Origin of the sequence: Actinoplanes sp. NPDC048796 (genome assembly GCF_040650035.1) — a bacterium.
Taxonomy (GTDB): domain Bacteria; phylum Actinomycetota; class Actinomycetes; order Mycobacteriales; family Micromonosporaceae; genus Actinoplanes.
Window position 1 is genome coordinate 1 of sequence record NZ_JBEZGO010000006.1, and the last position, 57,671, is coordinate 57,671.

The following is a 57,671-nucleotide window of genomic DNA, read 5'->3' on the forward strand; positions in this document are numbered from 1 at the left end:
AGGCTCCCAAAAGACTATTGGGTTGATAGGCCGGAGATGTAAGCCAGGTAACTGGTTCAGTCGACCGGTACTAATAGGCCGAGGGCTTAACCACCTTAAACTTTTTGCTCAACGCGTCCACTGTGTGATTCACAGCAAACGAACAACCACCCCCAAACACGTGTGTGTGGGGTTGCTGGTTTGTTCCGCTGATGGTTGTTTCGGTGGTCATAGCGGAGGGGAAACGCCCGGTCTCATTCCGAACCCGGAAGCTAAGCCCTCCAGCGCCGATGGTACTGCACTCGGGAGGGTGTGGGAGAGTAGGACGCCGCCGGACTCAACGTGAAACAGTAGGCCCACCCTTCGGGGTGGGCCTACTGTCATTTCTGGGGTCAAATAAAGGCCGGCCCGGATAAGGGCCGGCGATTCAGCGCTTCTGAACGGTCGAGCGGATCTCGCGGAAAAGCGTGGCCGCTTCCGATTCCGTACGGCTGGGGAACATCGCCATGGCCAGGCTGCCGTGGTCGGCCCAGCCGCAGACAGTCAGATCACCGTCGTCGGTCTTGGTGGAACCGCACCTCATGGTGCCGCCCAGCGGGCCGGCGTCGACGTCGTGCAGGCCGGTCACGGCACCCTCGGCGTCGGAGATCAAGCCGAACGCCGTCTCCAAGTCGTTCGACGGGGTCCAGAACAGGCCGGTGCCGCCCAGGAACAGCACATTCTTCCTTGCGGTGTCCTGGTAGACCGCACCCACCGACTTGTCGAGCTCCACGTCGGCCGAAAGCGCTGTCGACAGGTACTCGGCCGTCTCCTTGCCGGAAGGGCTCTCGTCCAGGCGAAGGTCGCCGATCTGGGCCGGCGCGGAGAGGGTGGCGTCCTTCTCCGTGTAGATCTGCCAACCCGTACGGCCGAAAGCAACCGCACCCGCCAGGCCCACAGCAAGCACCGCCCCGAGGGCGATGCGGCGCACCGTGAAACGGCGGCGCGGCTCCGAAGCGGCGGAAGCGGCGGAAGTGGCGGAAGTGGCGGAAGCGGCGGAAGCGGCCGAAGAGGCGGAAGAAGAGGTGGCGGGAGAAGAAGCCGGAGGAGAGGCGGGGTCGACGGTGCCGATGTCGATCGAGGGGGATTCGGCGGGGCCGGATTCGGACATTCGGCGAGCGTAGCAATCCCGGTCATCAGTGGGTGGTGCGAATTCGGCGTTGTCCTGCGACATCCGTAGACTTGTCGGGTGACCGATGCGACCGAGACCCGCACCCCCGACAGCCGGCCCACTGGTGGCCTCTCAGCCCAGTACCAGCCGGGCGAGGTAGAGCAGCGGCGGTACGAGAAGTGGGTATCGGAGGGCTACTTCACCGCGGACCCCAAGAGCGACAAGCCGCCGTTCTCCATCGTCATCCCGCCGCCCAACGTGACCGGCTCCCTGCATGTCGGGCACGCGCTCGACCACACCATCCAGGACACGCTCGCCCGCCTCAAGCGCATGCGGGGGTACGAGGTTCTGTGGCTGCCCGGCATGGACCACGCCGGCATCGCCACGCAGAACGTCGTCGAGCGGCAGCTCGCCTCGCAGCAGCTGTCGCGGCACGACCTGGGCCGCGAGAAGTTCGTGGAGAAGGTCTGGGAGTGGAAGGCGAAGTCCGGCGGGGCGATCCTCGGCCAGATGCGCCGGCTCGGCGACTCCGTCGACTGGTCGCGTGAGCGGTTCACCATGGACGAGGGCCTGTCGCGGGCCGTGCAGACCATCTTCAAGCGGCTGTACGAGGACGGGCTGATCTACCGGGCCAACCGGATCATCAACTGGTGTCCGCGCTGCCTCACCGCGCTCAGTGACATCGAGGTCGAGCACACCGACGACGAGGGCGAGCTCGTCTCGATCCGGTACGGCGAGGGCGAGAACGCGATCGTCGTCGCCACCACCCGGGCCGAGACCATGCTCGGTGACACCGCTGTGGCCGTGCACCCCGACGACGAGCGCTACAAGCACCTGATCGGCACCGAGGTCGAGCTGCCGCTCACCGGCCGGCGTATCCCGATCGTGGCCGACGAGCACGTCGACCCCGCGTTCGGCACCGGCGCGGTCAAGGTGACGCCGGCCCACGACCCGAACGACTTCGAGATCGGCCAGCGGCACAACCTGCCCAGCATCACCATGATGGACGAGCGCGCGGTCGTCACCGTGCACGGCCCGTTCGAGGGGCTCGACCGTTACGAGGCCCGGCCCGCCATCGTCGCCGCGCTGCGCGAAGAGGGCCGGATCGTCGCCGAGAAGCGGCCCTACATCCACTCGGTCGGCCACTGCTCGCGCTGCAAGACCACCGTCGAGCCGCGGCTGTCGCTGCAGTGGTTCGTCAACACCGGCCCGCTGGCCAAGGCGGCCGGCGACGCCGTGCGCGACGGCCGGGTCACCATCGAGCCGGCCGAGCTGTCCAAGCGGTACTTCGCCTGGGTCGACAACATGCACGACTGGTGCATCTCGCGCCAGCTGTGGTGGGGTCACCGCATCCCGGTCTGGTACGGGCCGGACGGCGAGGTCGTCTGTGTCGGCCCCGACGACGAGGCGCCCACCGGCGAAGGCTGGAAGCAGGACGAGGACGTGCTCGACACGTGGTTCTCGTCGGCGCTGTGGCCGTTCTCGACCATGGGCTGGCCCGAGCAGACGGCCGAGCTCGAGAAGTTCTACCCGACCAGCGTCCTGGTCACCGGCTACGACATCCTCTTCTTCTGGGTCGCCCGGATGATGATGTTCGGCCTGTACGCGATGGACGGCAAGCAGCCGTTCGACGTGGTGAACCTGCACGGCATGGTTCGCGACGGTCACGGCAAGAAGATGTCGAAGTCGTTCGGCAACGTGGTCGACCCCCTCGACTGGATCGAGCGGTACGGCGCCGACGCCACCCGTTTCACGCTGGCCCGCGGCGCCAACCCCGGCTCCGACGTGCCGATCAGCGAGGAGTGGTGCCAGGGCTCCCGCAACTTCTGCAACAAGCTGTGGAACGCGACCCGCTTCGCGCTGATGAACGGGGCCACGGTCGAGGGGCCGCTGCCGGCGCCGTCCGAGCTGTCGGCCATCGACAAGTGGATCCTGTCGCGTCTGCAGCATGTGATCGGCGAGGTCGACCAGTACTTCGAGGCGTACGAGTACGCGAAGATCTGCGACACCCTGTACCACTTCGCGTGGGACGACGTCTGCGACTGGTACCTGGAGCTTTCGAAGCCGGTCCTCGCCGAGGGCGGCGAGACGACCAAGCGGGTGCTCGGTCACGTGCTCGACCAGCTGCTGCGCCTGCTGCACCCGGTCATCCCGTTCGTCACCGAGGAGCTGTGGACCGCGCTCACCGGCGGTGAGACGGTCACCCGGGCCGCGTGGCCGGTGGCCGATCGGGCGCTGATCGACGACGCCGCCGAGGAGGAGCTGGCCGCCCTGCAGAAGGTGGTCACCGAGGTCCGGCGGTTCCGTTCCGACCAGGGGCTCAAGCCGAGCCAGCGGGTCAGCGCGGCCCTCACCGGCCTGGGCAACGCCGGCATCGACACGCACGAGGCGCTGATCCGCTCGCTGGCCCGGCTCGACCGGCCGGCGGCCGACTTCACGGCGACGGCGACGCTCGCGGTGTCCGGCGCGATCACGGTCGACCTGGACACCCGGGGCGCGATCGACGTGGCGGCCGAGCGGGCCCGGCTCGAGAAGGACCGCGCGGCCGCCGAGAAGGAGGCGGCGCAGTGCCGGGCCAAGCTCGGCAACGAGTCGTTCGTCGGCAAGGCGCCGGAGCAGGTCGTCGCGAAGATCAAAGACCGCTTGAGCACGGCTGAGGCCGACCTCACGCGAATTGCGGCCGCCCTCTCAGCGTTGCCTACAGCATGAGCACCTACGAAGAGGTCGAGGCCGCGCTGAACGGGCGCGGCTTCACCCGCATGGCGTTCGACATGCAGAAGATCCGGGACCTGATGGACGTGCTGGGCAGCCCCCAGCGCGCCTACCCGGCGATCCACCTGACCGGCACCAACGGCAAGACCAGCACGGCCCGCATGATCGACGCGGTGCTGCGGGCGCACGGCCTGCACACCGGCCGGTACACGAGCCCGCACCTGGAGACGGTCCGCGAGCGGATCAGCCTCGACGGGGAGCCGATCTCCGAGGAGCGCCTGGCCGCGACGTACGACGAAATCAGCCCTTTGTCCGATCTCATCGACGCGCGGAACGCGGAGCCGCTGACCTACTTCGACATCACCACCGCCATGGCCTACGCCGCGTTCGCGGACGCGCCGGTCGACATCGCGGTCGTCGAAGTGGGGCTCGGCGGCGAGGAGGACGCGACCAACGTCATCGACGCCGGCATCTGCGTGCTGACCCCGATCGGGCTCGACCACACCGAGTGGCTGGGCGACACCATCGAGGACATCGCCTGGGCCAAGGCCGGCATCATCCACAAGGGCGCGACCGTGATCACGGCGTTGCAGACCGAGGAGGCCATGCGGCCCATCCTCGAGCGCACGGCCGAGATGGGCGCGACCCTGGCCCGCGAGGGGCGCGAGTTCGGCGTGGTCGAGCGCACCCAGGCGGTCGGCGGTCAACTGCTCACCCTGCAAGGGCTGGGCGGGGTGTACGACGAGATCTTCCTGCCCCTGTTCGGCGCCCACCAGGCGCAGAACGCGGCGCTGGCGCTGGCCGCCGTCGAGGCGTTCCTCGGCGCCGGCAAGGGCAAGCAGCTCGAGGTCGAGCTCGTCCGTGAGGGTTTCGCCTCGGTCGACTCGCCGGGCCGGCTGGAGCGGGTGCGCAGCGCGCCGGCGATCCTGCTCGACGGCGCCCACAACCCGCACGGCATGGCGGCGACGGTGACCGCGCTGGAGGAGGAGTTCGCCTTCCGGCACCTGGTCGCGGTGGTCGCGGTCTTCGCCGACAAGGATGTCTCCGGCCTGCTCGACCTGATCGAGCCGGTGGCGGCGCGGATCGTGGTGACGCAGAACAGCTCGCCGCGCTCGATGCCGGTCGACGAGCTGGCGCAGATCGCGTCGGACATCTTCGGCGAGGACAGGGTCACCGTGGCGCAGAACATGCCGGACGCGATCGAGGAGGCCGTGGTGCTGGCCGAGGAGGACACGTCGGGCGAGCTGAGCGGCGTCGGGGTGCTGGTGACAGGCTCGGTGGTCACCGTCGCGGACGCCCGGAAGCTGCTGAAGCGATGACGTCCCCTTCGCCGTCGCCCGAGCAGACCCCACGGTCGGGGCTCAAAAACCCTCAGGCGGCCGTACGGGGTATGGGCGCCGGCACGCTCGTCATGGAAGCCATCATCCTGTTGCTGGCGATCCAGCCGATCCGCATCATGGGCGGCGATCTGAGCGGCTGGGGCATCGCCTCGGTGATCGGCCTGGCCGTGCTGGCCATCGCGCTGTCCGGGATGATGAAACGCTCGTGGGCCTGGCCGGCCGGCCTCGTCCTGCAGGTCCTGCTCCTGGCCAGCGGGTTCTTCCACTACTCGCTGGCGGTCCTCGGCCTGATCTTCGGCGCGGCCTGGTTGTACGCCCTGAGCGTCCGCCGCACGATCCTGGGCCGGCCCGGTCTGCTCTGACCGGGCCGGTCAGGGCCGTCAGCGGATGGCCCGCCACTGGGTGATGGCGATGTTGTGGTCGTCCGGATCCCGGAAGGAAGCCGACCAGAGCTCGAGCCGGTCCCCCCGGTTGACCGGCCGGGGGGCGTGCACGAACTCGACACCCTTGGCCCGCAACTCCTCGTAGACGGCCTCCACATCGCCGACCTCAAGATTGAGGTAGATGAGCCGCCCGGCCTCAGCCGCCAGCCCATGCACGGCCCGCAGCACCAGCCGGGTGTCCCCGGAGGCGAGCACGGCGCTGCCCTCGCCATGGTCGATCTCGTAGAACCCGAGCGTGTCCCGGTAGAACCCGATCGACCGCACCAGATCGGTGACCAGCACGGTGATCCCCACCCCGTGAATGGCTCCGGCGGGCCCCGGCCGAGCACTCGGATAGGCCGTGATGACATCGGCCGCACCCTCATCAGGCTCGCGGGTACCGCCAAGCCCGGCCCACGGACTCCGGCCCGCCCCACCCACCGAGCCGGCCGCCACGCCACCCACCGACCCGGCCGCCGCCGCAGCAGCCGCCTCGGCCAGAGCCGCAGCCGCCGGACTAGGCGCATGGGGCCGCGGCGCCGTCTCCCCAACGCCCTCACCGGCCGCAGCTTGAGTGCGGGCGGGAGCCTGCTCGTCGGTGTCGGCGAAGTGGGGTGCCGGGGCCGAAGTGGGGGCGGGGGACTGCTCGGCCGCGGCCGACACCGGAACGGCGGCGACACCCGAGGCGTGCTGGTGGGGTGCCGGGTTGCCCTCCGCCTCTGCGCTGTCCGGGGCCTGGGTGCGCGCGGCGGGCTGCTCCGCGGCGGCTGGCACGGGAACAGCGGCGCCACTCGAAGGCCGAGGCCGCGACCACGGGCTCGTCTCGGCGACCGGCATCTCGCCGGCGGCCGCCGCCGCGGGCGCCGGCGGACGAGCAGCCGGCTGCGGAGAAACGCCGACCGAACCCACGGCCGCAGCCGCAGTGGCCGGCCCGGCCCCTGCGGCGGACGTCGCGGTGGGGCGCCCAGCCTCTGCGGCGGACGTCGCGGTGGCGTGCCCGGCCCGTGCGGCGGTGGGCGTGGTGGCCGGCCCATCCTCAGCGGCGGACCTCGCGGTGGTGGGCGTGGATTCTGCGGCGGACGCGGCCCCTGCGGCGGTGGGCGTGGTGGCGGGTCCGGACTCTATGGCGGACTGAGCGGTGGTGGACCGGTAGGCGGCGGGTGACTCGGGCGGCGCGGCGGCTGGCGACGGCCTGACGGTGCGCGGCTCGGCGGCGGAAGGCTCGTCTGCCGAGGGCGCAGCGGCGGAAGGCTCGTCTGCCGAGGGCGCAGCGGCGGAAGGCTCGTCTGCCGAGGGCGCAGCGGCGGGAGGCTCGTCTTCGGGGCGGGCGGCGCGGTCCTGGTCGTGTTTGCCGGTCTTCTTCACGGCGGCCACGGCGGCTGCGGCCACGGCGCTGACGGCGGTGGCCAGGAAGCCGGGTTTCGGTCCGGACTGGGGAGGGGCCTCCGAAGGCTGGGCGGCGTCGGTCACCGGGACCGCGGCGACGTGAGCGGCGTCCGGCTTCGGGGACTGCGCCGGTTCCTGCCTCCATGGGACCGCGGCGACGTCCTCGTCCGGCGGGGTGCGATCGCCTGCCCCAAGGGAAGAGGTCGTGTCGCTGGCGGCGGAAGGCGCCGTGTCCGCGTGGGCCGGGGCCTCGGCGGTGCCGGAAGGCGACCTGCCCGGGGAGGGCGGGGTCTCAGCTGCGGGGCGCGAGGTGGCGTCGGCGGGCGAGGCCCCGGAGGAGGAGGGTGCGGTACCGGCGGGGGAAACAGAGGTGGCGTCGTGGGCCGCGTTGGAGACGAAGCGGGTTGAGGAGTGGAACGGAGCGGGGGCGGGCTCGGAGGGGGCGGGGTCGTCGGGGATCGTCTCGGCCGGTGGGGCGATCAAGTCGTCCTGGAGGGCGGAGGCGGCCCGTGGGGTCGTTTCCGGGGCCGGCTCGGGGTTGCTGTCCAGGGGGAGGTCGATCTCGTCATCGATGAAAGCGGGGGGCGGGGTCGACGGGGGTGGCGCCGTGGGGGGCGGTGTCGACGGCGGGGGCGCGGTCGGGAAGGAGCTCACTGGCGCGGGCGTGGCCGGGGTCGACGTGGCTACCGGTTCCGGGCGGTGGGGCTGTGCGGCCGGCTCGTCGAGCGGGATGTCCGTGGGGATCTCGTCGTCGGGGTGTGGCTCGCGCTGGCTCGGGGTGCTGCGGGTGGGTGCTTCCGCGGGGTCGACCGTGGCCGTGGCGCTGCGGTGGGGGTGTGGGCTGGGGCGGCGGGTTCCCGGTGTCGAGGCCGCGCCGGCGGCGGCTCCCGCGGCGGCGGCGCCGGCTGTCGCGGCCACCGTGGGGGTGTCCGGCTCGGCTTTCTGGGCTCGGCGGGGCAGGGTGGGCGGGGTGTCGTCGTGGTCGACGAACTCGCCCTCGACGACCGGGCCGGCGGGGGTGTCGCGGACGACCACCTGGGTGTCGTCCAAGGCCGGTGGGGGCGGTGAGGCCGACGGGGGTGGCGGGGGCGGCGGCTCGTCGGGGCCCCGGCCCCACTGGCGGTCGCGGGTCTTCCACGGCGGGGGCTCGAAGTCGTCCAGCAGGGCCGCGTCGTCGTCCTGGGCCTCGAAGTCGTCGTAGTCGGGCATGGCCGGCGGGGGTGGGTCCTCACCGCGGGCGCCCGGTACCGCCTCGTTCCAGTTGATGCGGACACGGCGCATGTCGTCGACGTCGACCGTGACCGGCAGGGTGTCGCCCGGCGCCGGCCACTTGACGACCGGGATCTTCGACTCGTTGATCTCCACCTCGGAGGTGGGCAGGCCGGGGGCGACCACGACCGCCAGGATGCGGGCCCGGCCGTACGCCGCGGCCGACGTGGGCGGCGGGGTGATCGAGCGGACCTCGGCCGTGCCGGTGACCCAGGCGCGGGCGCCGCGGCGCACCACGTTGACGGAGCCGAGCGCGATTGCCAGCACCAGCAGGACGACGCCGAATATGACCACGCCCATGCTCGGCATGCCGAGTCCCAGCGCCACCACGAAGACCGCGATCGTGCCCGCTACCGCCGCCACCAGCTTCCGTGCCGGTGCGATCGGACGGCCGGTCTGGTTTGCCAATGTGGACCTCCCGCTCGTTACCGTCAGGTTATTGCCCGGCGCTACCGGAGCGAAAGTACGGCAGGTCCGGCGTCTGCTCTCGCCGGATTCCCGGTACCGATAGGCTGAACCTCCCGCGTGTCGCCAAAAGGAGAAACACCGTGTCCAGCAACACCGAGCGTTCGCTCGTGCTCATCAAGCCTGACGCCGTGCGTCGCGGACTGCTCGGCGAGGTGCTCTCCCGGTTCGAGCGCAAGGGCCTGACCGTCGAGGCGCTGGAGCTGCGCACCATGGACGCGGCGCTGGCCGACCAGCACTACGCCGACCACGTGGAGAAGGCGTTCTACCCGCCGCTCAAGGAGTTCATGACCTCGGGCCCGCTGGCCGCGCTGATCCTCAGCGGCGACGAGGTCATCGAGGTGGTCCGGTCCATGATCGGCGCGACCGACGGCCGCAAGGCGGCCGCCGGCACGATCCGTGGTGACTTCTCCCTGTCCAACCGGGAGAACCTGGTGCACGCCTCCGACTCGCCGGAGAGCGCGAAGCGCGAGATCGACCTCTGGTTCCCCAGCCGCTAGAGCGTGTCGAGGCTGGCGCGGCGACGCGACTCGGTCTCGAAGATCTTCAGCAGGATGACGGCCGCGGCCGCGTAGACGGCGCCGACCAGCAGTTCCCGGCCCAGCGCGGGCGCGGCCGCCGTGAGTCCTTCCCCGGCCGCCAGCGTGCGGGCCGCGTCGGCCGCGTGGGTGATCGGCAGCCACTGACCGACCGTCACCATCCAGCCGGGCAGGTCCGCGGCGGGCACGTTCACGCCGGTGAGCAGCAGCAACAGCGCCACCGCGACGTTCGAGATCACCCACACGTCGCGGAACCGCAGGCCCAGCGCGCCCAGCGTGAGCCCGAAGAATCCGCAGGCCAGCGACCCCACCGCCATGGCCAGCAGCAGCCCCGGCAGCGCGGACAGGGGAATCCGCAGCCCGAGCAGCAGCGCTCCCACCGTCAGGGTCACCACGGCGATGAGAAGACCGTTTCCCGCGTACGGAAGAACCCGCCCCCAGAAGATGAGTGTCCGGCTGCGCGGCGAGAGCAGCACGTGCCCGAGCGTGCCGTAGCGCCGCTCGTTCGCCACCGCCATCGTGCCCCCGAAGACGCAGGCCAGCGACGCCGTCAGCACCGCGTTGCCGACGATGTAGAACCGGTCGTCGGCCACCTGCAGCTGCCGGCCCAGGTAGGCGAAGAAGAGCAGCTGGAACAGTGGCCCGACCAGCAGCGTGCCGACGAACATCCCCGGCGTGGTCCAGTTGAACAGGGCGCGGTACGCGATCGTCCCGCCCACGGCCATCAGTCTGATCGTCTTCATGCCAGCGCCAGGGTTGCGGCCGCACGAGCGCGGCGTTCGACGTGTCCCATCACGAAGAACCCGGCCAGCGCGCAGATCAGGCTGATGCCGAGGCAGAGCGCGACCGACGGCCACACCGGCCCGCCGCCGGTGGCCTCGCGCAGCGCCCGGGCACCCCACGTGGTCGGCAGGATCGCCGCCACCGGGACGGTCCAGGCCGGCAGCACGGTGATCGGCACGAGCATGCCGGAGACCAGCCAGATCGGGTATTCGAGCGTGTTCGCGAGCGCGTTGGCGTTGCGCATGAGCACGAACGTCGCGGCCAGCAGCAGGCCGAACATGCCGAGCCCGATCACGCACACCACAGCGGCCACCACGAAGGCGACCGGATGGGCGAAGTCGAGTCGGATCCCGTACAGCAATCGGCCCCAAGCGAGAGTGGCCAGCAGAGCGTAGGTCCCGGTGAGGCCGGTGGCGATGGTGATCGGCAGGATCACCAGGGCCGGCCGGCGCGGCGTCATCATGATCATTTCCAGGGTGCCCTGCCAGCGCTGGTTCTGGATGGCGCCACCGGAGCCGAACAGGACCGAGGACCAGACGCCCATCACGCCGGCGCCGACCGCGGCCTCGAGCAGACGATGCTGTTCGCCGCCGGACCGGAACAGGTAGACCGCGAGCGTGGCCTGGACGACCGGCACGACCAGGGCGATGGCCACTTCGAAGGGCGACCGGCTGATCTGCTTGGCGTGCAGCAGCGTCCCGACCGCCAGCAGTCGTAGTGTCCTCATGCCGCGCTCACGATCGCCACGTACGCGTCCTCGAGGGTGGGCTCGCGGCTGTTCACGCGGCCGAGACGGATGCCGGCCAGCTCGCGCAGCACGTCGCCCTGGACGTCCACGTGGGCGTCCGAGTGCACGGTCAGCAACTGCAAGGAGCCTTTCACTTCAACCGCGGTTTCCCGTACGCCGGGCAGGCCGCGCAGGGAGTCGACGGCGGCCTCCGGCACCCCGTACGCCTCGACCTCCACCACCCGGAAACCGTCCGCGTGCTTCCGTAGCTCGGCCGGGGTGCCCAGGGCCTGGATCCGCCCGTCCGAGATGACCGCGATCCGGTCGCAGAGCTCGTCCGCCTCGGCCATGTAGTGGGTGGTCAGCAGCACAGTCGTGCCCGTCGCGGCCAGGTCGCCGACCGTGCGGCGCAGCTCCCGCGCGGCCACCGGGTCGACGCCGATCGACGGCTCGTCCAGGAAGAGCACGTCGGGGGAGTGCAGCAGGCCACGGGCGATGTGCAGCCGCTGGCGCATGCCGCGCGAGTAGCCCTCCACCCGCTCGCGTTCCCGCCCGGCCAGGCCGACCAGGTCGAGCAGTTCGGCGATGCGGCGCTTCTGCTCGCGCGGCTCCACCCCGTACAGCTCGGCGAAGTACCGCAGGTTGTCCAGGGCGGACAGCCGGTCGTAGAGACCACGGTCGCCGCCGAAGACGTAACCGATGCGCCGGCGTACCTGTTTGGTCTGCGTGACCACGTCGAACCCGCCCACCCGGGCCGTGCCCGAGGTCGGGATGAGCAGGGTGTTGAGCATCTTGATGGTGGTGGTCTTGCCGGCGCCGTTCGGCCCGAGCAGGCCGAACAGCTCGCCGCGGCCGACCGTGAAGGTCACCCCGCGGACCGCCTCGAGCTCCGTGCGCTGCGGCTTGAGCCAGCCCGTACGCGCCCGGTAGGTCCGGCGTAAGTCATCCGCCTCGATGGCGTAGTCGCTCCCCATGGCCCCGACCGTAGGGAAGCCGGGGCCTCTCAGGAAACGAATTCGGTCCGGGCCGAATCCCCGAGGAGATTGACCAGCGCCACTCCAGCCGGTTCAAGTCCGTAGAGCACCCGGCGGCCGGCGCGGCGCCGGTGCACGACCCCGGCCGCCTGCAGGCCGGAGAGGTGTTCGGAGACCGTGCTCGGGGCCAGGCCCAGCGCGGTGGCCAGGCCGGTCGTGGTGGCCGGGACGGTCAGCGCGCGCAGGATCGAGGCCCGGCCCCGGCCGAGCAGCACGGCCAGCCGGTCGTCCGGGCGATCGACGGGCTGGGGCGGGCCGTCGGCGAGGACCGCGGCGCCGCGCGACTGGTAGGTGACCATGACGATTTCGGGGTGGTCGCCCGAGCAGAGCAGCGCGCCCCGCGAGAAGATCAGCGGAACCAGCAGCAGCCGCTGGTTGACCGCCTCCATCTGCTGGTCGAGCGGCTTGATCAGGCTGAGCACCGGCCGTTCCCAGCGGATCCGCTCGTGCAGCCGGGAGAGCAGCGCGTCCGGCCCGTCGGCGGCCAGCGCCCGGGCCCGCAGCAGCACTTCCTCGTCGAGCGCGGCCCGCATGGCCGGCCAGTACGGCGCGATCGCCGCGTCCCAGTAGGCCTGCATGCCGTCGGCCAGCCGGGCCAGCGCGGCCCGCCGGTCGTCGCGGAACGGCCGCATCAGATTGGGCAGATCCCCGTCCGGGAAGTGCTTGGCCAGCTGGAAGTCGATCACGTCGTCCGGGGTGTTCCGGAGCTCGTCGAGCTGCTCCTCGATCGTCGGCAGCGGCGACGTGGGCAGCGGCGCCAGGAAGTCGGGCGACACCGATGGCAGCCGCATGTGCAGCGTGGCCGGGAGGGTGGCCGGGTCGGTCCGCAGGACCTCCCGCGCCCGCCGGGCCCAGCCGTCGTACGGCCACGGGGCCGACGGGTGGCGCTCGAGCAGGTAGAGGCTGACCACGGCCTCGGTCAGCGGGCTGATCGCGATCCGGGTCCGCGCCAGGGTCGGTTCATCGATCTCGATGCGGATCACGCCCCCGATTTTAGGAGACGGCCACCCACGGGTCATGTCCGATCGATAGGCATCGTAGTCATGACGAGTCTGTCCCGACGGAATCTCCTGCGCGCCGGCGTCGCCGGTGGTGTGGCCGGGGTTCTGTTCGAAGCGCCCGCGTTCTCCTCGGCCGGCACCCGCCCGGTCCTCACCCACGGTGTGCAGAGTGGCGACGCCACCGCCGATTCGGCAGTCGTCTGGAGCCGCGCCGACCGGCCCGGGCGGCTCTGGGTCCAGGTCAGCCGCCGTCCCGACTTCCGCGGCTCCCGGGTGGTCCGGGGCCCGGTCCTCACCCCGGCCACCGGCCTGACCGGCAAGCTGAAGCTGGGCCACCTGCCGGCCGGGAGCCGGCTGCACTACCGGGTGCGGGCCGAGAGCCTGGACCGGCCAGGGTTGTTCAGCGCTCCGCTGACCGGCTCGTTCACGACCGCGCCGGTGCGCCGGGAGAACATCCGCTTCGTGGACCGGTGATGTGGTCGGGCAGGGGTGGGGCATCGACCCGGCGTACGGCGGACTGAAGATCTTCGCATCGATGCGGCGCCGCCGGCCGGACTTCTTCCTGCACAGCGGGGACACGGTGTACGCCGACGGGCCGCTGGCCGAGTCGGTGACGCTGCCCGACGGCCGGGTCTGGCGCAACGTGGTGACCGAGCAGAAGCTCAAGGTCGCCGAGACCCTGGACGAGTACCGCGGCCAGTACGCGTACAACCTGCTCGACCCGGCCTACCGGGCGTTCGCGGCCGAGGTGCCGCAGCTCAACCAGTGGGACGACCACGAGGTCACCAACAACTGGTATCCGGGGGAGATCCTGGACGACGCCCGGTACACCGAGAAGCGGGTGGACGTGCTGGCCGGGCGCGCCCACCAGGCGTACCACGAATGGGTTCCGACGCCGTTGGGCGAGGGACCGGTCTATCGCAAGATCTCGTACGGGCCGCTGCTCGACATCTTCGTGCTCGACATGCGGACGTACAAGGACGTCAACGACGGCAACACGTACGCGGACCCGAAGCGTGGCCTGCTCGGCCCGAAGCAGCGCGAGTGGCTGATCCGCGGCCTGCGCGAGTCGCGGGCGACCTGGAAGGTCATCGCCAACGACCTGCCGCTCGGCCTGGTCGTGCCGGACGGCGCCGCTGCTCAGGAGGGTGTCGCCCAGGGCGACCCGGGCGCGCCACTGGGGCGCGAGCTCGAGTTCGCGCAGGTGCTGCGGGACGCCCACCGGCACCGGGTGACCGGCATCGTCTTCCTGACCGCCGACGTGCACTACACCGCGGCCCACCACTACGACCCGGCCCGGGCGGCGGTCCAGGACTTCACGCCGTTCTGGGAGTTCGTCTCCGGCCCGGCCCACGCGGGCGCGTTCGGGCCGAACGCCCTCGACGGCACCTTCGGGCCCAAGGCCGTCTTCGTCAACGCGCCGCCGGTGGCCAACACGTCGCCGGCCTCCGGGTTCCAGCACTTCGGCGAGGTGGAGATCGACGCGCGGACCGGGGCCTTCACGGTCCACCTCAGGGATCGGGACGGGAAGTCGCTTTGGTCCACCACCCTGTAGACGGCCTTTAGTCGTTTCAAGGGCGGCGGCGGGGTGGTTGGACGGGGTAATGCGGTAGTGGGCGCCCGGTGATGGCCGGTATCGTTGTCTCGCACACAGGCGACGATCCGGCCATCACCGGGGAGCCTCCGGAAGAACGGGCCCCAGGGCCTCATTAGAACCGGGCACGAATGAGCGGGCGGGTCGTCATGATCCGTCAAGCGAGGTGGTACCGCGGGCGTGAATCGCTCGTCCTCGCAGTCTGATCACGACTGTTGGAGGACCACCGATGGCCTATCCCCAGCACACCGACGCCGTGGGCGTCCCGGCGAGCCCGGATCTGCCCGCGGTCGAGCGCGCGGTCCTGTCGCACTGGGAGGCCGACAAGACCTTCGAGGCCTCCGTCGACCAGCGGCCGGCCGGCGAGAACGGCGCCAACGAGTACGTGTTCTACGACGGGCCGCCGTTCGCCAACGGCCTGCCGCACTACGGGCACCTGTTCACCGGTTACGTGAAGGACCTGGTGCCCCGGTATCAGGCCATGCGCGGCAAGCACGTCGAGCGACGGTTCGGCTGGGACACCCACGGGCTGCCGGCCGAGGTCGAGGCCGAGAAGCAGCTCGGCATCACCACCAAGGCGCAGATCGTCGAGCTCGGCATCGACAAGTTCAACGAGGCCTGCCGTACGTCGGTGCTGGCCTACACCAAGGACTGGGAGCGCTACGTCACCCGGCAGGCCCGGTGGGTGGACTTCGAGAACGACTACAAGACGCTCGACCCGGCCTACATGGAGTCGGTCATGTGGGCGTTCAAGACCCTGCACGACAAGGGCCTGGTGTACGAGGGTTTCCGCGTCCTGGCGTACTGCTTCCGGTGTGAGACCCCGCTGTCCAACACCGAGACCCGCATGGACGACGTCTACCGCGACCGCACCGACCCGGCGCTGACCGTGACGTTCCGCCTCGAGACCGGCGAGAAGATCGCGGTGTGGACCACCACCCCGTGGACGCTGCCGTCGAACCTGGCCCTCGCCGTCGGGCCCACGATCGAATACGCCGTGCTCGAGAAGGACGGCGAGAAGCTCATCCTCGGCGGGTCGCGCGTGGCCGCGTACGCCAAGGAGCTGGAGGGCTGGGAGCAGGTCGGCACCGTCCTGGGCAGCGAGCTGGCCGGGCGGCGGTACACGCCGCTGTTCGACTTCCTCGTGGAGGCCGGTGGGCCGAACGCGTTCCAGGTGCTCGCGGCCGACTACGTCACCGACGAGGACGGCACGGGCGTCGTCCACCAGGCGCCGGCCTTCGGTGAGGACGACCAGAACGTCTGCAACGCGGCCGGCATCCCGACCGTCGTGACCGTCGACGACCACACCCGGTTCACCTCGCTCGTGCCGGACTGGCAGGGCGTGCAGGTCTTCGAGGCCAACAAGCCGATCATCGCTCTCCTGAAAGAGCGGGGCGTCGTTCTGCGGCACGAGGGCTACACCCACTCGTACCCGCACTGCTGGCGGTGCGACACCCCGCTGGTCTACAAGGCGGTGTCGTCCTGGTTCGTCGCGGTCACCAAGTTCCGCGACCGCATGGTCGAGCTCAACCAGGAGATCACCTGGACGCCGGCGCACATCAAGGACGGCTCGTTCGGCAAGTGGCTGGCCAACGCCCGCGACTGGTCGATCTCCCGCAACCGGTTCTGGGGCTCGCCCATCCCGGCCTGGAAGTCGGACGACCCGCAGTACCCGCGCGTCGACGTCTACGGCTCCTACGAAGAGCTGGAGAGGGACTTCGGGGTCAAGGTCACCGACCTCCATCGGCCGTACGTCGACGAGCTGACCCGCCCGAACCCGGACGACCCGACCGGCAAGTCGGTCATGCGCCGCGTGCCCGAGGTGCTCGACTGCTGGTTCGAGTCCGGGTCGATGCCGTTCGCCCAGGTGCACTACCCGTTCGAGAACAAGGACTGGTTCGAGCACCACTACCCGGGCGACTTCATCGTCGAGTACATCGGCCAGACCCGCGGCTGGTTCTACACCATGCACGTGCTGGCCACGGCCCTGTTCGACCGGCCCGCGTTCCGCAACTGCCTCAGCCACGGCATCCTGCTCGGCGAGGACGGGCGCAAGATGTCCAAGTCGCTGCGGAACTACCCGGACGTCTACCGGGTCTTCGACTCGTACGGGTCGGACGCCATGCGCTGGATGCTCATGTCGTCGCCGGTGCTCCGGGGTGGCGACATGGCCGTCACCGAGGTGGCCATCCGCGACTCCGTCCGCCAGGTGCTGCTGCCGCTCTGGAACGTCTGGTACTTCTTCAGCCTCTACGCGAACGCGTCGGGCCACGAGGCCTCGTTCCGGACCGACTCCACCCACCTGCTGGACCGCTACATCCTGGCCAAGACCGGCGAGCTGGTCACCGACGTGCAGCGGCAGATGGACGAGTACGACATCTCAGGCGCGGCGGCGTCGGTCCGGTCGTACCTCGACGCGCTGACCAACTGGTACGTACGCCGTTCGCGGGACCGCTTCTGGCAGGGTGACCGGGACGCGTTCGACACCCTGGCCACCGTCCTCGAGACCGTATGCCGGGTGGTGGCCCCGCTGGCCCCGCTGACCGCCGAGGAGATCTGGCGCGGGCTCACGGGCGGCCGCTCGGTGCACCTGACCGACTGGCCGTCGGCGGCGGGCCTGCCGGCCGACCACGACCTCGTCGCCTCGATGGACGCGATCCGCGACGTGGCCTCGGCCGCGCTGTCGCTGCGCAAGGCCCGCGCTCTGCGGGTCCGGCTGCCGCTGGCCCGGCTCACGGTCGCGACCCCGCAGGCGCCGGCCCTGTCCGGCTTCGCCGACCTGCTCGCCGACGAGGTGAACGTGAAGGAGGTCGTCTTCACCGGCGACGTGACCGCGTACAGCCAAAAGGTCTTGACCGTCGTGCCCCGGGCCCTGGGGCCGCGCCTCGGCAAGCAGGTCCAACAGGTGATCAAGGCGGTCAAGGCCGGCGACTGGGAGCTGGTCGACGGCGCGCCGGTCGCCGCCGGGGTAACCCTCCAGGAGGGCGAGTACGAGCTCAAGCAGGTCGCCTCCGACGTCGAGAACTCGGCACCGCTGCCGGCGGGCGCGGGTGTCGTCGTGCTCGATACGGCGGTGACCCCCGCGCTCGCGGCCGAGGGGCTGGCCCGGGACGTGATCCGGGTCGTGCAGCAGGCCCGCCGGGACGCCGGCTTCGAGGTCTCCGACCGCATCACGCTCGTGGTCTCGGCCTCGGCGCCGGTGCGGGAGGCGGTCGAGGCGCACCGGGACTTCGTGGCGGGCGAGACCCTGGCCACCGGCCTGAGCTTCGGCCCGGTCGCTTCGGGTGGTTTCGCAGGTGAGGTCGGTGACGGCGAACAGGTGACGGTCGAGGTGTCCCGAGAGCACTAAGCTGTGAAACTAGCAACCGGACCCGGACATTTCCCACCTTCTACGGTGAATGTCCGGGTCCGTCGGCAAGATCGACAGGGACTTCCCTGGTGACGTCCGCTACCCTCACAGCCGCCCCCCACTGTTTTCGCACCACCCCGTTCCGGAGGAACCCCCGTTGCCGCTGCTCTATACGATCGGCAAATTCACCGTCGGCAATGCGCTCAAGTACGGCTGGCGACCGCGTGTCGAGGGACTCGAGCACGTCCCGAAAACGGGCGGCGTCATCTTCGCGAGCAACCACCTGTCGGTGGCCGACGAGCTGTTCCTCGGCGCGGTAGTGCCGCGGCACCTGTGCTTCTGGGCCAAGTCCGACTACTTCGACGGTACGGGCCTCAGCGGCTGGTTCACCCGCAACCTGCTGAACGGGCTGGGCGCGGTGCGGGTCGAGCGGGCCGGCGGGCGGGCCGCGCTGGCCGCCTTCGACGGCGCCATCCCGGTGCTCAAGGCCGGTGACCAGGTGGTGGTCTACCCGGAGGGCACCCGGTCACCCGACGGCAAGCTCTACCGGGGGCGTACGGGCGTGGCCCGGCTGGCGATCGGCGCCCAGGTGCCGATCATCCCGGTCGGCTGCCTCGGCACCGACAAGATCCAGCCGATCGGCCAGCCGTACCCGACACCGAGCCTGCGCGGCGGCGCGGTCACCCTGAAATTCGGCAAGCCGATCGACCCCACCGGCCGCTCCGACGACCGCACCACGCTGCGCGAACTCACCGACGAGGTGATGGCCGAGATCCAGAAGCTGACCGGCCAGGAGTACGTGCCGCGCTACGCGCCGAAAAAGGACTGACCCTCAGCCGGCATCTTCAGCCGCGAGTGAGCACCGCTTCTCTCAGGCGCGCCACGAGATCGGCGCTGTCCTGGACCGAGCGGCGGGTGAGCAGCACGGTGGCCAGGCTGCCGTGATCGGCCCAGGCGCAGACCACGACGGTGGCGCCGTCGTCACGGCCGACGCCGCAGCTCTCGTGCGCGCCGAACTCGCCGAGGTCGAACTCGCGAACGTCGGAGAGCTTGTACTCGTCGGCGACCTGTTCGAGGTGGGCGCCGACGTCGTCGCCCGGGTTGAGGCGGAAACCGGTCGTGCCGAAGACGGTGACCCGCTTGCCGCGGTCGTCCTTGTACTCGCCGGCGAAGCTGTCGGCCCCGGTGTCCTGGGTGTCGCGCAGCTGAAGGTCCGCGAAGGACTCCGGCAGCACGGCGGTGACCGGGTACTGGGCCGACGAGAGCCGGTAGGCCGCGAACGGCGCCCCGCAGCAGCAGGCGACGCTGAGCAGGCTGAACAGCGCCAGCCGGCGTCCCCACCGCCGCTTCCGCCGAGGTGGCGGAGGCAGCGGCCGGGCCGGTTGGCGCGGCGCCCAGGGCGGGGGAGCGGGCAACGGCCCTCGGCCCGGCGGCCCGCCGGGACCCCCGGCCGGGGGCCTGCTCGGCGCTCCGGCCTGGGGCCTGCTCGGCGCTCCGGCCTGGGGCCTGCCCGGCGCTCCGGCCTGGGGCCTGCCGGTGGGAAGGGTGGGTGGCGCGGCCTGGCGCTTGGCCGCTTTGCGGTCCCGCCGGCGCTGCTTGGCGGGCTTGGGCGGCAGCGGCGGCCCCGTCACCGGGCGCGACCCGGCCGCCGGGTACGGCCCTGCAGCCGGGCCGGCTGGGACTGGGCTGGCCGGGACCGGACTGGGCGGGACTGGGCTGGCCGGGACTGGGCTGGCTGGGACTGGGCTGGCTGCGGCTGGGGCGGGCGGGGCCGGCTGGGCCGCGATCGGTGGCCGGTGGGTGAACGTCGGTGGCTGTGGCGCTGCCGGCGGCTCGGTCCTCGTCGGAGACGGGGTCTCGACCTGCGTGGGCGGCAGGGGGGACTCGGGAACCGCCGGGAACGGGTCGAGCGGGGTGTCGTAGTCGGCCCACGGGTCGACCGCCGGGGTGGCCAGGCGGTCGTCCTCCGGCTCGGTGGGGCGCTGCCACCACCGCTTCCTCGGCTCGGGCGGTACCACGGCCGCGGCCCCGCTCCAGCGGGCCGGCGCGTCCACCGTGGAGGGTTCCGCGCCGTCCTCGAGCCGGGTCGGGTCGGGCATCCCGGCTGCCGGCGTGGTGTCGCCCGGCTGCTGGTCGGCCATCCGTCGATCTCCTTCGCTGCCGGTGGTGATCTCCGGCGAGGGGTCTTGTCCCAGGTTAAATGCGGTTCGCCACCCCGGAAGATCACGACGAAGGTGAAACCGCATGCAAATGCCGGACAACCAGGGCGATGTGCGGAACGCTCTGGAGCCGTATGGTTACCGGGACATGAGAACGACACAGAGAAACGCCGTCACGTTGACCGGCAACGGCACCGGTCAGCCGATGGTGTTCGCACATGGCTATGGCTGCGACCAGAACATGTGGCGCCACGTCGCTCCGGCCTTCGCGGACAACTATCGGCTCGTCCTCTTCGATCACGTCGGCAACGGCAAGTCCGACCTGTCGGCGTACGACGACGATCGCTATTCGACCCTCGGCGGCTACGCCGACGACCTCCTCGAGATCCTGCACGAGCACGACCTGCGAGACGTGGTCTTCGTCGGCCACTCGGTCAGCTCCATGATCGGCGTGCTGGCCGCGGTCAAGGAGCCCGAGCGGTTCGCCAAGCTGGTGCTGATCGGCCCCTCCCCGCGGTACATCAACGAGCCGGCCGAGGATTATGTCGGCGGCTTCAACCGGGCCGACATCGAGTCGCTGCTCGACTCACTGGACAGCAACTATCTCGGCTGGTCGAGCACGATGGCGCCGGTCATCATGGGCAATCCGGACCGGCCGGAGCTGGGCGACGAGCTGACGAACAGCTTCTGCCGCACCGATCCCGAGATCGCCAAGAAGTTCGCGCGGGTCACGTTCCTCTCCGACAACCGCGATGATCTGCTCAAGCTGCGTACCCCCGCCTTGATCCTGCAGTGCTCGGATGATGTGATCGCTCCCGACACCGTCGGCGACTACGTTCACAAGCACACGGCGAACAGCACGCTGGTACGGCTGAACGCCACGGGGCACTGCCCCAATCTGAGCGCACCGGACGAGACGATCGACGCCATGAAGGCCTGGCTGTAAGAAGCGGACCGTGAGTGATCCTGGTGGCCCGGACGTGACGCAGGAACTGCGTCTGCCCTGGGACGAAGACCCTGACGACCTGTACGAGCACGCGCCGTGCGGGTACCTGACCACGCTCCCCGACGGCACGATCGTCCGGGTCAACCAGACCTTCCTGACCTGGACGGGGTACACGCGCGGGGAGCTGGTCGGGCATCGGCGTTTCCGTGACCTGCTCAGCTCCGGCGGGCAGATCTATCACGAGACCCACTACGCCCCGCTGCTGCGGATGCAGGACGAGGTGCACGAGCTGGCTTTCGACGTGGTCTGCGCCGACGGCCGCCAGCTGCCGACCCTGGTCAACTCGACGCTGGGCCGGGACGAGGCGAAACAGCCCCGCGCGATCCGGACGATGATCTTCAACGCGACCGAGCGGCGGCAGTACGAGACGGAGCTGCTGCTCGCCCGCCGGATCGCCGAGGCCTCCGAGCGCCGGGTCCAGGTGCTCCAGAAGATAGTGGCCGACCTGTCGGCCGCGCCGACCGAGGCCGAGGTGGCCGAGTCGGTGGTGCGGGCGCCCGAGGCCGCCTTCGGCGCCGCCAGCAGCAGCATCTATCTGGTCGACGCCGAACGTGACCAGATCGTGGCCGTGGCCTCGACCGACCCGACCACCGGCAACTGGGACGACATGCCGCGCTCCTCACCGCGCGCCGTGGCCCGGGTCGCCGAGCGCGGCGACCTGCACGTGGTCGGCTCCATCACCGAGGCCAAGCAGCACTTTCCCGACCTGGTCGACTCGATGCGGCGGTCCGGGCGCAACACTGTCGTTTTGTTGCCCTTGACCACCGGACCTACCGACGAACACGCCGGCATCCTCACGCTGGGCGTGCTCGCCTTCAGCTTCAAGGGCGAGCACAAGCTCAGCGACGGCGAGCTGCGCGTGGTCCGGCTGCTCGGCCAGCAGGCCGGTCAGGCGCTCGACCGGGCCCGGCTCTACGACGACGTCCGCCGCCGCGAGGAGCGCAGCCAGTTCCTGGCCGAGACGACCGGCGCGCTCGACGAGGTGTACCGGCTCGAGCCGCGCATCCGCCGGCTGCTCGACCGGCTCGTGCCCGAGATCGCCGACTGGGCCGAGGTGCGCCTGCAGGTCGGCGCCGTGCCGATCGAGGAGACCAAGGGCAGCCCGGCGCCCGACCCCGAGCTCCTGCAGAAACGCCTCGGCAAGGTGGCCGCCAGCGGCGAGGCGATCTTCCCGGTCGAGGACGACGTGCTCGACTGTTCGGTGCTGCCGCTGACCGCGCGCGGGCTGGTGCTGGGCACGCTGGCGCTGCGGATGGCGCCGGACCGGCGCGACGCCGCGGCCGAGCGGGTCTTCCTCGGCGACCTGGCCGACCGGGCCGGGCTCGCGCTGGAGAACGCCCGGCTCTACGAGCAGGAGCGGCAGATCGCCCGCACGCTGCAGCGCAGCTTGCTCGCCGGCGACCTGCCCAGCGGCGACAACCGGTTCGCGGTCGAGACCTTCTATCAGGCGGCGGCGCAGGACCTCGAGGTCGGCGGCGACTGGTACGACGCGTTCCTGATCACCGTCGACAAACTGGCCGTGGTGGTCGGCGACGTGGTGGGCCGGGGCATCGACGCCGCCACCACGATGGGCCAGCTGCGCAGCGCGGTCCGCGCGCTCGCCTCGAACGAGGACGGCCCGGCCCGGCTGATCGAGAGCCTCGACCGGTTCTGCGAGCGGGTCGAGTCGGCCCGCATGGCCACTGTGGCGTACGCCGAGATCGACCTGAACACGGGCGAGATGGCGTACTGCTGCGCCGGTCACCTGCCGCCGCTGCTGCAGGAGCCGGCCGGGTCGCCGGAGTTCCTGATGCACGCGCGCTCGGCGCCGATCGGCAGCCGGGCCGGCGACATCAGCCGTAAGGAACACCGCCGCCGGCTGACCGCCGGCAGCCGCATGCTGCTCTACACCGACGGCCTGATCGAGCGGCGCAGCCGCCCCATCGACAAGGGCTTCGAGATCCTGGCCCGCGAGTACGCGAGGCGGCGCGACGCCCCGCTGCCGGGCCTGGCCGCCGGGCTGGCCGACACCCTGGTCGGCAAGGACCACGCCGACGACGTCTGCATGCTCTGCCTCACGCTCGGCACCGAGGAGCGCATCGAGCGCACCATCGGAGCCGACCGGATGCAGATCGCGCTGCTGAGGGCCGACCTGCGGGGCTGGCTGGTGGCGCACGGCGTCGGCGCCGAGTGCCGCGACGCGGTGCTGCTGGCCTGCTCCGAGGCGGTGGCCAACGCGATCGAGCACGGTTACCGCGACGACCCGTTCGGCATGATCGACGTGGTCGCGACGGTGACCGCCGACGCGGTCGAGGTGCGGGTCACCGACCGCGGCACGTGGCGGGGGCCGCTCGCCGACGTCTCCCGCGGCCGCGGCCTTCAGCTGATCCGGGAATCGATGGACCAGGTGCTGTTCGACCGCAGCGACGGCACCACGGTCACGATGAGGCGCAGCCGCGGAGAGGACGACGAGTGACCGACCAGTGGGTCAGATTCTCGAAGTTCGGCGATGCCGAGCTGGTCAGCCTGACCGGCGAGATCGACCTGGCCAACGCCCCCGACATCGGCAAGGCGATCGTCAAGCGGATCCAGTCGGCCGGCAAGGTGCTGATCGACCTCACCACTGTCTCGTTCCTCGACAGCGCCGGCGTACGGCTGCTGGACGCCTTGGTCGGCGACCTGTCCGATCATGGGACCCCGACCCGGCTGGTCGTCGGCGAGCGCGGGGCCGCCCGGATGACGCTGCAGCTGTGCGCCTTCCGCGAGGACGTGCTGGCCACCGATCTGGACCGGGCGGCGGCGGATCTTTCGGGATAGCCGCGTACCCTGGAGCCCCATGAGCGTGAGTTCCGTCTTCCCGCAGCTCGAGCAGCTGCTGCCCCGGGTCAGCAAGCCGATCCAGTACGTGGGCGGCGAGCTCGGCGCCGTCGTCAAGGACTGGGACGAGACCACGGTCCGCTGGGCCCTCATGTACCCCGACGCGTACGAGGTGGGCCTGCCCAACCAGGGCGTCCAGATCCTGTACGAGGTGCTCAACGAGCAGCCCGACGTCCTGGCCGAGCGCACGTACGCGGTCTGGCCCGACCTCGAGGCGCTGATGAAGGAGAACGGCGTCCCGGCCTTCACCGTCGACGCGCACCGCCCGGTGCGGGCGTTCGACGTGCTGGGTCTCTCCTTCGCCACCGAGCTCGGCTACACCAACATGCTCTCCGCCCTCGACCTGGCCGGCATCCCGCTGGACAGCGCCGACCGCACCGAGGACGACCCGATCGTCCTGGCCGGCGGCCACGCCAGCTTCAACCCGGAGCCGATCGCCGACTTCATCGACGCCGCCGTGCTCGGCGACGGCGAGGAGGCCGTCCTCGAGATCACCGGGATCATCCGGGAGTGGAAGGCCGAGGGCCGCCCCGGCGGCCGCGACGAGCTGCTGCTGCGCCTCGCGCGCACCGAGAGCATCTACGTCCCGCGGTTCTACGACGTCGACTACCTGCCCGACGGCCGCATCCAGCGCGTCGTGCCCAACCGCCCGGACGTGCCGTTCCGGGTCGCCAAGCGCACGACGATGGACCTCGACGCCTGGCCGTACCCCAAGAAGCCCCTGGTCCCGCTGGCCGAGACGGTCCACGAGCGGTACGCGGTGGAGATCTTCCGCGGCTGCACCCGCGGCTGCCGCTTCTGCCAGGCCGGCATGATCACCCGCCCGGTCCGGGAGCGCTCGATCACCACGGTCGGCCAGATGGTCAAGGAGGGCCTCGAGTTCTCCGGCTTCTCCGAGGTCGGCCTGCTCTCGCTCTCGTCGGCCGACCACTCCGAGATCGGCGACATGTGCTCCGGCCTGGCCGAGCAGTACGCGGACACCAACGTCTCGCTGTCGCTGCCGTCGACCCGCGTCGACGCCTTCAACATCGACCTGGCCCAGGAGCTCTCCCGCAACGGGCGGCGCACCGGCCTCACCTTCGCCCCCGAGGGCGGCTCCGAGCGGATCCGCAAGGTCATCAACAAGATGGTGACCAAGGAAGACCTGATCCGGACGGTCGTCACCGCGTACGGCAACGGCTGGCGCCAGGTGAAGCTCTACTTCATGTGCGGTCTGCCGACCGAGACCGACGAGGACGTCCTCGAGATCGCCCAGATGGCCCACGAGGTCATCCGGGCCGGTCGCGAGGCCGCCGGCACCAAGGACATCCGCTGCACGGTGTCGATCGGCGGGTTCGTGCCCAAGCCGCACACCCCGTTCCAGTGGGCCCCGATGGAGCGCCCCGAGGTCATCGACGCCCGGCTCAAGATGCTCAAGCAGGAGATCAACAGCGACCGCGGGCTGGGCCGGGCCATCGGCTACCGCTACCACGACGGCGAGCCTTCGCTGATCGAGGGCCTGCTCTCGCGGGGCGACCGCCGGGTCGGCGCGGTCATCCGCCGGGTCTGGGAGAAAGGCGGCCGGTTCGACGGCTGGAGCGAGCATTTCTCGTACGCCCGCTGGGTCGAGGCCGCGGCCGAGGTGCTGCCCGGCTTCGGCGTCGACCTCGACTGGTTCACCACCCGGGAGCGCGAGCAGCTCGAGGTCCTGCCCTGGGACCACCTCGACTCGGGCCTGGACAAGGACTGGCTCTGGCAGGACTGGCAGGACTCCCTCACCGAGTACGAGCAGGACGACTGCCGCTGGACCCCGTGCTTCGACTGCGGCGTCTGCCCGTCCATGGACACCGAGATCCAGATCGGCCCCACCGGCAAGAAGCTGCTGCCCCTGACCCCGGTCAAGAACACTCTGCAGGTGTCGGCCTGACATGGCGCCCAAGAATCAGCCCGTCGGCGGCCAGGCCCCGGTCGTCCAGCGCGTCCGCCTCCGCTACGCCAAGCGCGGCCCGCTGCGCTTCACCTCCCACCGCGACTTCGCCCGCGCCTTCGAGCGGGCGCTGCGCCGGGGCGGGGTGCCCATCGCGTTCTCGCAGGGCTTCACCCCACACCCCAAGATTTCGTACGCCAGCGCGGCGCCGACCGGGGTCGGCAGCGAGGCCGAGTACCTGGAGATCGGCCTGCAGGCGGAGGTGGACCCGGAGAAGCTGCGGGTCGCCCTCGACGCGGCCCTGTCGCCGGGCCTCGACGTCCTCGAGGCGGTGATCGCGCGGGAGGGCGGCGGCAGCCTGGCCGACCGGATCGACGCCTCACACTGGCGCCTCGAACTCCCCACTGTTGAATCGGCCACGGCCGCCTCGGCCGTCAAGGCGTTCCAGGATGCCGAAGAAGTGCTGGTCGAGCGCATGACAAAGCAGGGCAAGCGCACCTTCGACGCCCGCCAGGCAGTGACTCGCATCGCTGTGACGCAGCAGTCCGACCTACCTTCCGGGGCGGACGGCACACCGTGTGCGATAATCGACCTTGTCGTACGACAGGTGACGCCCGCCGTGCGACCCGATGACGTCCTTTCCGGCCTGCGCGCGGTAGCGGGCCTGGAGCCGCCGGTGCCCCCGCGGGTGACCCGGCTGGCCCAGGGCATGCTCACCGCGCAGGGGGAGATCGTCGATCCGTTGAACGCGGATCGCGAACCAGCCCTTCCTGGGTAAGGACGCCTCCATCGGAGGGCGCTAGCTACTGCCGGCGTCCCTTGACAGACTTCGGAAGCCCGCCGCTAACCCGGCGGGACCGAAATACTTGCGGCGACCCTGCGTGGCAGCGCTCAAACGCGCCCGGGGCCGCCAGAACTGGAGAGCGCCCCATGCTCGATAACGAGCCCCGAGACAACTCGGGAGACCAGGGCGGTGAGCAGGGCGGAGCAGTCACTCCGCCCGACGCCACCGCAGCCACCACTCCCGCGCGCCGCACGCGTGCCCCGCGCCGCAAGGCCGCGGCCCCGGCGGCCAAGCCACCGGCCGACGCCCCCGGCGCCGAGCCGGGCGCGGCCACCGAGGCCGCAGCCGCTTCCGGCGGCGCTGCGGCTCCGGAGAGCGCTGCCGTTTCCGGCGGCGCTGGTGCTTCCGGGGGCGCTGCCGCTTCCGGGACCGCTGGTGCTTCCGGGGGCGCTGCCGCTTCCGGGGATGCTGCCGCGACTTCCGGTGACTCGATAGCCGCGGCCGCCGAGGCCGTCACCTCGCCGGCGGCCGAGGAAGCCCCGGTCAAGCCGGTGAAGCGGACCCGCCGCAAGGCCGCGGCTCCCGCTGCCGCGCCCGCGGCCGCCGCTGAGGATCCCACTCCGGCCGAGGTGCCGGCGGGTGAGGCCGCTCCGGCCGCCCCGGTGAAGCGCACCCGCCGCAAGAAGGCAGCCGCTCCGGCGGCGGCCGAGGCGCCCGCCGCCGAGCCGGCCCCGCTCGAGCCGGTCGTCGCCGAGGTGGCTCCGCTCGAGCCCGTCGCCGAGACGCAGGCCCAGGCTCCGGCCGCGGCCCAGGCTCCGGCCGCGTCCGCCGCTGAGACCTCAAGCCCCGCCGCTGCTGGTGAGACGTCGGTTCCGGCCGCGAATCTCGTCGCGGGCGAGGAGCCGGCCGTCGAGGAGCCCGAGGCCGAGGAGTCCGAGGAGGCCACCGTCATCGGTGTGCTGCCGCTGGACGCCGACTTCGTCGAGGAGAAGCCGGCGCCGCGTAGCCGCCGGCGGGCCGCCGCTCTGCCGCCGGCCGTGCTGTTCATGCCGCCGGACCCGACCGAGGCCGAGGCGGCGCCCGCGCCTGCCCGCCGGTCCCGGCGGGGCACCGCCGCCGTTCCGCCGGCGATCGCACCCGAGGTCGCCGAGACCGAGGCCGAGGCGCCCGCGCCGACCCGCCGTACCCGTCGCGGCGCCACCAGCGTGCCCGCGGTGACCGCGCCGGAGACCGCCGACGAGCCGGTCGGCGAGGCCGAGGCCGAGGTCGCCGACCTGCCCGTGGTCGAGGAGCCCGCCGAGGGGACCCGGCGCACCCGCCGGCGCCGTCGCGGCGCCGCCGAGGAGCAGCCGGCCGAGGTCGAGGCCGTCGACACCGTGACCGAGCCGGTCATGGACGAGGCCGACGAGAGCGCCGACGACGTCGAGGACGGCGTCGACGACGACGCCGACGATGACGACGACTCCGCGAGCGGCCGTCGCCGTCGCCGCCGGGGACGCCGCGGCCGCGGCCGTGGCAAGGGCCCGGCCGACGAGGCCGACCAGGACGAGAACGACCAGGACGACGAGGACTCGGACGAATCGGGCGCCGAGGCGTCGGCCGACGAGGACGACGACGAGACCGACGGCGAGGGTGTCACCCGCCGCCGGCGCCGGCGGCGCCGTAAGGGCTCGAGCGGCGACGGCGAGACCGGCGGCATCGAGGACGGGGTGCACACCGTCGTGCGGGTGCGCGAGCCGCGCCGTACCGATGAAGTGCAGGGTGTTTCCGGCTCGACCCGGCTCGAGGCCAAGCGCCAGCGCCGGCGTGACGGCCGTGAGCAGCGCCGCACCCGGCCGCCGATCCTGAGCGAGTCGGAGTTCCTGGCCCGCCGCGAGGCCGTCGACCGGGTCATGGTCGTGCGCCAGAAGCCGGACCGGATCCAGATCGTCGTGCTCGAGGACGGCGTGCTCGTCGAGCACTACGTCTCCCGCAGCACCTCCGGCACCATGGTCGGCAACGTCTACCTCGGCAAGGTGCAGAACGTGCTGCCGAGCATGGAGGCGGCGTTCGTCGACATCGGCCGGGGCCGCAACGCCGTGCTCTACGCCGGTGAGGTCAACTGGGACGCCACCGGCCTGGAGGGCCGGGCCCGCTCGATCGAGCAGGCGCTGCGTTCCGGCGACTCGGTGCTGGTCCAGGTCACCAAGGACCCGATCGGGCACAAGGGCGCCCGGCTGAGCAGCCACATCGCGCTCTCCGGCCGGCACCTGGTCTACGTGCCGAACGGCAACGCCTCCGGCATCAGCCGCAAGCTGCCCGACAACGAGCGCAAGCGCCTGCGGGACGTACTCAAGAAGCTCGTGCCGGACGGCGCGGGAGTCATCGTCCGGACCGCCGCCGAGGGTGCGAGCGAGGACGAGCTGGCCCGCGACGTCAAACGGCTCCAGGCCCAGTGGGAGGACATCCAGCGCAAGGCCGCCGACGGCCACGCCCCGGCCGCCCTCTCCGAGGAGCCCGACCTGGTCATCCGGGTCGTCCGGGACCTCTTCAACGAGGACTTCCGCGAGTTGATCGTGCAGGGCGACTCGGCCTACACCGAGCTGGAGAACTACCTCGAGTCGGTCTCGCCCGACCTGCTCGAGCGCATGCACCGCTACACCGGCGTGGGCGACGTCTTCGCCGACAAGCGGATCGACGAGCAGATCCTCAAGGGCCTGGACCGCAAGGTCTTCCTGCCCTCGGGTGGTCACCTGGTCTTCGACCGCACCGAGGCGATGACCGTGGTCGACGTCAACACCGGTAAGTACACCGGTGCCGGCGGCAACCTCGAGGAGACGGTGACCCGCAACAACCTCGAGGCGGCGGAGGAGATCGTCCGGCAGCTGCGGCTGCGCGACCTCGGCGGCATCGTGGTCATCGACTTCATCGACATGGTGCTGGAGAGCAACCGCGAGCTGGTGCTGCGGCGGCTCACCGAGTGCCTGGGCCGCGACCGCACCAAGCACCAGGTCACCGAGATCACCTCGCTCGGCCTGGTGCAGATGACGCGCAAGCGGATCGGCGCCGGCCTGCTCGAGGCGTTCAGCGAGACCTGCGACCACTGCAAGGGCCGCGGCGTGCTGATCCACACCGAGCCGGTGCCGGAGAAGCGCCCGAACGGCGCGGCCAACCAGGTCAAGGCGGTGGCCGCGGCCACCACGACCGCGCCGCCGGCGCCTCAGCAGCAGCAACAGCCGGCGAAGGAGGGCAAGTCCCGCCGTCGCCGGGGCGGCGGCGAGAGCGCGCCGGTGGCCGAGGCGGCCGTGGTGGAGGTCGAGACTCCGGTCGAGACGCCGCTGGAGAACCCGCCGGCGACGCCGACCGAGGTCGTCCTCAGCGAGCCCGGCGAGAGCCCGGTCGCGCTGGTGGCCGAGCTGCCGCCGGTCCACGGTTCGGGCATCGTCACGCCGGGGGCCAAGCTGACCGCGGCCGAGCCGGACGACGACTACGACATCAGCGGGTACGACCTGTCGCGTTACGCGGAGCCGGAGCCGGAGCCCGAGACCGAGCCGCTGCGCCTGACCGGCGCGGACGACCCGGACGCGGCCGACGACGAGGACGAGGACGCGGCCGACGACGAGGAGCCGGTGGGCGCCGGCGCCGGGCGGCGCAGGTCGCGCCGCGGCGGCACGCGCAGGCGTACCCGTCCCTGATCAGAAGTGAGAGAGGGCGGTTCGGTAAAGAAAGTTAACTACCGAGCCGCCCTTTTCCATCGACGTCGGTTACCCTCGCGGGATCGATCCCCGTTCCCCCGAGGAGACCGAGTCCCCCATGCGTTTCTCTCTTCCGGCCGTCGCGGCCGTGGTTCTTGTTTCCCTCGCCGCCTGTTCGGGTGGTGCCGCTGATCAAGGGAAGACGCCGGCGTCCCCGGCCCCGCCGGCCCCGGCCGACCCGTCGGTCGCGGCCTCGGCCGACGCCGCCCTCAGTGCCGACACCCAGGCCATCTGTGCCCAGGCGGGCCGGGTCAGCACGACCTTCGGCGAGACCTTCATCGCCGACCTCAAGCTTCAGATCGACGCCGCGAGCCAGGGCGCCGCGGCCAAGCAGCAGGCCGACCAGAAGATCGAGCGGGACGTGACGAGCTACTCGTACGCCCTGGCCGACATGGCCAAGCTGACCACCGACCCGGCGCTGAAGAAGGCGCTGACCGACATGAGCAAGCAGGTGACGGCGCTCAAGGGCGATCTCACCAAGATCAACGCTGAGAAGATGTCCCAGATCACCGGTACACTCGACAAAGCGTGCGGAAAGGGCTGAGCCTCGTCCCCGGTTTGGGGATGGGCCCCCTGATGAAGTACGCTTTCGGACGGCGCTTTTTCCAGCGTCGTGTTCCCGTGCCTGACAATCCGGGACCAGCAACATCCGCCAAGCAGTGCCTTTCGCTGCGTAAGTCTCAGGGAGTCCGCGTCCGATGTACGCGATCGTCAAGACCGGCGGCAAGCAGTACAAGGTTGCCGAGGGCGACGTGATCGAGGTCGAGAAGCTCGTGGGTGCGCCCGGCGATGCCTTGACGCTCGCCGCGGTCCTCCTCGTCGACGGTGACAACCTGGTGACCGATGCGGCCAAGCTTGCCAGCGTGACGGTGTCCGGCGAGATCGCCGAGCACACCAAGGGTCCGAAGATCCGGATCCACAAGTTCAAGAACAAGACCGGCTACCACAAGCGCCAGGGTCACCGCCAGCCGCTGACCCGCGTCAAGGTGACCGGCATCAAGAGCGGGAAGTAAGGGGCGGATCACTCATGGCTCACAAAAAGGGTGCTTCCAGCTCGCGCAACGGCCGTGACTCCGCCGCTCAGCGGCTCGGTGTCAAGCGGTTCGGTGGCCAGCTGGTCAGCGCGGGCGAGATCCTGATCCGTCAGCGTGGCACGAAGTTCCACCCGGGCGAGCTCGTCGGCCGTGGTGGCGACGACACGCTGTTCGCCCTCGCGACCGGCAACGTCCTGTTCGGCACGAAGCGTGGTCGCAAGACCGTCAGCATCGTTCCGGCTGCGGAGTAAGTTTTCAAGAAGCGGGCCGCGGACCCTCGGGGTCCGTGGCCCGCTTTCTTTTTTGTTCTTCAAAAGGAGTTCGAGCAGTGACCACGTTCGTCGACCGGGTTGTGCTGCACCTGCAGGCGGGTGACGGCGGGCACGGCTGTGTCTCGGTGCGCCGCGAGAAGTTCAAGCCGCTCGGCGGCCCCGACGGCGGCAACGGCGGGCACGGCGGCGGCATCACGCTGGTCGTCGACCCGCAGATCCACACACTGCTCGACTTCCACTTCCACCCGCACGTCAAGGCGTCCAACGGTGGCGGCGGGGCCGGCGCCAACCGCGACGGGGCCAACGGCAAGGACCTGGTTCTCAAGGTGCCCGACGGCACCGTCGTGCAGACCGCCGACGGTGAGACGCTGGCCGACCTGATCGGCGCCGGCACCACCTTCGAGGTGGCCCGCGGCGGCCGCGGCGGCCGGGGCAACGCCTCGCTGGCCAACACCCGCCGCAAGGTGCCGGGCTTCGCCGAGCTCGGCGAGCCGGGCGACTCGCTCGACGTCGTCCTCGAGCTCAAAAGCGTGGCCGACGTCGGCCTGGTCGGCTTCCCGTCGGCCGGCAAGTCCTCGCTCATCTCGGTGATCTCGGCGGCCAAGCCGAAGATCGCCGACTACCCGTTCACCACACTGGTGCCCAACCTGGGCGTGGTGCAGGCGGGCGACCAGACCTTCACCGTGGCCGACGTGCCCGGCCTGATCCCGGGCGCGGCCACCGGCAAGGGCCTGGGCATGCAGTTCCTGCGGCACATCGAGCGCACCTCGGTGCTGGTGCACGTGCTCGACGCGGCGGCGCCCGAGATCGAGCGCGACCCGCTGGCCGACCTCGACGCGATCGAGGCCGAGCTGGCGGCGTACGGCGGCCTCGAGGACCGCCCCCGGCTCGTGGTGCTCAACAAGATCGACATCCCGGACGGCCGCGACCTGGCCGAGATGGTCCGCCCCGACATCGAGGCCCGCGGCTACCGCGTCTTCGAGGTCAGCGCCATCACCCGCGAGGGGCTCAAGGAGCTGACGTACGCCCTGGCCAAGGTCGTCGAGGAGCACCGGCTGGCCCAGCCCGAGCCCGAGCCGACCCGCATCGTCCTGCGCCCGCAGGCCGTCGACGACTCCGGCTTCACCGTCGAGCAGGACGACGAGGGCGTCTTCGTGGTGCGCGGCGCCAAGATCGAGCGCTGGGTCCGGCAGACGAACTTCGACAACGAGGAGGCCGTCGGCTACCTGGCCGACCGGCTGGAGCGCGTCGGCGTCGAGGACATGCTGGCCAAGAAGGGCGCCCATGCCGGCGACCCGGTCCGGATCGGCACCCGCGAGTTCGACTGGCAGCCCAACGCCGGCGAGTTCGTGGCCGGCCCGCGCGGCACCGACGCCCGCCTCGAGGAGGAAAGCGGCCGCGCCTCGGCCGCCCAGCGCCTCGCGGCCCGCAAGGCCCGCCGGGTCCGCTCGGACGACGAGCTGCTGCACATGGCGGCCGACGGCACGGTCACCAGCGTGTCGAACGCCAAGCGGCCGGTCCTGGTCGAGGACGGCGAAGACGATGAGGACGACACCGCCGAATAGGCAGTCGTCCAGATTGCGGCAACCATCCGGAAACGGATGTCGCTTAGAGTCACGACCGTGATGATCGAAGCGCGGCCCGCCCTTGACCCCGAGCTCGCCGCGCTGGTCGCGGCCCAGCAGCACGAGCTGCGCTCCGCAGCCTTCACCCCCGACGATGACGCTACGTACCTGGTGGCGGTCGTGGACGGCCGCGCGGTGGCCTGCGCGGCCTGGCGTCCGACCCTCGACCCCGGCATCGCCGAGCTGCAGCGTGTCTACGTGCGCCCGGCGTTCCGGGGCCGCGGCATCGCCCGCCAGCTGATCGTCTGGATCGAGGAGGAGACCCTGGCCGCGGGTCGCTCGATCATCCGGCTCGAGGCGGGCCCGTGCTCACCCGCGGCCCAGGCCCTGTTCCAGTCGTCGGGCTACGACCAGGTCGACGGTGCCTTCGTGAAGCGCGTGGTGGCGTTAGTCCCATAGGCCCAGGGCCGCACGGACCCGGCGTACGGTCTCCTCGGCCCGGGGACGCACCCGGGCCCGGCCCTCCGCCAGGATCTTCTGGATGTGGCCGGGGTCGTCGGCGAGCTCGGCGTGACGCGCCCTGACGGGCGCCAGGACCGCCTCGATCGCGTCGGTCACCTCGCGCTTCAATTGGCCGTACGAGGTGAACGCGCCGGGCGCCTCGCCGGTGCAGGCGCGCAGGATCTCGAGCAGGTTGGTGACGCCGGGCTGGTTCTCGGCGTCGTGGCGGACGACGCCGACGGTGTCGGTGACGGCGCGGGAGACCTTGCGGCGGATCACGTCCGGCGGGTCGAGCAGGCCGATGCGGCCGGCCGGGTTGGGCGCGCTCTTGCTCATCTTCCGGGTGGGGTCGGTGAGGTCCATGATCCGCTCGGCGGCGTCGGGGCGGATGGCCTCGGGCACGGTGAACGTGGGGCCGTACCGGTTGTTGAAGCGGATGGCGATGTCGCGGGCCAGCTCCAGGTGCTGACTCTGGTCGTCGCCGACCGGCACGTGATCGGTGTCGTGCAGCAGGATGTCGGCCGCCATCAGCACCGGGTAGGTGAGCAGGCTGAGCCGCACCGGGCCACCGCCGGCCGACTTCTCCTTGAACTGGATCATGCGAGCGGCCTCGCCGTAGCCGGTGACGCATTCGAGCAGGTAGTGCAGCTCGGAGTGCTCGGGCACCTGCGAGTTGGCGATCAGGGCAGTGCGCTGCGGATCCACGCCGGCGGCCAGCAGCAGCGTGGCGACGTCGACCGTGGTGGCGCGCAGCCGTTGTGGATCATGTTCGACCGTGAGCGCGTGCAGGTCGGCGATCATGGCGATCGAGTCGGACGTGGCCGGATCGTCCTGTGCGGCCACGAGCGGGCGCATGGCGCCGAGCAGGTTGCCGAGGTGCAGGTTGCCGGTGGGCTGGAAGCCGGTGAGCCGACGGGTCATGGTGGGTCCTTCCGGGTGGGGGCGGCACCCTCCGGAAGGCCGGGGAAACGAGAACGGCCGCCCGAAGGGGGCGGCCGTTTCTGCGCGATGGGGTAGCCGCCCGTCTAGGGCAGCCACCAGGTGAGGTTCGCGCAACGCATGAACCCACCATAGCAATGGGGTGGTGGTGTGACGCCAGTGTGAAAACCGGCATGATGGTCGTCATGCCGAGTTTGACCCGCGCCGAGGCCACCGCCCGCGCCGCCACCGTCGACGTCCACGAGTACGAGATCGACCTCGACCTGACCGCCGAGGGCGACACCTTCGGCGCCCGTACGGTGGTGCGGTTCTCGACCACGCCCGGCGCCTCGACCTTCCTCGAGTTCGAGCCGGTCTCGGTCGCCTCGATCACGCTGAACGGCGCGCCCGTGCCGGCCGAGGCCATGGACGGCGAGCGGCTGCACCTGAGCGGCCTCGCCGAGCACAACGAGCTCGCGGTCGACGCGGTGATGCGCTACTCGAACGACGGCGAGGGCCTGCACAAGTACGTCGACCCGGCCGACGGCTCGACATACCTCTACCAGCACATGTTCATCAACAACGCCGGGCGCATCCTGCCCAGCTTCGACCAGCCCGACATGAAGGCGTCGTTCCGGGTCAGCGTGACCGCGCCGGCCGGCTGGCTGGTGGCCGCGAACGGCCCGCTGGTGGCCGGCGGGGAGGGGCGCTGGGAGTTCGCGCCAACCAAGCCGATCTCGACGTACCTGTGCTCGCTGATCGCCGGCCCGTACCACTCGGTCACCAGCGAGCACGACGGCATCCCGCTCGCCCTGTACGCGCGCAAGGCGCTGGCCGAGCCGCTCGAGGCCGAGGCGCCCGAGATCTTCGAGGTCACCCGGCAGTGCCTCGACCGCTTCCACGAGATCTTCGACATCCGGTACCCGTTCGGGCACTACCAGCAGGCGTTCGCCCCCGAGTTCAACTTCGGCGCCATGGAGTACCCGGGCCTGGTCGTCTTCCGGGACGAGTTCATCTACCGCTCGGCCGTCACCGAGAGCGAGCGCGAGCACCGGGCCAACGTGATCGCGCACGAGATGGCCCACATGTGGTTCGGCGACCTGGTCACCATGGCCTGGTGGGACGACCTGTGGCTGAACGAGTCGTTCGCCGAGTACCTGGGCACCCGTATCGCCTCCGAGGCGACCCGCTTCCCGGACACGTGGACCACGTTCGCGATGCAGCGCAAGGCGTGGGGCCTGCGGGCCGACCAGCACCCGTCCACCCACCCGGTGGCGCCGGCCGAGGTCACCGACACCGACCAGGCGCTGCTCAACTTCGACGGCATCTCGTACGCCAAGGGCGCGGCCGTGCTCAAGCAGCTCGTCGCCTGGGTGGGCGACGAGGCGTTCCTGGCCGGGGTGAACGCGCACTTCCAGGCGCACGCGTACGGCAACGCCACCCTGGCCGACCTGCTCGAGGCGCTGTCGGCGTCGAGCGGGCGCGACCTGTCCGCCTGGGCCGACGTCTGGCTGCGCCGGGCCCAGGTCAACACGTTGCGGACCGAGGTGGTCCGGGAGGGCGGGGCGTACGCGTCGGTGGCCGTGCTCCAGACCGCACCGGAGCAGTACCCGACGCTGCGCCCGCACAAGGTCGGCCTGGGGCTGTACGACCGTTCGGCCGACGGCGCCGTGGTCCTGCGCCGGCGGATCGAGATCGAGGTCGAGGCGACCGGGCGGACCGAGGTGCCCGAGCTGGCCGGCGAGCCGGTCGCGGACCTCCTGCTCCTGAACGACGGTGACCTCACGTACGCCAAGATCCGTCTCGACGAGGAGTCGACGGCGGCCGTGCCGGCCCTGCTGCCCCTGCTCGACGACTCGCTGGCCCGGGCCGTGCTCTGGGCCTCGACGCTCGACGCGGTGGTCGACGGCGAGCGCCCGGTCGCCGAGCTGGTGACCCTCGTGCTGGCCGCGCTGCCGGTCGAGTCCGAGGTCGTGGTGGTGGAGGACGTGCTGCGGGCCACCCGCAGTCTGGTCGACCGCTACTCGACGCCGGAGACGCGTCCGGCCGCCCTCGAGCTGGTCGCGCAGGCGGCCGACCGGCTGCTCGCGGTCTCCGAGCCCGGCGGATCGCGCCAGCTCGCGGCGGCCCGGGGCCTGATCGGCGCCACCGTCGACGTCAAGCGCCTGCTCGGCTGGCTGGAGGGCCGTGAGGTGCCGGAGGGCCTGGCCGTCGACGCCGACCTGCGCTGGCTGATCGTCTACCGGCTGGCCGTGCTCGGTGCCGCCGACGGCGCGGTGATCGACGCGGAGTTCGAGCGGGACCGCAGTGCCACCGGCGAGCAGTGGGCGGCCCGGTCGCGGGCGGCCCGGCCCGACGCGGAGGCCAAGGCGGCCGCCTGGGAGTCGATCATCGGCGACACCAAGCTGTCCAACCGGCTCGTCGAGATGACCGCGTCCGGCTTCTGGCACGCCGAGCAGCTCGACCTGATCCGCCCGTACGTGGCGCGGTACTTCGCCGACATGCCCGAGATGATGCGGGTGCGCAGCGGCATGAGCGCGGAGAAGACGGCCGGGTACGCGTTCCCGGCCGTGATGGTGGAGCCGGAGACCCGCGAGCTCGCGGCCGGGCTGCTGGCCTCGGACGATCTCGACCCGATCCTGCGCCGGGTGGTCCAGGACGCCGACGACGATCTCCGCCGGGCGCTTGCTGCGCGCTTTTGACCTTTCGCCACGCTTTCAACCGATACCCTCGTAGATCAACGGGGGTGAAGGCGTGGAGTGGTCCGAGGAACTGGCCGGTGGCCTGCTGCAAGCCGCCCCGGACGCCATCCTGGTCATATCGGGCAGCACGATCGTGCTGGCCAATGACCGGGCGCTGGAACTGTACGGCTACGCGCGCGACGAACTGGTCGGCCGCGACATCAACGACCTCGTCACCGAGGACGCCCGGACGATGCTCCCCGAGCGCCGCAGGCGCATCGAGGAGGGACGTCCGGGCCCCATCGGGGCGGTCACCACGACCGTACGCCGGCGCGACGGCTCCGAGGTGCCGGTCGAGTCGTCGGTGTCGATCGTCGACACGCCGCAGGGGCGGCTCGCCCTGGCGGTGGTGCGCGACCTCTCCGAGCGGGACCGGGCCGAGCAGGAGAAGGCCCGGCTCCGGGCCGAGGCGCAGGCCCACCGCAGCCAGCGGCTGGAGAGCCTGGGCCAGCTCGCGGGCGGCATCGCGCACGACTTCAACAACATGCTCGGTGTGATCGTCAACTACGCGAGCTTCGTGGTCGAGGAGGCGGAGTCGGCCCAACCGGACGTCACGATGATCGCGGCCGACGCGAAGCAGGTCATCAAGGCGGGCGAGCGCGGCACTGATCTGACCCATCAGCTGCTGGCCTTCGCCCGGCGCGAGGTCGTACGCCCGCAGGTGCTCGACCTGAACAAGGTGATCGCCGCCGTCGAGGCGATGCTGCGCCGGTCGATCGGCGAGCACATCACGCTGCTGTTCCGGCCCGAACCGGACCTGCCGCCGGTGACGTTCGATCCCGGCCAGATCGAGCAGATGCTGGTCAACCTGGCTTTGAACGCGCGCGACGCGATGCCGTCGGGCGGCAACCTGGTGATCGACACCGGGCGGCACGGCGACCAGGTGCGGCTGCGGATCAGCGACTCGGGCAAGGGGATGACGCCGGAGGTGGTGGAGCGGGCCTTCGAGCCGTTCTTCACCACCAAGGCCAGCGGGGAGGCGACCGGCCTGGGCCTGGCCACCGTCTACGGGATCGTCACCCAGGCCGACGGCGAGGTCGGCATCACCTCCGAGCCCGGCCTGGGCACCACGGTGACCGTTCTTCTGCCCGCGGCCGCCACCTCCGCGACGTCACCGGCCGTCGCGGAGCCGGCGGCTGACACCCGGGGCCGCGGGGAGACGCTGCTCGTGGTCGAGGACGAGGACGCGCTGCGCGATGTCGCCGGCCGGATCCTCTCCGGCGCCGGATACCAGGTGCTCAAGGCCGAATGTGGCACCAAGGCGCTGGATGTGGCGGCACGGCATTCCGGGCAGATCGACCTGTTGCTAAGCGATGTGGTCATGCCCGGCATGCTGGGCAAGGAGCTTGCGGAGCGGTTGGTACGGGAACGCCCGGACACCCGAGTGCTCTACATGTCCGGATACGCGCAGCCCGTACTCCACACACAAGGCACCCTCGATCCCGGCGTCGCCCTCCTGGAGAAGCCTTTCACGGCGGATGACCTGCTGACCGCCGTACGAAAGCGCTTGGATGGTTGATTCTTCATCCGGCCGCCCCGCCGCTGTGCCGTCAGGCGCCGTGATCGTCGCCGAACTCGGGCGGCAGGTCATCGCTGAGCAGATCTTCGGCGCGGCCTTCGAGCAGCTTGGCGGTCTCGGTGGAGCGCGGCAGCATGACGTCCTCGTAGGCGCGAAGAGCCTCATCGATGGTCGCGGAGCCGGCGAGCGCGAGCGCCAGTTCGGCGGCGTCGAGCATGGCGAGGTTGACACCGACGCCGAGTGGGGGCATGAGGTGGGCGGCGTCACCGAGCAGGGTGACGGTGGGATCGTGGTCCCAGACGTGCGGGACGGGGAGCGCGAAGATCGGCCGGTCGACGTACCGGCCGTCGTTGTCACTGATCATCCGCCGCATGCCGGGCGACCAGCCGGCGAACTCGTCGAGCAGGTGGGCGCGGATACCGGCGGTGTCGTCGGGCCGTAAGCCGGTGGCGGTGATCCAGTCGGCCGGGACCCGGCGGATGATGTAGACGCGGATGTGGTCACCGCTGTTGCGCTGGCCCCACAGTGCGCGCCGGCCGTCGGCTCCGGTGGCACTGCCCGGGCCGATGAGTGTGGACAGCTCGGTGTGCCGATCGTCCACGGCGTGGAACCAGGCTTCGGTGAAACTCACGCCGGTGTACTGCGGGACGGCCGGGGAGACCGCCGGGCGAACCCGGGAGAACGCCCCGTCGGCGCCGATGACCAGGTCCGTCTCGACGGTGGAGCGGTCGGCGAAATGCAGTGTGCGGGGGCCGTCGGCAGGCCCGCTGACATGGGTGAGCGCCCGGCCCCACCGGACGGTGCCGGGCGACAGCGAATCGAGCAGAAGGTCGCGCAGCCGGCCGCGGTCGATCTCGGGTTTGAACAGTTCGCCCTCCTCCGGGGCGATGCGTGCCCGCAGCTCGCCGTCGGCGCCCAGGATGCGCATCTCCTGGCCCTCCGGGCGGGACAGCCGGAGGAATTCGTCGAGGAGGCCGGCCTCGTGCAGGGCGAGCTGGCCGCTGTCGGCGCGTAGGTCGAGGCTGCCGCCCTGGTCGCGGGCGCCGGGGCCGGGGTCACGGTCGTGGACGGTGACCGTGATGCCGTGCCGTTGCAGGATGCGAGCGCAGGTGAGCCCGGCGGGCCCGGCGCCGACGATGTCGATCCGCGCTTCTCTGGTGAGTGAGGTCATGCCCCAAGAAAAGCAGAACGAATGCAAAAGTGCAACGACTCAACTTTTTGCTTGATGCCACCTATCCGTATACTCGGCTCATGACCCAGACACCCGTCGGCCGCCGAGAACGCAAGAAGGCGGCCACCCGGCAGGCGATCGCCGACGCGGCCCTTCGCCTGTTCCTCGAGCACGGTTACGACCGGGTGAGTCTGCGCGAGATCGCCGACGCGGCCGACGTGTCGACCACGACGCTGTTCAAACATTTCTCCGGCAAGGAGGCGCTGGTCTTCGACCAGGAGCGGGACAACGAGGCTCAGCTGATCGCCGCGGTGCGCGGGCGAGCCGGCGGCCAGGACATCGTCGGCGCCCTCCGCGAGCACTTCCTGGGCGCCTACCTGCCCATCGCGCGGCATCCTCAGGCGGCCGAGTTCGTCGCGCTGGTCGACGCCACGCCGGCGCTGCGCTCGTACGCCGAACGCATGTGGACCCGGCATGCCGACAGTCTCGGCGCCGCCATAGCCGAGGAATGCGGTGCGGATCGCGACGACCTCGGCTGCATGGCCCTTGCCCGATTCGTCCTGGAGATCCCCGCCCTCGTCCGCGGCCGGCCGGATCCGCGCACCGCCATCGAGGCGATCTTCGACATCCTGGCACGGGGCTGGGTGCCGCCGGACCCGGTCAGGTGACCAGTGGCACGTCGCCGGCGGCGTCCACGATCCGCCGGATCCGGAAGGGATCTATTCTCTTTCGATGGGCGGACGCCGTATCGGGATCATGGGCGGGACCTTCGACCCGATCCATCATGGGCACCTTGTCGCGGCGAGTGAGGTTCAGGCCCGCTTCGACCTGGACGAGGTCGTTTTCGTGCCGACCGGGCAGCCGTACGAGAAGGGCAAGGTCTCTCCGGCCGAGGACCGGTACCTGATGACGGTGATCGCGACCGCGTCGAACCCGCGGTTCCATGTGAGCCGGGCCGACATCGACCGCGACGGTCCCACGTACACCATCGACACCCTGCGTGACATGCGGGCGATCTACGGCGCCGACTCGAAGTTGTTCTTCATCACCGGAGCCGACGCGCTCTCGCGCATCCTGGGCTGGAAGAGCGCGATGGAGATGTTCTCGCTGGCCCACTTCGTCGGGGTCACCCGGCCGGGGTTCGAGCTCACCGACGCCCACCTGCCCCGCGACAGCGTCACGCTCGTGGAGGTGCCGGCCATGGCCATCTCGTCGACCGACTGCCGGGCGCGGGCGACGGCCGGGAAACCGGTCTGGTATCTCGTGCCGGACGGAGTCGTTCAGTACATCAACAAGCGTGGGCTCTATCGGGGCTAAGGGAATGTCATACCTGTGTGAGAGGCTTGAAGTCACCTGGACACCTACCCGAGGGGACTTTCTTGTCCGTTACCGAACGCGCTCTTGAACTGGCGATGACGGCCGCCCAGGCCGCCGCCGACAAGAAGGCGCAGGACATCGTCATCATCGACGTCGCCGACCAGCTCTACATCACCGACGCCTTCGTGATCGCCTCGGCGTCCAACGAGCGTCAGGTGATCGCCATCGTCGACGCGGTCGAGGAAGCGCTGCTCAACCTGCCGGAGAAGGCGAAGCCGGTCCGGCGTGAGGGCGAGCGTCAGGGCCGCTGGGTCCTGCTCGACTACGTCGACATCGTCGTGCACATCCAGCATGCCGAGGAGCGCGAGTTCTACGCCCTCGACAAGCTGTGGAAGGACTGCCCGACCATGCCGTTCGTCGACCGCGACCTGGCCGACGCGGAAGCGCAGTGACCCGCCTGATCGTCTGGCGGCACGGCAACACCGACTGGAACGCGGGGTCCCGCGTCCAGGGGCAGACCGACGTGCCGCTCAACGACCTCGGCCGCCAGCAGGCCGTGGACGCCGCCGAGCTCCTGATCAAGTTCAGGCCCGACGCGATCGTGGCCAGCGACCTGCTGCGCGCCTCCGACACCGCGGCCGCGCTGGCCGCGCTCAGCGGCCTGTCGATCACGTTCGACAAGCGGCTGCGCGAGCGGTATTTCGGCGCCTGGCAGGGCCTCACCATGACCGAGGTCGCCGAGCGGTTCCCGGCGCAGTACGCGGCCTGGAAAGCCGGCCAGGAGGTCGGCGGCGAGGTCGAGACGCTCGAGGCGCTGAGCGTGCGGGTCGCCGACGCGCTGCGCGAGGCGGCCGCGTCGGTGCCGTCCACCGGCACGGTGGTGGTCGCCACCCACGGCGCGGCCGCCCGCCAGGGCGTCGCCCGAGTGCTGGGCTGGTCGATGGAGCAGGTGCGGACGCTGCGCGCGCTGCAGAACTGCCACTGGGTCGAGCTGATCCACGACGACGACCGGGGCTGGCAGCTGGCGACCTACAACGTGGGTCCCTTCACGGAACGGCCGTCTCCGCCACCGGTGTAGGGAACCCGCGAAGATCCGGTAGCGTCCAAGCATCATGCTGACGACTCGTGCCGTTCCTGCCGTATTGCTCCTTGTGCTGGCCGCGGGCTGCGCCGGTAGCGACCCGGCCGCCGCGCCGGCGTCCGCTCCTTCCGCCCCCGCTGCATCCGCCCCAGCTCCTTCCTCCTCCGACGTGATCGATCTTCCGGTGCCCACTGCCAAGACGTCCGGTCCCGCCGGTGAGCCCAGCCGGCCCGCGGCCGGAGCGAAGACGATCACGGGCACGGTGACCGCCGGGGTCGAGCCCAACTGCCTGATCCTGAGCGACTCCTCCGGGTCGTACCTGCTCGTCTTCGACGACGAGGCGATGCGCTCCGACGCCACCGTGGGCCGCAAGGTCACGGTCTCCGGCCAGGCCAAGCAGGGCATGATGTCCACCTGCCAGCAGGGCACACCCTTCCTGGTGACGTCCATCCGCGCGGCCTGAGCACAGCGGGCCCTGTTAACGTGCCGGCATGCCCGTCGCGGTCGTCACCGACTCCACCGCGTACCTCCCCGCCGAGCTCGGCGGCACCTATGACCTGACGGTCGTGCCGCTGACCGTGGTGATCAACGGCGTGGACGGGCTCGAAGGGCTCGAGATCCAGCCGTCCGAGGTGGCCCGGGCGCTGGGCGGGCGGCGCTCCCAGGTGAGCACGTCCCGGCCGGCGCCGACCCAATTCGCCGCGGCGTACAGGAGGCTGCTGAAGGCGGGCGCGGACGGGATCGTCTCGATCCACCTGTCGGCGAAACTGTCCGGCACGTACGAGGCGGCGGTGCTGGCGGCGGCCGAGATCGGCCCGTCGGTGCAGGTGGTCGACAGCGGGACGACCGGGATGGGCCTGGGCTTCGCGGCGCTGGCGGCGGCCACGGCCGCCTCGGAAGGTCAGGACCTTGCTTCCGTACGGGCGTCGGCGGTGACCCACGCGTCGCGGGTGAGCACCCTGTTCTACGTCGACACGCTGGAGTTCCTCCGCCGGGGCGGCCGGATCGGGGCGGCGCAGGCGCTGCTGGGCACGGCGCTGTCGGTGAAGCCGATCCTGCACGTGGTGGACGGCTCGATCGTGGTCCGGGACAAGGTGCGCACGGCCGGGCGGGCGCTGGCCAAGCTGGTCGACTTCGCGGTCGAGGCGGCGGGCGACGGCGACGTGGACATCGCGGTGCACCACCTGGAGGCCGAGGAGAGGGCGACGGCCCTGGCCGACGCGGTGGCGATGCGCCTGGGCGACCGCATGCGCGACTGCTACATCACCGAGATCGGCGCCGCCGTGGCCGCCCACGTCGGCCCGGGCCTGGCCGGCGTGGTGGTACACCGCCGCTAGCGCCCCACCGGCCACCCGTCGGCCGCCCAGCGCCGCGGATCGAACCCGGGCGCTCTGCTGAGATGGCGAGCGAGCTCCGCCCAGGCCACGATGCGGTCACCGAGCTGCACCTCGTCGGCCTCGGGCAGCAACACGGCTTCGTCACGTTCCCAGATGGCCTTCGTCCGCCAGCCGCCTACCTCGTCTCCCACGAGCTCGATATCGGCCAGCTCCGGAGCCCTGCCTTCCACCGCGCGGCCCATCCTCCCGTTGCCTTTCGCCGCGCGCACCGTGCCCGCGTCGCCTTTCGCTGCGCGGCCCGTACCCGCCTTGCCTTTCGCTGTGCGGCCCGCGCCCGCCTTGCCTTTCGCTGTGCGGCCCGCGCCCGCCTTGCCTTTCGCTGTGCGGCCCGTGCCCGCGCTGCCTTCCGTTGTGCCGCCCGCGTCGACGTCCGCCCCGTCGACGTCCGCGCCGTCCACGTCCGCGGCGGCCTCGCCTCGCGCTGACTTGTCGGAAATTTCGGCTTTTTGGAGGGTGTACTGCTGGATGGCGAGGATGCGTTCGGCTCGGGATGCGGCGTGGTGCAGGGGATGGCCGCGAGGGGCTTTGTAGGGGATCGTGCAGCCGTGGGCGTCACTGACGTACGCCATGGGGGTGATGGGTCGCAAGGATTTCGCGTAGATCTCCTCGGCCTGGGCGAAGAGGGCCGGGAGATGCCGGCTGCCGTCGGCGGTGACCAGCAGGGTTCCGCGGTCGGGGGCGAAGGCCACGGGGGAGCCGCCGACCTGCGGGGCCAGACGTTCCAGCCAGTGTTCCAGCAGAAGGTGGGAGACCCAGTACGAGTCGCCGTCGTCGACGAAGTGGACCACTACCGGCTCGGTGGCCTCGCCCTGGAGGACGGCGCCGGACAGGTTGGCGCGGGCCGCGGCGAAGACGTCCTCCGGGCGTACGCCCCATTTGCTCGGCTGGTCGGCGGTCACGTAGATCATCGTTTCCGGATGGTCGACGACCACATGTTCGTACAGGAAAGGAAGCACCGGGCGTCTCAGCGGGGCGCCGGGGGTGACGCCGCGCAGGACCGGGCGCAGTAACGGGCGTACCGCAGACCAGGCCGGAGGCAGGACGGCCGGGAGAAGACCGGCCAGATGGTGGTCTATGTCCCTTTTCTTGCTGCTCGTGAAGTGGGCCAACTCGACGATCGTGGGAGCGTCGTCGCCGGGCGGGGTCCAGCACAACTGGAAGGTGTGTGCGTCGTAGCGCGCGCCGGTGACGCCGGCGCGACGGAGACGCCGCATGACCCGGGCGGCCAGGCGCGCCCGGGCAAGCCTTCGCAGCAGGCCCACCGCGCTACTCCCTCTTCCGGCCTCGGATCACTCGCGCTTCGAGATCTTCGTCGTAGATCACGTCGGCGTCCAGACCCTGTCGGGTCACGGTCCGCACGGCGGTCTCCTCCTGAGCCTCGGTGATCTCGGAGAGGAGTACGCCGTGGGGAGCGAGCCACATCATGGCCTGCCCGGCGACGCGGCGGAAGATGTCGAGGCCGTCGATACCCCCGTCGAGGGCGGTTCCGGGCTCGTGGTCGCGGGCCTCGGCGGGGAGCAGGGGGATATGGGCGGTGGCCACGTAGGGGACGTTGGCCAGGATCACGTCGAAGCCGCGCTGAAGCTCTGGGGGGAGCGGGGCGTAAAGGTCGCCCTGGTAGGCGTGGGTGATGCCGTTGTCGCGGGCGCAGGCGACGGCCACCGGGTCGAGGTCGGTGGCGTGGAGCTCGATGTCCCGGTGGTGTTGGACGGCCAGTCCGAGGGCTCCGGAGCCGCAGCAGAGGTCGAGGACCCGGTACGGGCTTTCGGCCAGCGCGGTGCGGACCAGGAGCTCGCTGCGAACCCGGGGGACGAAGACGCCTTTACGGAGGGTGACCCGGACGCCGGCGAAATCGGCGTAGCCGACGACCTGCTCCAGGGGCTCGCCCTGGGCGCGGCGGGCGACCAAGGTGGCCAGTACGGCGTCGTCGGTGGCGGCTTCGCCCAGAATGTCGGCCTCGTCTTCGGCGAAGACGCATCCGGCGGCGCGAAGCCGCTCGATGGCGGTGGCCAGCGCGGATTCGGTGATTGTCACAGTCTTCCCATAGCACGGTCGGGGGCGGGTCGGTGAGTTATCCACAATGCACCGCTGTCCACAGGGCCCGCGGCGCGGGGTCGCCGAAGTCCCTAGCGTCCAGGCCGTGCGAGAGCGGAAGAATGCGGACGAGGCCGTCGCCGAGAGGCTGCGGTCGGCACTGGCGCCCGGGCCGGACCGGGGGCTGGCCGACCTCGCTGTGGTGGGCGAGCCTCTGAACTGGTCGGACATCATCCCGGCGTGGCCGGACGACGTCGACCTCGATCCGGCCGGTGTCGCGTTGCCGGCTCCTGATTCTTCTTCACCGGCCGTTGGCTCCTTGCCGGCCTCGGTCTCGTCCTCGCCGGCCGTCGGCTCGCCGGCCGCGGAGGGCCGTTTTCCGGCCGGGTCGGCGTGGGCGGCGCCGCCCGGCCGCGATGTCGGGCGGCCGCAGGTCGAAGCCGCGGTTTCGTCCGGGTCTGAGCGGCGGGTGCTGCCGCCGCCGGCCTGGGTTCTGCCGGAGGGGGACGAGCCCCACCCGCCGATACCCTCGTCCCCCTCCACCTCCGACGGCGTCCCCTACGCGTGGCCGGCGGAGCCGGAGGAGGAACCGGCCGGGCTCAGCGCGGCCGGCGCGTTCGGCGAGGAGCGGCGCTTCGGCTGGCGAGCGTTCGACCCCGGCCGGCGCGGCGTGAAGGCACTCACCCTGGTCGCCGTACTGGTCATCGTGATCGCCGCCTTTCTGGCGTGGCGCGCCCGCCCGCAGGTCGACTCGGTGGATCCGCCGGCTTTCGAGTCGGCGCCGCCGGCCGGCGACACCGCCGGCACCGGCGCGGCGGCCCTCACCGGTGCGACGCCGGACGCCTCCCAGGCGGCCGAGGTGGTCGTCGCCGTGGGTGGGAAGGTTCGCCACCCGGGCCTGGTCCGCCTGCCCGCCGGTGCTCGCGTGGCCGACGCGCTCAACGCCGCCGGCGGTGCCGACCCCGGCATCGACGTGGCCCTGCTCAACCTGGCCCGCAAGGTCGTCGACGGCGAACTGATCCTGGTCGGCGTCACCCCGCCGCCGGGCGCCGTGGTGCCGACCGGTCCCGCCGCTGGTGGCACCCCGGCTCCCGGCGCCCCGGTCAACCTCAACACCGCCACACTGTCCGACCTCGACGCGCTGCCCGGTGTCGGCCCGGTCCTGGCTCAGCGGATCCTCGACGCCCGAGACGCCCAGGGCGGCTTCAAGGCCGTCAGCGATCTCCGCAAGGTCGACGGCATCGGCGACGCCCGCTACGAACAGCTCAAAGATCTGGTGACGGTATGACCTCCGGCGTGGCTGATCTTCGGCTGGCGGGGTTCGCGCTGGCGACGTGGCTGTCGGCGCTGGCCGCCCTGCACCTTTCCGCGCGGTCCGGGGTGCTGCTCGGTGTCGGGGCCGCCCTGCTGGCCGGAGCGGCCACGACGCGATCCGCCCGGCGGCGCCTGCGGGCGGCGCGCTGGGTGGTGGTGGCGTCGCTGCTCGGGGTGGCCTGCGGGGCCGTGGCCACCGCGGCGCGGGTGAGCGTGCGGGAGGCGGGGCCGCTGGTGGCGCTTGTGCGGGCGGGTGACCCCGTACACCTGGAAATGGTCGTGCGTGATGACCCGCGTGCCCTGCGCGGATCGCCGGGGATGCTGCCCACCTATCTTGTCGCGGTCGAGCTGGTGACGGTACGGGCGGACGGGTCGGCGCCGCTGCGGTTGCCGGCTCGGGGGCTGGTGCTGGGGAGTGATCCCGGGTGGCGAGGGCTGTTGCCGGGGCAGCGGGTGGCGGCTCGGGGCAAGCTCATGCCGCCGCGCGGGGGCGACCTGCGGGCCGTGGTGGCGTCGGTGCGGGAACCGCCGGCGTTGCTGGGGGAGCCGCCGTGGGCGCAGCGGGCGGCGGGTGCGTTGCGGGCCGGGCTCCAGCGGGCCTGCGAACCGCTGCCCGACCTGCCCGGCGGCCTGCTGCCGGGGCTGGTGGTGGGTGACACGAGCCGGCTCGACCCGGCGCTCGAGGAGGACTTCCGGACGACCGGGATGACGCACCTCAACGCCGTGTCGGGGGCGAACGTGGCCATCGTCGTCGGGGTGGTGCTGTTCGCGGTGCGGCGGACCCGGGCCGGGCCGGTGGTCACGGCGCTGGTGTGCGCGGTGGCGTTGGTGGGGTTCGTCATCCTGGCCCGGCCGTCGCCCAGCGTCGTGCGGGCGGCCGCGATGGGGGCGATCGGGTTGCTGGGGCTGGCCTCGGGGCGGCCGCGGGCGGCGCTGCCGGCGCTCGGGGCGGGGGTGGCCGTGCTCGTGCTGGCCGATCCGGAGTTGGCGGGTGATCCGGGTTTCGCGCTGTCGGTGCTGGCCACGAGCGGTCTTCTGCTCATCGCGCCGGTCTGGCGGGACGCGCTGCGGCGGCGTGGATGCCCGGCCGGGCTGGCCGAGGCGCTGGCCGTTCCGGCGGCCGCGCAGGTGGCGTGCGGTCCGGTGGTGGCGGGGCTGTCCGGCACGGTGAGCCTGGTCGCGGTGCCGGCGAATCTGCTGGCGGTGCCCGCGATCGCGCCGGCCACGCTGCTCGGGGTGGGCTCGGCGGTGCTGTCGCCGCTGTGGCCGGCCGGCGCCGAGTTCGCGGCCTGGGCCGCGCACTGGCCGGTGCGGTGGCTGGTGCTGGTGGCGACCTACGGCGCGCGGGTACCGGCGGGCGCGCTGCCCTGGCCGGGTGGGGTGACCGGGGCGGCCTTGCTGGCCGTGGTCACGGTCGGGCTGCTGGTGGCGGCGCGGCGGCCGCTGATCCGGCGGCTGGTCACCGTGGTGGCGCTGGGCGGCGTTCTCGGTGCCCTTCCCGTGCGCCTGCTGGCGCCGGGGTGGCCGCCGCCGGGCTGGGTCGTGGTGGCGTGTGCCGTCGGGCAGGGTGACGCCGTGGTCCTGCCGGCCGGGCGGGGCAGCGCGGTGGTGGTCGACGCCGGGCCGGAGCCGAACGCCGTCGATCATTGCCTGCGGCGCTTGGGGGTACGGCGAATCGTGCTCTTCGTGGCCAGCCACTTCCACGTCGACCACATCGGCGGGGTGGCGGGCGTCTTCCGGGGGCGTGACGTGCTCGCCGTGGCGGGGCCGGACTGGCCGGAACCGCCGGCCGGGCGATCCGCCGTGGCGGCGGCGGCCGGGCGGGTGCCGCTGCGCGTGATCCGTCACGGGTGGACGTACACGGTGGCGGGCCTGGAGCTGGCGGTGCTGGGGCCGATCGCGCCGATGCGCGGCACGAACTCCGACCCGAACAACAACTCCCTGGTGCTGCGGGCGCGAGTGGACGGCCGGACGGTCCTGCTGGCCGGGGACGCCGAGACCGAGGAGCAGGAGGATCTGCTGCACCACCTGGGGCCCGAGGCGGTTCGGGCCGACGTGCTCAAGGTGGCTCATCACGGGTCGAGCTACCAGTCGCCGGCCTTCATCGACCGGATCGATCCGGACGTGGCCCTGGTGTCGGTGGGGCGGGACAACGACTACGGCCATCCGAACGCGTCGCTTCTGGCGCGCCTGACCCGGGGTGGGGCGCGGGTGTTGCGTACGGACCAATCGGGCGACATCGCCGCGGTGAACACGGGCCGGGGGCTGGCCGTGGTGGCCCGGGGCAGTCCGCCGGCCGCATGATCGTGGGGTGGAACTTGATGTGGTCGAAGCGGGGGAGATCAGGCTGCGGCCGTTCACGGAGGCGGACATCCCTTGGGTCTACGAGGTGTCGCTGGATCCGGCCGTGCAGAAATACCTCCAGATTCCGATTCCCTATCGCCTGTCGGACGCGGACTACTTCGTACGGGAGATGGCGATCGCGGCGTGGCCTCGCCGGCAGCGGGCCGAGTTCGTCGTCGAGCGGGCGGGGGAGGACGTGCCCTTGGGGCGGGTCGGGTTCGGGCTGGACGGGAGTGGGGCGGCGCAGATCGGCTACTGGATGGACCCGAAGGCGCGGGGGCGTGGACTGGCCACGGCGGCGGTCCGGGCCCTGTGCGGGTGGGGGTTCGGGCCGCTCGGGCTCGGGCTGATCGAGTGGCGGGCCGAGGTGGGCAACGTCGCGTCGCGGCGGGTGGCCGAGAAGGCCGGATTCCGGTACGAGGCGGTCCTGCGGCAGCGGCTGGTGCATCGGGGCGTACGGGTCGACGCCTGGATCGGCTCGATGGTGCCGTCCGACCTGCTGAAGTGACGACACGCCCGGGGTCGTCCTTTCGGGCACCGCTTGTCGCGGGGGACGGGGGTCGATGGACGTTCGGGTCGTCGCCGGCGGCCGGGTGGGGTATGCGGCCTGATTGCGTGACGGTGTTGTGGCCGGGGATATGGCAGAACGCCGATATGTCGGGTTTCGCGTTCTCTGACGGGTGCGCCTGCGCTAAGGAGTGAGCCACGCGGAAACGTCAGTCCCTCGTGCGACGATATTGGACGTGAACACCGCGCCTCCCCCGCTGCTGCTCGTCCAAGGCGATGAGGAACTGCTCGCCTCCCGTGCGATCACGGCGGCGGTCGAGGGGGCGCGGGCCGCCGATCCCGGCGCCGACGTCCGGGAGTACGAGGCGGGTGCGCTGTCGGCCGGTGAGGTGGCCGAGATGCTGAGCCCGTCCCTGTTCGGCGGCCGGCGTGTGCTGGTCGTCCGCAGTGGACAGGACGCGCGGAAAGACCTGATCACCGCCCTGGTGGCGTATGCCAAGAACCCGGACCCGGAGGTCTCGCTGATCGTCTCGCACCTCGGCGGGGCCAAGGGCAAGGCGCTGGCCGACGGGCTGCGGTCGGCCGGGGCGACAGTGGTGGCGGCGGCCAAACTGAAGGGCGACCGCGAGCGGGTCGCCTTCGTGCGCGACGAGTTCCGGCGCAACGGGGGCCGCTGCGACGAGGCGGCCGCGGCCGCGCTGCTGGCCTCGGTCGGCAACGACCTGCGGGAGATCGCGGCGGCCTGCTCGCAGCTGATGGCGGACACCGACGGCAAGATCACTGAGGCCGTGGTGGCGCGCTACTACAAGGGCCGGGCCGAGGTGAGCGGCTTCACGGTGGCCGACGCCGCGATGGTCGGCGACGTGCCGGGTGCGCTCGAGGCGCTCCGGTGGGCGCTGCACGTCGGCGTCGACCCGGTGCCGATCGCCGACGCCATCGCCGACGGGGTGCGGACTGTGGCCAAGGTCGCCTCGGCGGGGCGCGGGAACCCGTACCAGATGGCCAGCTCCTTGGGCATGCCCGCCTGGAAGATCCAGCGGGCGCAGGAGCGCGCCCGCGGCTGGACGCCCGAGGGGCTGGTCGACGCGATGCGCGCGGCCGCCGACTGCAACGCCGCGGTCAAGGGCGGCGCCGAGGACCGGGGATACGCGCTGGAGCGGGCCGTGTTCGCGGTCGCCGCCGCGCGCCGGGGCGGTGGCCGATGACCGCCGTTCACCAGCCGCTCTACGCGCGCATGCTGCGGCTCCACCACGTGGCGCCGAGTGGGTTCCTGTGTTTCGTCTACCTCGAGGGCGCTGTCGCTCTCGGCATTCTGCTCGCGCTGGCCGAGCTGGTCAGCTGGTGGGGCGTCCTGGCCCTGCCGGCGACGGTCGCGGTGATGGTCAAGCTGAACGACGTCATCGCGGGCTCGCTGATCCAGTCCCACCCGGCGACCAGGGCCGCGATGAGCGAGAGGCCGCCGCTGCGACCGGCCTCGCCGTACGGTCCTGCTCCGGCGGCGTACGGTCCCGCTTCGGCGTACGGTCCGGTGGAACACGCGCCGGCCGTGCGGGTGTCCGAGGATGCCACGCGGCGGCTGCCGGGCCTGATCGACAGTGGGCGGGGCGCGCCCGTCAAGCGGCCGTGGGTCGAAAAGGCCGAGGTCCAGCAGCAGTGGATCCGCCAGTCGGCCACCCGCCGCTACGAATAGCCGAAACGACACCGGGCACCGCCGCGGACCCCTGGGTCCGGCGATGCCCGGTGACTGCCGTTGCGGTGAACAGCGAAAGCGGCGAACAGCCAAACGCTCGGCCCCTGACGGATCAGGCGGCCGAGCGGATCAGCGATGATCAGGCAGAGAGCGCCGCGACGCGCTTGGCGATGGCCGACTTGCGGTTCGCCGCCTGGTTCTTGTGGATGACGCCCTTGCTGACGGCCTTGTCCAGCTGACGGGAAGCGTCACGCAGCAGCGTCGTAGCGGTCTGCGCGTCGCCGGCCTCGCTCGCCTCATTGAGCTTGCGGATCACGGTCTTCAGCGACGACTTGACCGACTTGTTGCGCAGCCGGGCCTTCTCGTTCTGCCGGTTGCGCTTGATCTGGGACTTGATGTTCGCCACGCGACAGCCTTGTCCTGACTAGTTGTTCGGAAACGGTCTCAGCGGGGTGGCCCCAAGTCTCTGTCGAAACAGCGATCAACGGCGCGTCACCACACGCGAAGGACCAGATTACCAGCACCGGGGCGCGCCGCCAAAACGGTGCCCAGCTCAGGGCCTCATGAGGCCGGCCAGCCTCGGCGCGTGGCCAGCCAGGACAGCGCTTGCTCGCCGCTGAAACGCTGATGCTGACGGCTGTGCGGGGACGCGCTGCTCGGCCCGCCGGCCGCCCGTACGAGCCAATACCCGGCCAGCGCGGCCAGGGCGCCGTCGACCCCGTCCGGTGGGGCGTTCCATTCCCGGAGGTACGCGTCCGCGTCGAGCCCACTCGCGAAGGCGGTCACCAGCAGCGTGACGGTGTCGAACCAGGGCGCTCCGAGGCACGGCCACGTCCAGTCGCAGAGGCGGGCGGCGCCCGTACCGTCGATCATGATGTTGTCGATCCGCAGGTCGCCGTGCATGAGGCCGGAGCCGGCGACCAGGGCGGGCGCCGCCCGTTCGAGCTCGGCCAACTCGGCGAGGCGGCCCGGGGCGAAGGTGTCCCGTGCGGTGTGCGGCATCGGCTCCCGGCCGGCGGCGATCTCCGACCACCAGGACATCTCGGCCCGCATGATCTCCGGCAGGGCCGGGATGCCGCTCGCCAGCAGCTCGGGCGACGGTACGGCCAGGGCCCGCGCGGCGGCCGACCAGGCCGACAGCGCGGCGTCCAGCTCGGCCGGCGACCAGGGCAGCGCCGGTACGTGCCCGTCCACGGCCTCCAGGCACAGCGTGAAGTAGCCGGCCTCGGCGATCGACCACAGCGGTCGGGGGGCCGCGACCCCGGGTGGCAGCAGCGAGGTGATCCAGCCCTCACGGGCGTACCACTCGGAAGTGGGGTCCTTGAGGGGTGCGGCCTTGACGAAGAAGCTGGGCCCGTCGGCGGTGGTCAGGACGGCGGCGAAGGCCCGGGTGAAGCCGCCGCCGGCGCCACGCGCGGCGACGACCGGCGCGCCGAGTCTCGCGGTGATCGCCTTACGCACGCTTTTCGGCAGGTCAGACCAATTCGGCCGTACGGCGGTGGCGCCGTATGGCACGTCGGGGAGGGAAATCGGCCGCACGGCACCATCCTGCCGCGCGCGTTCTTGTCGTACCCCGCTGGCAGGATCCTCGTCATGAGAACCGACGACTTCTGGGCGGTCATCGGCCGAGCGACCGCCGACCGGCCCGCCTCGCCCGCCGAGGTGGCCAAGCGCGCCGCCGCCGACCTGGCGACCCGCGATCCGGAGGAGATCGTGGCCTGGGGTCGACATCTCGACAAGGTCATGGTCGCCTCGGGCACGGCCGACCTGTGGGCGGCGGCCTACCTGATCAACGGTGGCTGTGACGACGAGGGCTTCGACAGCTTCCGGGGCTGGCTGATCGCGCACGGCCGGGACGCGGTGGCCCGCACGGTGAAAGCGCCCGACTCGCTGGCGAACGTGCAGGCGGTGAAGAACGCGGCCGACACCGGCGCCGTCTTCGAGGCCGAGGAGGTGCTGCACATCGCGGCCGACGCCTACGCGCAGGCCACCGGGCAGGAGCTGCCGGCCGAGGACCGGCCCGCGACGCGGCCCGACGCGGGAGACCTGTGGGATTTCGACAACGAGGAGGAGATGCAGAGGCGGCTGCCCAAATTGTCGGCGTTGTTCCTGGCGCCGCCGGACTGACGAACCCGCGTCCGCGTTCCGGGGTGCGGGAAACGGGTCGAGCCGGCCGGGCGGCCCGGCGAGACTCTGCACATGAGTCTTCTCCGGGGAACGGTCGCTTCGGTCAGTCGCAACGACGTCTACTCGTTCACCAAGCCGGCGCGGGACGAGATCGTGCTCGTGGCGGGCCTCGGGGTCGAGGGTGACGTGCACGCCGGGGTGAACGTGCGGCATCGCCACCGGGTGAAGCTGGATCCCACGCAGCCCAACCTGCGGCAGGTGCACCTGATCCACGAGGAGCTTTTCGGGGAGGTCGGTGAGAAGGGCTACTCGGTCAACCCCGGCAACCTGGGCGAGAACGTGACGACCAGCGGCGTCGACCTGCTCGGGCTGCCCTTGGGCACGATCCTGCGCTTCGGCCCGCCGCGGCCCGCCGCTGTCTCGGACGCCGCCAGCTCCGGTTCCGCCGGACCGGACGCTGCCAGCTTGGGTGCCGCCGGACCGGACGCTGCCAGCTTGGGTGCCGCCGGACCGGACGCTGCCAGCTTGGGTGCCGCCGGAGCGGACGCTGCCAGCTTGGGTGCCGCCGGAGCGGACGCTGCCAGCTTGGGTGCCGCCGGAGCGGACGCTGCCAGCTTGGGTGCCGCCGAGGCGGGTGTTGCCGGTTTGGGTGCTGCCGGGGCGGGTGTTGCCGGTTTGGGTGCCGCCCGGGCGGGTGCTGCTGGGGCCAACGGCGCCGGGGGAGTCGACGGCTCGGCTGCGCTGGCGGGTGTGCTGGAGGCGGCTGGGGCGGCGACGCTGGACGAGGCCACGGCGGTGGCGGCGGCGGGGGTGGCGGCTGCGGCGGAGCGGAGCGATGCGGCGGCTCGGGAGAACGGGGAAGACCCGCGGCCGGCGGTGATTCTTGCCGGGCTGCGGAACCCGTGCCAGCAGATCAACCGGTTCCAGCGGGGGCTGCTCAAGGAAGTGATCGGGCAGGACGAGCAGGGCAACGTGGTGCGCAAGGGCGGGGTCATGGCCGTCGTGCTCCGTGGCGGGCCGGTTCGGGCCGGGGACGCCATCAGCGTGGAGCTGCCTCCGGCGCCGCTCGTGCCGCTCGAGTGCGTCTGAGCGCAGGCAGCCGCCGGGCGTCGGCGGGCCGTGCCGCTCAAGGGCGTCGGACCGGTAACGCTGCTCGTGCCGCTCAAGGGCGTCGGAGGGGTGGGGGCTGCTCGTGCCGCTCAGGGGCGGCGGTGCTCTTGCCGTTCAAGGGCGTCGGACGGGTGAGGGCTGCTCGTGCCGCTCAGGGGCGGCGGTGCTCTTGCCGTTCAAGGGTGCGGTGGGGCGGCGCTGGCGGTGGTGTGGCGGCTCGGAGTGGGTGGGGTTCGGAGCGCTTGAACGGGTGTGGGCGGGGGCCGCCGCGCGGGCGTGGGACGATAGAGCGTGTCGGTGGATTGCCGGCGTACTTCGGCTTGAGAAGAACGGAAGATCGTGCCTGGACCGCTCGACCCCGGCGTGAACGTGATCGGCAACACCGATCCCGCTCGGATCCGCAACTTCTGCATCATCGCCCACATCGACCACGGCAAGTCGACGCTGGCTGACCGCATGCTGCAGATCACCGGGGTGGTCGACCCGCGTCAGATGCGTGCGCAGTACCTCGACCGCATGGACATCGAACGTGAACGTGGCATCACGATCAAGTCGCAGGCCGTGCGCATGCCCTGGGTCGTCCGCGAGGGTGACCGCACGGGCGAGACCGCGGTCCTCAACATGATCGACACCCCGGGCCACGTCGACTTCACCTACGAGGTCTCCCGGAGCCTCGCCGCCTGTGAGGGCGCGATCCTGCTGGTCGACGCCGCGCAGGGCATCGAGGCGCAGACCCTCGCCAACCTGTACCTGGCGATGGAGAACGACCTGCACATCATCCCGGTGCTCAACAAGATCGACCTGCCGGCCGCGCAGCCCGAGAAGTACGCCGAGGAGCTGGCCAAGCTGATCGGCTGCGAGCCCACCGACGTGCTGCGGGTCTCCGGCAAGACCGGTGTCGGCGTCGACCACCTGCTCGACGAGATCGTGCGGCAGTTCCAGGCGCCGGTCGGCGACGCGGCCGCCCCGGCCCGGGCGATGATCTTCGACTCGGTGTACGACGTCTACCGGGGCGTGGTGACCTACGTCCGGGTGATCGACGGGCGGATCGAGGCCCGCGACCGGATCAAGATGATGTCCACCGGCGCCGTGCACGAGCTGCTCGAGATCGGCGTCGTGTCGCCCGAGATGGAGAAGGCCGGCGCGCTCGGCGTCGGCGAGGTCGGCTACCTGATCACCGGCGTGAAGGACGTTCGCCAGTCCCGGGTCGGTGACACCGTCACCGGCAACGTCCGGCCCGCCACCGAGCCCCTGGGCGGCTACAAAGACCCGAAGCCGATGGTCTACTCGGGCCTCTACCCGATCGACGGCTCCGACTACCCGGCGCTGCGCGACGCGCTCGACAAGCTCAAGCTCAACGACGCCGCGCTCGTCTACGAGCCGGAGACCTCGGCCGCGCTCGGGTTCGGCTTCCGCGTCGGCTACCTCGGCCTGCTCCACCTGGAGATCATCGGTGAGCGGCTGGAGCGCGAGTTCAACCTCGACCTGATCTCGACCGCGCCCAATGTGGTCTACCGCGTCTTCACCGAGGACGCCGAGGAGAAGATCGTCACCAACCCGAGCGAGTTCCCCACCGGCAAGATCGCTGAGATTCACGAGCCGGTCGTACGGGCCACTGTGCTCGTTCCCAACGACTACGTCGGCGCCGTGATGGAGCTGTGCCAGAGCCGGCGCGGGTCGCTGCTCGGCATGGAGTACCTGTCGTCCGAGCGGGTCGAGCTGCGGTACACGCTGCCGCTCGCGGAGATCATCTTCGACTTCTTCGACCAGCTCAAGAGCAAGACCAAGGGGTACGCGTCGCTCGACTACGAGCCCTCCGGCGAGCAGGTGGCCGATCTGGTCAAGGTGGACATTCTGCTGCACGGCGAGCCGGTCGACGCCTTCAGTGCGATCGTGCACAAGGACAAGGCCTACAACTACGGCGTGACCATCGCGGCCAAGCTGCAGAAACTCATTCCGCGGCAGCAGTTCGAGGTCCCGATCCAGGCCGCCATCGGCAGCCGGATCATCGCCCGCGAGACCATCCGGGCCATCCGCAAGGACGTGCTCGCGAAGTGCTACGGCGGTGACATCAGCCGTAAGCGCAAGCTGCTCGAGAAGCAGAAGGAAGGCAAGAAGCGGATGAAGATGGTCGGGCGGGTGGAAGTGCCGCAGGAGGCCTTCATCGCCGCGCTCTCGACATCCGACTCCGCGGACACCAAGGGAGCAAATAAAAAATAGGGCGGTTTGGTTTTCGGGGAGCTCGGGAACACATGGTCTCGACGGACGCAACAACTTGCTCCACCCCCGAGGAGGAACCCCCAATGACTGTCACCGGCATCATCACCGCGCTCATCGTCGGTCTGATCATCGGCGCCCTGGGCCGCCTGGTTGTTCCGGGTAAGCAGAACATCCCGCTGTGGCTCACCCTGGTCATCGGCGTCGTGGCCGCCCTGCTGGGCACCGTGATCGCCCGCGCGACCGGTGTCGCGGACACCAAGGGCTTCGACTGGATCGAGCTGTTCTTCCAGGTTGTCCTGGCCGCGATCGGTGTTGCCCTGGTGGCGGGTGTCGGCGGTCGTCGCCGCCTCACCCGATAAGGCAAGCCAAACGAAGCGCCGGACCATTGTGGTCCGGCGCTTCGTGCTTTCCGGGAAAGGCCGGAAGCTAGTACCGGAACTTGTGCTGGGCGCTGCGGCGATTGACCCAGGCCGGCAGGTCCTCCACCTGATCCCGGTGCGGAAGGGTCTCGACCGCCGGCTGGCCCTCGGTGACGTTGCGCATCGTCACCACGAAACCCTGGACCAGACGGTCCTGGCGGAGATCGCGGTACGTGGCCTCGACCAGCACCCGGCT

47 protein-coding genes, 2 rRNA genes and 2 pseudogenes (1 of these 51 running past the window's edge) are annotated in these 57,671 nt (G+C 71.3%); 37 read left to right on the forward strand and 14 right to left on the reverse strand.

What is annotated here, in order from left to right; genetic code table 11:
• Window positions 1-94 (forward strand): 23S ribosomal RNA (locus AB0C26_RS24390); the annotation flags it as partial.
• Window positions 95-199: 105 nt separating this feature from the next.
• Window positions 200-316: ribosomal RNA gene (gene rrf, locus AB0C26_RS24395) — 5S ribosomal RNA — on the forward strand.
• A gap of 90 nt (window positions 317-406) precedes the next feature.
• On the opposite strand, the gene AB0C26_RS24400 is transcribed toward rrf, so the two are convergent.
• On the reverse strand, window positions 407-1,129 hold the full coding sequence (locus AB0C26_RS24400; RefSeq protein WP_360251680.1) for a hypothetical protein: 723 nt from the start codon (window positions 1,127-1,129) through the stop codon (window positions 407-409).
• Window positions 1,130-1,207: 78 nt separating this feature from the next.
• Here AB0C26_RS24400 and AB0C26_RS24405 point away from each other — a divergent pair, with 78 nt between their 5' ends.
• Genes AB0C26_RS24405 through AB0C26_RS24415 form a run of 3 tightly spaced genes read left to right on the forward strand, consistent with a single transcriptional unit; the run spans window position 1,208 to window position 5,543 of the window.
• Window positions 1,208-3,838, forward strand: a complete 2,631-nt coding sequence (locus AB0C26_RS24405; RefSeq protein ID WP_360251683.1) for a valine--tRNA ligase — start codon at window positions 1,208-1,210, stop codon at window positions 3,836-3,838.
• On the forward strand, window positions 3,835-5,160 hold the full coding sequence (locus AB0C26_RS24410; protein WP_360251686.1) for a folylpolyglutamate synthase/dihydrofolate synthase family protein: 1,326 nt from the start codon (window positions 3,835-3,837) through the stop codon (window positions 5,158-5,160). Before AB0C26_RS24405 ends, AB0C26_RS24410 begins: the two co-directional genes overlap by 4 nt.
• Window positions 5,157-5,543 carry a DUF4233 domain-containing protein gene (locus AB0C26_RS24415; protein WP_360251689.1) on the forward strand — a complete coding sequence of 129 codons (387 nt, stop codon included), beginning with the start codon at window positions 5,157-5,159 and terminating at the stop codon, window positions 5,541-5,543. The genes AB0C26_RS24410 and AB0C26_RS24415 overlap by 4 nt, the downstream gene beginning before the upstream one ends.
• Before the next feature lie 18 nt (window positions 5,544-5,561).
• On the opposite strand, the pseudogene AB0C26_RS24420 reads toward AB0C26_RS24415, so the two are convergent.
• A pseudogene (locus tag AB0C26_RS24420) lies at window positions 5,562-5,927 on the reverse strand (VOC family protein); the annotation flags it as partial.
• 2,879 nt (window positions 5,928-8,806) lie between these two features.
• On the opposite strand from AB0C26_RS24420, the gene ndk reads away from it, so the two are divergent.
• Window positions 8,807-9,223, forward strand: coding sequence for a nucleoside-diphosphate kinase (ndk, locus tag AB0C26_RS24425; protein WP_360251692.1), 417 nt, complete (start codon window positions 8,807-8,809; stop codon window positions 9,221-9,223).
• Here the strand turns inward: ndk and AB0C26_RS24430 are convergent.
• Genes AB0C26_RS24430 through AB0C26_RS24445 form a run of 4 tightly spaced genes read right to left on the reverse strand, consistent with a single transcriptional unit; the run spans window position 9,220 to window position 12,789 of the window.
• Window positions 9,220-10,005 carry an ABC transporter permease gene (locus AB0C26_RS24430; protein ID WP_360251695.1) on the reverse strand — a complete coding sequence of 262 codons (786 nt, stop codon included), beginning with the start codon at window positions 10,003-10,005 and terminating at the stop codon, window positions 9,220-9,222. The two genes, ndk and AB0C26_RS24430, sit on opposite strands and share 4 nt — an antisense overlap.
• Window positions 10,002-10,772, reverse strand: coding sequence for an ABC transporter permease (locus tag AB0C26_RS24435; protein WP_360251698.1), 771 nt, complete (start codon window positions 10,770-10,772; stop codon window positions 10,002-10,004). The genes AB0C26_RS24430 and AB0C26_RS24435 overlap by 4 nt, the downstream gene beginning before the upstream one ends.
• A complete protein-coding gene (locus AB0C26_RS24440) occupies window positions 10,769-11,746 on the reverse strand; it encodes an ABC transporter ATP-binding protein (protein WP_360251701.1) in 978 nt (325 codons plus the stop codon). The genes AB0C26_RS24435 and AB0C26_RS24440 overlap by 4 nt, the downstream gene beginning before the upstream one ends.
• 29 nt (window positions 11,747-11,775) lie before the next feature.
• A complete protein-coding gene (locus tag AB0C26_RS24445) occupies window positions 11,776-12,789 on the reverse strand; it encodes a helix-turn-helix domain-containing protein (RefSeq protein ID WP_360251704.1) in 1,014 nt (337 codons plus the stop codon).
• Window positions 12,790-12,849: 60 nt separating this feature from the next.
• On the opposite strand from AB0C26_RS24445, the pseudogene AB0C26_RS24450 reads away from it, so the two are divergent.
• The 3 genes and pseudogenes from AB0C26_RS24450 (at window position 12,850) to AB0C26_RS24460 (ending at window position 18,579) form a co-directional block, all read left to right on the forward strand.
• Window positions 12,850-14,362, forward strand: a pseudogene (locus AB0C26_RS24450) (alkaline phosphatase D family protein).
• A 268-nt stretch (window positions 14,363-14,630) separates the two neighbouring features.
• Window positions 14,631-17,750 carry an isoleucine--tRNA ligase gene (gene ileS, locus AB0C26_RS24455; protein ID WP_360251707.1) on the forward strand — a complete coding sequence of 1,040 codons (3,120 nt, stop codon included), beginning with the start codon at window positions 14,631-14,633 and terminating at the stop codon, window positions 17,748-17,750.
• Window positions 17,751-17,907: 157 nt separating this feature from the next.
• Entirely contained in the window at window positions 17,908-18,579 is a 672-nt protein-coding gene (locus tag AB0C26_RS24460) for a lysophospholipid acyltransferase family protein (protein ID WP_360251710.1), read from the forward strand.
• Between the two features lie 16 nt (window positions 18,580-18,595).
• Here the strand turns inward: AB0C26_RS24460 and AB0C26_RS24465 are convergent, their stop codons facing one another.
• The gene (locus AB0C26_RS24465; protein WP_360251713.1) at window positions 18,596-19,891 is read right to left on the reverse strand and encodes a hypothetical protein; all 1,296 of its coding nucleotides are present in this window, start codon (window positions 19,889-19,891) and stop codon (window positions 18,596-18,598) included.
• A gap of 166 nt (window positions 19,892-20,057) precedes the next feature.
• On the opposite strand from AB0C26_RS24465, the gene AB0C26_RS24470 reads away from it, so the two are divergent.
• The 11 genes from AB0C26_RS24470 to AB0C26_RS24520 all read left to right on the forward strand — a co-directional run bounded on the left by AB0C26_RS24470 (window position 20,058) and on the right by AB0C26_RS24520 (window position 33,525).
• Entirely contained in the window at window positions 20,058-20,855 is a 798-nt protein-coding gene (locus AB0C26_RS24470; protein WP_360251716.1) for an alpha/beta hydrolase, read from the forward strand.
• A 10-nt stretch (window positions 20,856-20,865) separates the two neighbouring features.
• Window positions 20,866-23,370 carry a SpoIIE family protein phosphatase gene (locus AB0C26_RS24475; protein WP_360251719.1) on the forward strand — a complete coding sequence of 835 codons (2,505 nt, stop codon included), beginning with the start codon at window positions 20,866-20,868 and terminating at the stop codon, window positions 23,368-23,370.
• Window positions 23,367-23,711, forward strand: coding sequence for an STAS domain-containing protein (locus AB0C26_RS24480; protein ID WP_360251722.1), 345 nt, complete (start codon window positions 23,367-23,369; stop codon window positions 23,709-23,711). Before AB0C26_RS24475 ends, AB0C26_RS24480 begins: the two co-directional genes overlap by 4 nt.
• A 19-nt stretch (window positions 23,712-23,730) precedes the next feature.
• Entirely contained in the window at window positions 23,731-25,677 is a 1,947-nt protein-coding gene (locus tag AB0C26_RS24485) for a TIGR03960 family B12-binding radical SAM protein (protein WP_360251725.1), read from the forward strand.
• Window position 25,678: 1 nt separating this feature from the next.
• On the forward strand, window positions 25,679-26,455 hold the full coding sequence (locus AB0C26_RS24490) for a TIGR03936 family radical SAM-associated protein (RefSeq protein ID WP_360251728.1): 777 nt from the start codon (window positions 25,679-25,681) through the stop codon (window positions 26,453-26,455).
• 152 nt (window positions 26,456-26,607) lie between these two features.
• A complete protein-coding gene (locus AB0C26_RS24495; protein ID WP_360251731.1) occupies window positions 26,608-30,135 on the forward strand; it encodes an Rne/Rng family ribonuclease in 3,528 nt (1,175 codons plus the stop codon).
• A 118-nt stretch (window positions 30,136-30,253) separates the two neighbouring features.
• Window positions 30,254-30,739 (forward strand): hypothetical protein, encoded by a 486-nt coding sequence (locus tag AB0C26_RS24500; protein WP_360251734.1) that lies wholly within the window; start codon window positions 30,254-30,256, stop codon window positions 30,737-30,739.
• Window positions 30,740-30,893: 154 nt separating this feature from the next.
• Window positions 30,894-31,208, forward strand: coding sequence for a 50S ribosomal protein L21 (gene rplU, locus AB0C26_RS24505; RefSeq protein WP_360251737.1), 315 nt, complete (start codon window positions 30,894-30,896; stop codon window positions 31,206-31,208).
• 14 nt (window positions 31,209-31,222) lie between these two features.
• Window positions 31,223-31,480, forward strand: coding sequence for a 50S ribosomal protein L27 (gene rpmA / locus AB0C26_RS24510; RefSeq protein ID WP_097320297.1), 258 nt, complete (start codon window positions 31,223-31,225; stop codon window positions 31,478-31,480).
• A gap of 77 nt (window positions 31,481-31,557) precedes the next feature.
• Window positions 31,558-33,066 (forward strand): GTPase ObgE, encoded by a 1,509-nt coding sequence (obgE, locus tag AB0C26_RS24515; RefSeq protein WP_360251741.1) that lies wholly within the window; start codon window positions 31,558-31,560, stop codon window positions 33,064-33,066.
• 60 nt (window positions 33,067-33,126) lie between these two features.
• Window positions 33,127-33,525, forward strand: a complete 399-nt coding sequence (locus tag AB0C26_RS24520) for a GNAT family N-acetyltransferase (RefSeq protein ID WP_360253125.1) — start codon at window positions 33,127-33,129, stop codon at window positions 33,523-33,525.
• Here AB0C26_RS24520 and trpS read toward each other — a convergent pair.
• On the reverse strand, window positions 33,514-34,488 hold the full coding sequence (trpS, locus tag AB0C26_RS24525; RefSeq protein ID WP_360251744.1) for a tryptophan--tRNA ligase: 975 nt from the start codon (window positions 34,486-34,488) through the stop codon (window positions 33,514-33,516). The genes AB0C26_RS24520 and trpS overlap by 12 nt on opposite strands.
• A gap of 203 nt (window positions 34,489-34,691) precedes the next feature.
• Between trpS and pepN the strand changes: the two genes are divergently transcribed.
• Both pepN and AB0C26_RS24535 read left to right on the forward strand, forming a co-directional pair.
• Window positions 34,692-37,187 (forward strand): aminopeptidase N, encoded by a 2,496-nt coding sequence (gene pepN / locus AB0C26_RS24530; protein WP_360251747.1) that lies wholly within the window; start codon window positions 34,692-34,694, stop codon window positions 37,185-37,187.
• 52 nt (window positions 37,188-37,239) lie between these two features.
• Window positions 37,240-38,745, forward strand: coding sequence for an ATP-binding protein (locus AB0C26_RS24535; RefSeq protein WP_360251750.1), 1,506 nt, complete (start codon window positions 37,240-37,242; stop codon window positions 38,743-38,745).
• Window positions 38,746-38,776: 31 nt separating this feature from the next.
• On the opposite strand, the gene AB0C26_RS24540 is transcribed toward AB0C26_RS24535, so the two are convergent.
• Entirely contained in the window at window positions 38,777-39,916 is a 1,140-nt protein-coding gene (locus AB0C26_RS24540) for an FAD-dependent monooxygenase (RefSeq protein WP_360251753.1), read from the reverse strand.
• A gap of 80 nt (window positions 39,917-39,996) precedes the next feature.
• Here AB0C26_RS24540 and AB0C26_RS24545 point away from each other — a divergent pair, with 80 nt between their 5' ends.
• From AB0C26_RS24545 to AB0C26_RS24570, 6 genes are all read left to right on the forward strand, one after another.
• Complete coding sequence (locus AB0C26_RS24545; RefSeq protein WP_360251756.1) at window positions 39,997-40,584, forward strand: helix-turn-helix domain-containing protein; 588 nt, start codon at window positions 39,997-39,999, stop codon at window positions 40,582-40,584.
• Between the two features lie 64 nt (window positions 40,585-40,648).
• Window positions 40,649-41,233: a nicotinate-nucleotide adenylyltransferase gene (gene nadD / locus AB0C26_RS24550; RefSeq protein WP_360251759.1), complete on the forward strand. Its 585-nt coding sequence runs from the start codon at window positions 40,649-40,651 to the stop codon at window positions 41,231-41,233.
• 62 nt (window positions 41,234-41,295) lie between these two features.
• Complete coding sequence (gene rsfS / locus AB0C26_RS24555; protein WP_360251762.1) at window positions 41,296-41,685, forward strand: ribosome silencing factor; 390 nt, start codon at window positions 41,296-41,298, stop codon at window positions 41,683-41,685.
• Window positions 41,682-42,311 (forward strand): histidine phosphatase family protein, encoded by a 630-nt coding sequence (locus AB0C26_RS24560; protein WP_360251765.1) that lies wholly within the window; start codon window positions 41,682-41,684, stop codon window positions 42,309-42,311. Before rsfS ends, AB0C26_RS24560 begins: the two co-directional genes overlap by 4 nt.
• 172 nt (window positions 42,312-42,483) lie before the next feature.
• Window positions 42,484-42,777, forward strand: coding sequence for a hypothetical protein (locus tag AB0C26_RS24565; RefSeq protein WP_360251768.1), 294 nt, complete (start codon window positions 42,484-42,486; stop codon window positions 42,775-42,777).
• Between the two features lie 28 nt (window positions 42,778-42,805).
• Window positions 42,806-43,651, forward strand: coding sequence for a DegV family protein (locus AB0C26_RS24570; protein ID WP_360251770.1), 846 nt, complete (start codon window positions 42,806-42,808; stop codon window positions 43,649-43,651).
• Here AB0C26_RS24570 and AB0C26_RS24575 read toward each other — a convergent pair.
• Both AB0C26_RS24575 and AB0C26_RS24580 read right to left on the reverse strand, forming a co-directional pair.
• Window positions 43,648-44,973: a hypothetical protein gene (locus AB0C26_RS24575; protein WP_360251772.1), complete on the reverse strand. Its 1,326-nt coding sequence runs from the start codon at window positions 44,971-44,973 to the stop codon at window positions 43,648-43,650. The genes AB0C26_RS24570 and AB0C26_RS24575 overlap by 4 nt on opposite strands.
• A gap of 4 nt (window positions 44,974-44,977) precedes the next feature.
• Window positions 44,978-45,745: a putative protein N(5)-glutamine methyltransferase gene (locus tag AB0C26_RS24580; protein ID WP_360251775.1), complete on the reverse strand. Its 768-nt coding sequence runs from the start codon at window positions 45,743-45,745 to the stop codon at window positions 44,978-44,980.
• Between the two features lie 493 nt (window positions 45,746-46,238).
• Between AB0C26_RS24580 and AB0C26_RS24585 the strand changes: the two genes are divergently transcribed.
• The 5 genes from AB0C26_RS24585 to AB0C26_RS24605 all read left to right on the forward strand — a co-directional run bounded on the left by AB0C26_RS24585 (window position 46,239) and on the right by AB0C26_RS24605 (window position 51,599).
• Window positions 46,239-47,033 carry a ComEA family DNA-binding protein gene (locus tag AB0C26_RS24585; protein ID WP_360253127.1) on the forward strand — a complete coding sequence of 265 codons (795 nt, stop codon included), beginning with the start codon at window positions 46,239-46,241 and terminating at the stop codon, window positions 47,031-47,033.
• Window positions 47,030-49,363, forward strand: a complete 2,334-nt coding sequence (locus AB0C26_RS24590) for a ComEC/Rec2 family competence protein (RefSeq protein WP_360251778.1) — start codon at window positions 47,030-47,032, stop codon at window positions 49,361-49,363. The genes AB0C26_RS24585 and AB0C26_RS24590 overlap by 4 nt, the downstream gene beginning before the upstream one ends.
• Before the next feature lie 7 nt (window positions 49,364-49,370).
• Entirely contained in the window at window positions 49,371-49,910 is a 540-nt protein-coding gene (locus AB0C26_RS24595) for a GNAT family protein (protein WP_360251781.1), read from the forward strand.
• Between the two features lie 226 nt (window positions 49,911-50,136).
• Complete coding sequence (gene holA, locus AB0C26_RS24600) at window positions 50,137-51,114, forward strand: DNA polymerase III subunit delta (protein ID WP_360253129.1); 978 nt, start codon at window positions 50,137-50,139, stop codon at window positions 51,112-51,114.
• Window positions 51,111-51,599, forward strand: coding sequence for a hypothetical protein (locus AB0C26_RS24605; RefSeq protein ID WP_360251784.1), 489 nt, complete (start codon window positions 51,111-51,113; stop codon window positions 51,597-51,599). The genes holA and AB0C26_RS24605 overlap by 4 nt, the downstream gene beginning before the upstream one ends.
• Before the next feature lie 139 nt (window positions 51,600-51,738).
• Here the strand turns inward: AB0C26_RS24605 and rpsT are convergent, their stop codons facing one another.
• Together rpsT and AB0C26_RS24615 are read right to left on the reverse strand one after the other, a co-directional pair.
• Complete coding sequence (gene rpsT, locus AB0C26_RS24610; RefSeq protein WP_360251787.1) at window positions 51,739-52,005, reverse strand: 30S ribosomal protein S20; 267 nt, start codon at window positions 52,003-52,005, stop codon at window positions 51,739-51,741.
• Window positions 52,006-52,160: 155 nt separating this feature from the next.
• On the reverse strand, window positions 52,161-53,138 hold the full coding sequence (locus AB0C26_RS24615; protein WP_360251790.1) for a phosphotransferase: 978 nt from the start codon (window positions 53,136-53,138) through the stop codon (window positions 52,161-52,163).
• 54 nt (window positions 53,139-53,192) lie between these two features.
• Between AB0C26_RS24615 and AB0C26_RS24620 the strand changes: the two genes are divergently transcribed.
• The 4 genes from AB0C26_RS24620 (at window position 53,193) to AB0C26_RS24635 (ending at window position 57,415) form a co-directional block, all read left to right on the forward strand.
• Complete coding sequence (locus AB0C26_RS24620; protein WP_360251793.1) at window positions 53,193-53,726, forward strand: DUF4240 domain-containing protein; 534 nt, start codon at window positions 53,193-53,195, stop codon at window positions 53,724-53,726.
• A 72-nt stretch (window positions 53,727-53,798) separates the two neighbouring features.
• Window positions 53,799-54,815 carry a transcription elongation factor gene (locus AB0C26_RS24625; protein WP_360251796.1) on the forward strand — a complete coding sequence of 339 codons (1,017 nt, stop codon included), beginning with the start codon at window positions 53,799-53,801 and terminating at the stop codon, window positions 54,813-54,815.
• A 360-nt stretch (window positions 54,816-55,175) separates the two neighbouring features.
• The gene (gene lepA / locus AB0C26_RS24630) at window positions 55,176-57,056 is read left to right on the forward strand and encodes a translation elongation factor 4 (protein WP_360251799.1); all 1,881 of its coding nucleotides are present in this window, start codon (window positions 55,176-55,178) and stop codon (window positions 57,054-57,056) included.
• Between the two features lie 83 nt (window positions 57,057-57,139).
• Complete coding sequence (locus AB0C26_RS24635) at window positions 57,140-57,415, forward strand: GlsB/YeaQ/YmgE family stress response membrane protein (protein WP_097320277.1); 276 nt, start codon at window positions 57,140-57,142, stop codon at window positions 57,413-57,415.
• 67 nt (window positions 57,416-57,482) lie between these two features.
• Here the strand turns inward: AB0C26_RS24635 and AB0C26_RS24640 are convergent, their stop codons facing one another.
• Window positions 57,483-57,671, reverse strand: partial view of a PAS domain-containing protein gene (locus AB0C26_RS24640; protein WP_360251803.1) — the 3' portion only. The gene runs 1,449 nt beyond the window's last position; only the last 189 of its 1,638 coding nucleotides appear in the window; its start codon lies beyond the right edge, outside the window; it ends in the stop codon at window positions 57,483-57,485.

Bases quoted from the DNA above. Each gene is read 5' to 3' on its own strand.
- AB0C26_RS24435 (WP_360251698.1), bottom strand. From the start codon at position 10,772: ATGAGGACACTACGACTGCTGGCGGTCGGGACGCTGCTGCACGCCAAG.
- AB0C26_RS24625 (WP_360251796.1), top strand. From the start codon at position 53,799: ATGAGTCTTCTCCGGGGAACGGTCGCTTCGGTCAGTCGCAACGACGTC.
- AB0C26_RS24590 (WP_360251778.1), top strand. From the start codon at position 47,030: ATGACCTCCGGCGTGGCTGATCTTCGGCTGGCGGGGTTCGCGCTGGCG.
- pepN (WP_360251747.1), top strand. From the start codon at position 34,692: ATGCCGAGTTTGACCCGCGCCGAGGCCACCGCCCGCGCCGCCACCGTC.
- ileS (WP_360251707.1), top strand. From the start codon at position 14,631: ATGGCCTATCCCCAGCACACCGACGCCGTGGGCGTCCCGGCGAGCCCG.
- rpmA (WP_097320297.1), top strand. From the start codon at position 31,223: ATGGCTCACAAAAAGGGTGCTTCCAGCTCGCGCAACGGCCGTGACTCC.
- AB0C26_RS24605 (WP_360251784.1), top strand. From the start codon at position 51,111: ATGACCGCCGTTCACCAGCCGCTCTACGCGCGCATGCTGCGGCTCCAC.
- AB0C26_RS24415 (WP_360251689.1), top strand. From the start codon at position 5,157: ATGACGTCCCCTTCGCCGTCGCCCGAGCAGACCCCACGGTCGGGGCTC.
- AB0C26_RS24545 (WP_360251756.1), top strand. From the start codon at position 39,997: ATGACCCAGACACCCGTCGGCCGCCGAGAACGCAAGAAGGCGGCCACC.
- AB0C26_RS24440 (WP_360251701.1), bottom strand. From the start codon at position 11,746: ATGGGGAGCGACTACGCCATCGAGGCGGATGACTTACGCCGGACCTAC.
- AB0C26_RS24540 (WP_360251753.1), bottom strand. From the start codon at position 39,916: ATGACCTCACTCACCAGAGAAGCGCGGATCGACATCGTCGGCGCCGGG.
- AB0C26_RS24430 (WP_360251695.1), bottom strand. From the start codon at position 10,005: ATGAAGACGATCAGACTGATGGCCGTGGGCGGGACGATCGCGTACCGC.
- AB0C26_RS24520 (WP_360253125.1), top strand. From the start codon at position 33,127: ATGATCGAAGCGCGGCCCGCCCTTGACCCCGAGCTCGCCGCGCTGGTC.
- AB0C26_RS24410 (WP_360251686.1), top strand. From the start codon at position 3,835: ATGAGCACCTACGAAGAGGTCGAGGCCGCGCTGAACGGGCGCGGCTTC.
- rplU (WP_360251737.1), top strand. From the start codon at position 30,894: ATGTACGCGATCGTCAAGACCGGCGGCAAGCAGTACAAGGTTGCCGAG.
- trpS (WP_360251744.1), bottom strand. From the start codon at position 34,488: ATGACCCGTCGGCTCACCGGCTTCCAGCCCACCGGCAACCTGCACCTC.
- AB0C26_RS24465 (WP_360251713.1), bottom strand. From the start codon at position 19,891: ATGGCCGACCAGCAGCCGGGCGACACCACGCCGGCAGCCGGGATGCCC.
- AB0C26_RS24485 (WP_360251725.1), top strand. From the start codon at position 23,731: ATGAGCGTGAGTTCCGTCTTCCCGCAGCTCGAGCAGCTGCTGCCCCGG.
- AB0C26_RS24620 (WP_360251793.1), top strand. From the start codon at position 53,193: ATGAGAACCGACGACTTCTGGGCGGTCATCGGCCGAGCGACCGCCGAC.
- AB0C26_RS24495 (WP_360251731.1), top strand. From the start codon at position 26,608: ATGCTCGATAACGAGCCCCGAGACAACTCGGGAGACCAGGGCGGTGAG.
- AB0C26_RS24490 (WP_360251728.1), top strand. From the start codon at position 25,679: ATGGCGCCCAAGAATCAGCCCGTCGGCGGCCAGGCCCCGGTCGTCCAG.
- AB0C26_RS24400 (WP_360251680.1), bottom strand. From the start codon at position 1,129: ATGTCCGAATCCGGCCCCGCCGAATCCCCCTCGATCGACATCGGCACC.
- AB0C26_RS24570 (WP_360251770.1), top strand. From the start codon at position 42,806: ATGCCCGTCGCGGTCGTCACCGACTCCACCGCGTACCTCCCCGCCGAG.
- AB0C26_RS24635 (WP_097320277.1), top strand. From the start codon at position 57,140: ATGACTGTCACCGGCATCATCACCGCGCTCATCGTCGGTCTGATCATC.
- AB0C26_RS24500 (WP_360251734.1), top strand. From the start codon at position 30,254: ATGCGTTTCTCTCTTCCGGCCGTCGCGGCCGTGGTTCTTGTTTCCCTC.
- AB0C26_RS24470 (WP_360251716.1), top strand. From the start codon at position 20,058: ATGAGAACGACACAGAGAAACGCCGTCACGTTGACCGGCAACGGCACC.
- nadD (WP_360251759.1), top strand. From the start codon at position 40,649: ATGGGCGGACGCCGTATCGGGATCATGGGCGGGACCTTCGACCCGATC.